We start from the raw sequence: 40,398 nt of genomic DNA, 5'->3' as shown, positions 1-40,398 counted from the left end.
CTCTGGGAATCATCGGAAGCGGGAACATCGGAACGGCGGTCGCGCGGCTGGCGGTCGCGGCGGACATCGACGTCGCCGTCGACGAGGATCTCGCCGTCGTAGGAACCCGCCGGGTGGACCCCGCTGAGGACCTTCATCAGCGTGGACTTCCCGGCGCCGTTCTCCCCCATGAGCGCGTGGACGCTCCCGTGCGCGACGCTCAGGGACACGCCGTCCAGGGCGCGCACGCCGGGGAACTCCTTGCGGATGCCGCTCATCAGCAGCAGCGGGCTGCCGAGGCGGTCCGGTCGTGTCTGCGTCTCGCTCATTCGAGGTCGGACTCCTCGTAGTAGCCGCTCCCGACCAGCTCCTCCTGGTAGTTGTCGATGTCCACCGAGACGGGTTCGAGCAGGTAGGCGGGGACCACCTTGACCCCGTTGTCGTAGGTCTCGGTGTCGTTGACCTCGACCTCCTCCTCGGCGAGGACGGACTCGACCATGCCGACCGTCTGGGCGGCCAGGGCACGGGTGTCCTTGAAGACCGTCTGGGTCTGCTCGCCGGCGATGATCGACTTGACCGAGGAGACCTCGGCGTCCTGGCCGGTGACGACCGGCAGCGGCCTGTCCTCGGAGCCGTAGCCGACCGCCCTCAGGGACTCGATCACGCCGAGGCTGATGCCGTCGAAGGGGGACAGGACGGCGTCCACCTCCTCGTCGGAGTAGTGGGCGCTGAGGAGGTTGTCCATCCGTGCCTGGGCGATGGCGCCGTCCCAGCGCTGGGTGGAGATCTGGTCCATGGAGGTCTGGCCGCTGCGGACCACCAGCGCCTCGTCGTCGATGTAGGGCTGGAGGACGGACATCGCGCCGTCGTTGAAGAAGTAGGCGTTGTTGTCGTCGGGCGCTCCGCCGAAGAGCTCGATGTCGAAGGGCCCGTCCTCGTTCTCCAGGTCGAGGGCGTCGACGATGTAGTTCCCCTGGAGCTCGCCGACCCTGAGGTTGTCGAAGGTGGCGTAGTAGTCGACGTGCTCGCTGTCGAGGATGAGGCGGTCGTAGGCGATCACGGGGATGTCGTTGTCCGCCGCCATGTCGAGGACGTCGCCCAGTGCCGCACCGTCGATCGCGGCGATGACCAGTACGTCGACGCCCCGGGTGATCATGTTCTCGATCTGGGAGATCTGGTCCTGGACCACGTCCTCGGCGAACTGGAGGTCGGTGCCGAAGCCGCGCTCCTCGAACTCCTCGACCATGTTGGCGCCGTCGGCGATCCAGCGCTCCGAGGACTGGGTGGGCATGGAGATGCCGACGGTGCCGGACTCCCCCTCGGGGCGGGCGGCGTCTCCGACACCGCTGCAGGCGGTGAGCAGGAGCGTCGTCCCTATGACTGCCAGGGCCGGGACGGCCCTCGGGTGGTCGCGCATGTTCTGGTTCCTCTTCCTTCCAGTGGGGGGTGGCCGTCGTTCAGCGGCGGCCGGTGGACAGGGTGACCACGGACCAGGAGACGGGCGGCAGGGCGAGGCCCGCCGCGGCGAGGGCTCCGGCGGCGAAGGCCCTGCGGCCGGGGCCGCGCGGAGCAGGGGGGTCGGGGGGTGAGGGGGGTTCGGGGGGTCGGACGCGCATGGTGTTCTCCTTGCGCCGGGGGGTGGGGAGGGCCCGAGGGCCCTCCCCGGGACGCGGGCGCCGGGCGCCGCGGGGTCCGGGGGGTCAGACCCGGACGTACTCGATGCCGGCGAGCGAGCAGAGGACCCTCCAGTCCTCGGCCCTCGCACCGGTGTTCATGACCATGTGGTGTGTGCCGCCGGACCGGAGCCAGGCGTCCATGCAGGCCCGCACGCCCGACTCCGGCCGGAACTGGCCGTAGGGCATCTCCAGAGACGGCAGTTCGGGTGCGTCGATCACCTCGCCCTCGGCGACCACCAGGCGGAAGTCCTCACCGCCGAGGAAGACCAGGGAGGCGAGGGTCGCGGGTCCCGGCCGGTAGCGGAAGACGATGGTGGGCGGGTCGTCCAGGCCGCCGATCCCCAGGGGGCGCTTGATCAGCCGGACCGGCTCGTCGCCGCGCGCGACCCGCCAGTTCCCCTCCCCCATGTGGCTCATGAGGATGGAGTCGCTGGGGAAGTCCATGGCGTACATCTCGGTGAAGTGGCCGTCCCCGGCGAGCTGGTGCCCGGCGTAGACGATCGACGCGGCCAGCACGTCGCCCTCGCCCGCGAACCCGTACCCCTTGGCCATCAGGGTGGAGGCGGCGGCCATCGGGAGCCGGGCGAAGCGGCCGTCCTCGCCGATGGCGTCGAAGTGGGTGGAGTAGGCGCCCGCGCCCCGCTCCTCCAGCAGCCGCTCGATGCCCAGCTGCATGCGGGCGTGGTCCTCGCGTTCCTCCTTGGAGAGGCGCCCGTCGACCTCGAAGGCCCCGTCCTCCCAGGACATGAGCTCCGCGACCTCCTCCTCCGGCAGGTCGGCCATCGTCCGGTGCAGGGAGCCGGGCGCGATGACCTCGACCTCCGGGCCGAGCTTGCGCAGCAGCGAACTCTCGTCCACCCGGGCGTCGCCCATGCCGTTCATGGGGTAGCCGAACACGCCGACCCTGAGCCCGCGCAGGGCGGTGACCGCGCGGGCCGCCCTGGCCCAGCGGTCGATCCTGTCCGCGAACTCGGGGCTCTGCCACTCCCCGGTGACGACCTCGAACGGGAGTCCGGCGCGCACCATCGCGTTGGCGGTGTCCTGGGCGCCGTGGATGCCCTGGTTGTAGGTCATGTCGTCCATGTCCCAGGACGGGGAGACCGCGGGGTCGGGCTGGATGTTGGCCAGGGCGACGGGCAGCCGCGCCTGGCTGAACAGGCGGGTGACCCGCAGGGAGGGGCCGTAGGTGAGCATGACGACGAGGACCCCGTCGAGGCCGGCGTCCTCGAACCCGCGCATCGCTCGTTCCGCGTCGTCGCGGCCGCGCACCGGGGGGACCAGGGTCCACTCGGCGACCCCGGAGAGCTTCTCGGCGACCCGGGCGGCGTACGCGGCCTGGTGCTCGGTGATACCGGGGATCATGTCGTCGTAGAGCGGCTGCATGATGCCGAGGAGGCCGATGCGGGGCAGGCGGGTTCCGACGGGCGCGTGTGCGGTGGCCGGGGGCGTGGGGAGGGGCACGGTCGTTCCTTACTGGCCGTAGACGTTCTGGTACCGGTCGTGGAGCGCGTCGATGTGCTCCTGGGGGAGGCGTTCGAGCGGCCCGCCCTGGCGGGCGATGTGGACGGTGCGCGCCACGTCCTCGCACATCACCGCGGCCTTGACCGCGTCGCGGGCGGAGGAGCCGACCGTGAAGACGCCGTGCCCGCGCATGAGGACGGCCGGGGACCGGTGTCCGTCGAGGGTCGCGACCACTCCCCTGCCGATGTCGTCGCCGCCGATGAGGGCGAACGGCCCCACGGGGACGTCGCCGCCGAACTCGTCGGCCATCGCCGTGATGACGCACGGGATGGCCTCGCCCCGCGCCGCCCAGGCCGTCGCGTAGGGGCTGTGGGTGTGCGCGACTCCACCGACGTCGGGGCGCGCGCGGTAGACGTGCGCGTGGGAGGCGGTGTCGCTGGAGGGTGCGCGGTGCCCCTCGACCACCTGCCCGTCCAGGTCGCAGACGACCATGTCGGCGGGGGTCAGGTCGTCGTAGGAGACCCCGCTGGGTTTGATCACCATGAGGTCGGCGCCGGGGACGCGGGCGGAGACGTTGCCGCTGGTCCAGGTGACCAGGTTCCAGCGGGGCAGGTCGGCGTGCAGGTCGCACAGGTGCTCACGCAGGCGTTCCACCTCCCCCCGGTACTCCTCGGGGACGGCCGGGGCCGTGTCTGCGGTCATCGTGTTCCCTCCTCGGTGGTGTGGCCGGCGGTGGCCAGGGTGGCGTTGCGGATGGCCCGGAGACGGCGCAGACTCCGGCTGCCGCCCCGGCCGAAGTGGTCGTGGAGCTCGGTGTAGACCGCGAAGAGTTCGTCGTAGGCCGCCGCCCTGCCCGGGTCGGGGTCGACGGTCTCGTCGCGGACCCGCCCCATGGCGGCCGAGGCCGCGTGGATGTCGGGGTGGGCCCCGGCGGCGACGGCCGCGTGGATGGCGGCCCCCACCGCGCAGCTGTACTCGGAGGCGACCAGGCGGATCGGGCGGTCGAGCACGTCGGCGTAGACCTGGAGCACGAACGGGTTGCGGACCATGCCGCCGCCGACCGTGAAGTCCCTGACCGGGACCCCCGCCGACTCGAAGGCCTCGACGATCGTGCGCGTGCCGAAGGCCGTGGCCTCGACCAGGGCGCGGTAGACCTCCTCGGGCCTGGTGGCCAGCGTCATGCCGGCGAGCACGCCCGACAGGTCGTGGTCGACCAGGACCGAGCGGTTCCCGCTGTGCCAGTCCAGGGCGACGAGGCCGTGTTCCCCGACCCGTGCCTTCGAGGCCCGGGCGGAGAGCAGGTCGTGGACGGACAGGCCTCGTGCGCGGGCCTCCTCGTGGTAGGAGGGAGGCACGTAGGAGTCGGCGAACCAGGCGAAGATGTCGCCGACGCCGCTCTGTCCGGCCTCGTAGCCCCACGCCCCGGGGGTGATGCCGCCGAGCGCCATCCCGCACATACCGGGGACCTCGGCGAGGACGTCGGAGTTCATGACGTGGCAGGTGCTGGTGCCCATGATCGCGAGCATCCGGCCGTTGCCGGTGGTCTGCGCGGTGGCGGCGGTGACGTGCGCGTCGATGTTGCCGACCGCGACGGGCAGCCCCTCGGGCAGACCGGTCAGGGCCGCGGCCCCGGCGGTGAGGCCGCCGGCGCGCTCGCCCAGCTGGGAGAGGGGGTGGGCGAGCTTGTCCTCCGCGAAGGTCGCGAAACGGGGGTCGAGTGCGGTCAGGAAGTCCGCTGAGGGCCAGGCTCCGTCCTGGTGGATGCCCTTGTACCCGGCGGTGGCGACGTTGCGGGTCTCGCGTCCGCACAGCTCCCAGACGATCCAGTCGGCGGCCTCGATCCAGCGGTCGGTGCGCTCGTACACCTCGGGGTCCTCGCGCAGCACCTGGAGAGCCTTGGCGAACTGCCACTCGGAGGAGATCCGCCCGCCGTAGCGGGCCAGCCACGTCTCACCCCGTTTCTCGGCGAGGGCGTTGATCTCGTCCGCCTCGGGCTGGGCGGCGTGGTGGCGCCACAGTTTGGGCCAGGCGTGGGGGCGCCCGGCGAGCCCCGGTAGCTCGCACAGCGGGGTGCCGTCCGCGGTCACGGGCAGGACCGTGCAGGAGGTGAAGTCGGTGCCGATGCCGATCACCTGTGCGGGGCTGGCACCGGAGGCCCGCAGTGCCTCGGGCACGGCCGTGGCCAGGACCTCGCGGTAGTCCTCGGGGCTCTGGAGGGCGGTCTCCGGGGCCAGCGGTGCGGAGGAGCCGGGCAGGTGCGCCGTGATGACGCCGTGCCGGTAGGTGTGGGCTGCGGAGCCGAGTTCGGCCCCGTCGGCGGCACGGACGACGACGGCGCGTCCGGACAGGGTCCCGAAGTCGATCCCGATGGTGACCGCGTCCGGCGACAACTGGTTGTTAGCGTTAACATTCTGGCGCACAGGGGGTTCCTTCCTTGGAGGGGCGCGTGGGCCGGGGTGTCAGGGTGGTGGCGGCCCGCTGCTGCCCCGGTGCCTCGGTTCTGCCGGGACGACTCTCCGCGCGGCCCCGGCGGGGTCGGCCGGGCCGTTGCGCCCCGCCCCGATCTCACCGAGGAGCAGGGCCAGACTCTCCCTTCCGACCTGGGCGAAGTCCTGGTACACGGTGCTCAGGGACGGGGTGAGGTACTCCGCTTCGGGGATGTCGTCGAAGCCGACCACGCTGACGTCGCCGGGCACGCTCAGACCGGCCTCGTGCAGGGCGCGCAGCACCCCTATGGCCATCTGGTCGTTGCCCACGAAGATCGCTGTCACCCGCTCCCCCGCGTCGCGCCGGGACACCAGGGCCCGGCCGAGCTCGTAGCCCGACCGGGGGCTCCAGTCCCCCTGGAGCGGTTCCGGAACCGGCGCCCCGGCCTCTTCCAGGGCCCGGCGCCATCCCTGGACGCGGGCCTCGGACTCCAGCCAGAGCGGGTCGCCCTCGATGTGGTGGACCGTGTGATGACCCAGTTCGAGGAGGTGGCGGACGGCGTCCTCGGCACCCTGGGCCTGGTCGACGCAGACGACGGGGAGGCCGGAGCCCTCACCGCCCTCGACCGCGACCAGCGGCAGCGGCCTCGGCAGCGCGGCGAGGGCGTCGACCAGGCTCCGCTGCGGGGCGATGGCGATGCAGCCCTCGACCGACTGCTGGATCAGGAAGTCCGCGGCGGCGACGACACCGGCCGGCGACACGTCGTCGAGACTGACCATGCTCAGGAAGTAGCCCGCCTCGCGCGCCGCGCGCTCGATCCCCGCCAGGGTCTGCGCCGGGCCGAAGAGCGTCGTGTCGAAGGCGATGACGCCGAGCACGTTGGTGCGGCGGGTGACCAGGGCGCGCGCCGTGGAGTTGCGGTGGTAGCCCAGCTCGTCGATCGCCCGCTGCACACGCAGGACGGTCTCCTCGCGGACGTTGGGGTGGCCGTTGATGACGCGGGACACGGTCTGGTGCGAGACACCGGCCAACCGGGCGACGTCGGCCATGACGGGGGTGCGGCCCACGGGTGGGTTCACCTGAACGACACCTCCGGGTATGTCAGGGGAAATGTGACGCGGACAACATTGTTAGCGTTAACATGCGAGGCGTCAACCCCCCTGCCCGGACGAATCGGCGGCGCGACCCGGATCCGCTCCCCGGCGGGGACCGCCGGGGCACCCCCGTCAGCCCACCAGGTGGGAGTGCAGGGCCATCGCGGAGGTGTCGGTGAGTGAGGCGACCTGGTCGACGACCACGCGCAGCGCGGCCGCCTCGTCCGTCGCCTCGGAGAAGGCGGCGCGGAACTGCGGGTCGAGCCCCTCGGGGGCGTTCTTCCAGAGGGCACCGACCAGCTCGGTGATGAGGCGGCGCTCCTCGGCCTGGTAGGCGATGGCCTCGACGCGGGACATCACGAAGTGGGCCGCCACCGCCTTGAGCAGGGCGCACTCCAGCAGGGCCCGGCGGGGTACGACCAGGTCGGCCCCATAGCGCGTGAGCCTCCCCTCCCCGTGCGCGGCCCGGGTCGCGTGCTCGGCCGCCCGGCAGAAGCGGCCGATGAGTTCGCTGGTGAGGTTCTTGAGGGCCGCGAGCGAGGCGAGGTCCCCGGTGAACTCGCTCGGCCACACGGGCGCCGAGAGCAGGTCTGCGAACACCTGGTGCAGCTCGGCGGAATCGGCGTCGCAGTAGTAGGCGGAGGCGATCCGGACGACCTCGGCGCGTTCGGCGGTGCCGCGCAGGGAGGCCATGTCGACGAGCCCGGCGTGCAGGGCGTCCTCGACGTCGTGGACGGAGTACGCGACGTCGTCGGCCCAGTCCATGACCTGCGCCTCGAAGCATGTGCGACCGGCAGGCGCCCCCTGGCGCAGCCAGGCGAAGGCCTCCGTGTCGTCGGGGTAGCAGTTGAACTTGTGGGTGTCGGGGCCCTGGCCCCGGAGCCACGGGTACTTGACCGTGGCGTCCAGGGTGGCGCGGGTGAGGTTGAGCCCCGCGCTGAACCCGTCGGGGTCGATGATCTTGCCTTCGAGCCGGATGAGCAGGCGCAGGCTCTGGGCGTTGCCCTCGAACCCGCCGCAGGCGGCCGCGGCCTCGTCCAGGGCGCGTTCGCCGTTGTGTCCGAACGGGGGGTGCCCGAGGTCGTGGGAGAGGCAGGCCGCCTCGACCAGGTCCGGGTCGCAGCCCAGGGCCTGGCCGAGTTCGCGGCCGATCTGCGCGCACTCCAGGGAATGGGTGAGGCGGGTGCGCGGGAAGTCGCTCACCCCGGGCTGGACCACCTGGGTCTTGGCGGCCAGGCGCCGCAGTGCCGCGCTGTGCAGCACTCTGGCCCGATCGCGTTCGAAGGGGCCGCGAGCCCGGTTCTTGCGGTTCTCGCGCGCCTTGCGCTCGGTGTCCGCCGGCGTGTAGCCGTCGGCTCCGCCTTCGTCGCGGGGGTGCTTCGTCATCGTGTGCGACCCTACTTCCGAATAGGGACCAAACACGCCTTCCGCGCTGTTCAGGCAGCGTTGACGCGAATGTCGCTGCTGTCGTTGAAGATCCAGTAGTACCAGAGCGACGCGGTTTCCCTGGTGATGTACCAGAGCTGGGTGCGCCGCTCGATCACGGCCGGGCCGGACCGCGAGGGCGAGGTTCCCGCCTCGATCCCGTAGTCGGCGGCCATCCGCTTGGAGCGCAGGCTGTGCCACGGGTCGGACACCAGGACGGCCGTTTCCCAGGCGCGGTCCTCGAACACGAGGGAGACGGCGCTGATGCTCTGGAGGGTGTCGCGCCCCTCCTCCACCGCGATGATCTGGTCCGCGGGGATGCCGACCTCGACCAGCCAGTTCCTGCCCGCGGCCGCCTCGGTGAAGTTGTCGCCGGGCTGCTTGCCGCCGACGGTGATGATGACCGGGGCGATGCCTTCGAGGAAGAGGACCTGGGCGTGCCTCAGGCGCGCCTCGAACACGGGCGAGGGAACGCCGTTGTACTGGCTGGCACCGAGGACGACGATGGCGTCGGAGACGACGCGGTCGTCCTGGCGGGCCGTGTACCAGACCCAGCCCCAGGTGCCCGGGGGGATCGCCAGCGCCACCAGCAGCAGGAGTGTGACGATCCAGCGGAGGCGGATGCGGCGCCGCTTGCGGCGGCGCGGCCGGGGCTGCGGACGCTCGGAGCGTCTGGCGCGGGGCGGGGGCGGGGGCTCGTCGTCGTAGGGCTCGTCGTCGTAGGACTCGCCGTCGCGGGGCCCACCGTCGAACGGCTCCGGGTCGAAGGCGCGCGGCCCGAGGTTCCTGGGCTGCGGCCGGTCCCTGACGAAGCGCCGGGTGAAGGCGGCCCCGACGGAGGCGTCCTCGGCCTGCTCGCCGCGGAGGTCGTCGAAGGCCGGGGCGGGACGGTCGAACCCGCGCGTGGCGGAGTCGCCGGGCGCACCCGCGGGCGCGGCGCCGTCGGTACGGGTGAACTCGCGTGTGGCGGAGTCGCCAGGTGAGCCGGGCCCCGTCCTGGAGAACTCCCGGGTGGCGGTGTCGTCCGCACCGCCGACGCGTTCGCGGACACCCTCCCCTGGAGGGGTGGGGGCCGCGGTGAAGCTGTCACGGGAGAAGACCCTGGTCGACTCGTCGTCTGAGGAGGAGTCCGTGACCGGCTCCTCCCACGGCTCGTCGCCGGGGCCGTCGTTCGCCGTTCGCACCGGCTCACCTCCGCACAACTTCGCTGATCGGGATCCTGCTACCCGCTGGGACGACCCGTACCGACCAGCGGTTCGCGACTGCGTGGGTACGGGAGCGGGGTGGTGTCGGCGCGTCCCTCTTCCGCGTGTGGGGAGGAAGCGGGGGACTGCGGCCTTACCGGCGGCCAGAATACATCACGAAGAGGTCACAATGAGCACATCGAGACCTGACCACCGGCCGGGTCGAGTCTAGGGCGTTTTCTGCGGATGAGGGCCCTCGCGGAAGGGTGGGCGCCGGCGGACCGTGGGCGGGACCTCTTGTGCTCGGGTGCGCGGTGCGCGGGGTTCCGTGGCGGGCGGGTCCCACTCGCCGCGGAACCCCGCACGGCACGGGTGTCAGATGGCCGGGCGCCCTGCGGCGCGCCCCGCCTCCAGTCGCGCGACGGGTACCCGGAACGGGGAGCAGGACACGTAGTCCAGACCCACCTGGTGGAAGAAGTGCACCGAGTCGGGGTCGCCGCCGTGCTCGCCGCACACACCGAGCTTGATGCCGGGCCGGGCCGCGCGGCCCTCCTCCACCGCGATGCGGATCAGGCGGCCGACGCCGTCCACGTCCAGGGACTCGAACGGCGACACCCCGAACACGCCCTTCTCCAGGTAGGCGGAGAAGAAGGAGGCCTCGACGTCGTCGCGGGAGAAGCCCCACACCGTCTGGGTGAGGTCGTTGGTGCCGAACGAGAAGAACTCGGCGTTCTCCGCGATCTCACCGGCGGTCAGCGCCGCGCGCGGCAGCTCGATCATCGTGCCGATCGGGAAGTCGAGTTCGACGCCGTGCTCACGCTCCACCTCGCGCAGTACCCGCAGGGCGTCCTCGCGGATGATCTCCAGCTCCTGCACGGTGCCCACCAGCGGGATCATGACCTCGGGGCAGGGGCGCCCGCCCCTGGCCATCCTCTCGACGGCGGCCTCGGCGATGGCGCGCACCTGCATGGAGAACAGGCCGGGGACGACCAGGCCCAGGCGCACGCCGCGCAGGCCCAGCATCGGGTTCTGCTCGTGCAGCTTGTGCACCGCCTGGAGCACCCGCAGGTCGTTCTCGTGGCTCTCGCCGCGCGCCTCGGCGACCGCGACGCGCACGGACAGCTCGGTGATGTCCGGCAGGAACTCGTGCAGCGGCGGGTCCAGCAGGCGGACCGTCACGGGCAGACCGTCCATGGCCTCCAGGATGCCGTCGAAGTCCTCGCGCTGGAGGGGCAGCAGCTCCGCGAGCGCGTTCCGCTGCTCGTCCTCGGTGTCGGCGAGGATGAGCCGCTCCACCAGCTGGCGGCGGTCACCGAGGAACATGTGCTCGGTCCGGCACAGGCCGATGCCCTGGGCACCCATGCGGCGCGCGCGGGCGGCGTCCTCGGCCGTGTCCGCGTTGGCGCGCACCCGCATGCGACGGGCGGCGTCGACGTAGTGCATGAGCCGGTCGACGGAGCGCACGAGGTCGTCGGCCCGGTCGGAGGCCGGGTCGATCTCGCCCTCGAAGTAGCGCACGACGGGCGAGTCCACGACGGGCACCTCACCGAGGTACACCTCGCCGCTCGTGCCGTCGATGGAGATGACGTCGCCCTCCTCGACCACCTCACCGCCGGGGGCGGTCAGGCGCCGGTTCTTGGTGTCCACGTCGATCTCCTCCGCGCCGCAGACACAGGTCTTGCCCATGCCCCGGGCGACGACGGCGGCGTGGGAGGTCTTGCCGCCGCGGCTGGTGAGGATGCCCTCGGCGGCGATCATGCCCTCCAGGTCGTCGGGGTTGGTCTCACGCCGGCACAGGATGACCCTCTCGCCGCTGCGCGACCACTTGACGGCCGTGTAGGAGTCGAAGACGGCCTTGCCGACGGCTGCGCCCGGGGAGGCGTTCATGCCGCGGCCGATGCGGCGGACCCCGGCCCCGGCGACGGCGCCCTCGTCGAAGCGGGGGAACATCAGCTGGGCGAGCTGGTCCCCGGTGACGCGCTGCACGGCCTCGTCCAGGGTGATCATGCCCTGGTCGACCAGCTGGTCGGCGATGCGGAACGCGGCGGCGGCGGTGCGCTTGCCGACCCTTGTCTGGAGCATCCACAGCTTGCCGCGCTCGATCGTGAACTCGATGTCGCACAGGTCGCGGTAGTGGTTCTCCAGGGTGTCCATGATGCCCATCAGCTCCCCGTGGCTGCGGGCGTCGATCTTCTCCAGGTCCGCGAGGGGCACGGTGTTGCGGATGCCCGCCACCACGTCCTCCCCCTGGGCGTTCTGGAGGTAGTCGCCGTAGACGCCCGGCTGGCCGGAGGCCGGGTCGCGGGTGAACGCGACACCGGTGCCGGAGTCCATGCCGAGGTTGCCGAAGACCATGGAGCAGATGTTGACGGCGGTGCCGAGGTCGGCGGGGATGCGCTCCTGGCGGCGGTAGAGGGCCGCGCGGGGGGCGTTCCAGGAGTCGAAGACCGCGTTGACCGCGAGGGTCATCTGCTCACGGGGATCGTCGGGGAAGGGCCGCCCCGTCTGTTCCAGGACGACGGCCTTGAAGCGCTCGACCAGCTCACGGAAGTCGGCGGCGTCGAGGTCCAGGTCGCCGGTGACGCCCTTGGCGGCCTTGACCTCGTCGATGGCGTCCTCGAAGAGCTCGCCGTCGATGTCCTGGACGGTCTTGCCGAACATCTGGACGAGGCGGCGGTAGGAGTCCCAGGCGAACCGCTCGTCGCCGCCCTGCGCGGCGAGGCCGACGACGGACTCGTCGTTGAGGCCGATGTTGAGGACGGTCTCCATCATGCCGGGCATGGAGAACCTCGCGCCCGAGCGCACGCTCACCAGGAGCGGGTCGTCGGCCTGGCCGAGTCGGCGCCCCATGGTCCTCTCCAGGTCGGCGAGGTTCGCCTCGATCTCCTCGTCCAGGCCGGTGGGGACACTGCCGTGGGAGAGGTAGTGACGGCACGCCTCGGTGGTGATCGTGAAGCCCGGGGGGACGGGAAGGCCGAGGTTGGTCATCTCGGCGAGGTTGGCCCCCTTGCCTCCGAGGAGATCCTTCAGGTCCTTGTTGCCCTCAGTGAACGTGTAGACGTACTTGGCCACGGGGGTTCTCCCTCGATTCTCGACGGCTCCGCGGTGGATCGGCGCCTGTGCCCGGATGGGCGCGACTCTACCCACCCTCGACACCAGCACCTCTTCACGAACCACCATTTTGCGACATCTCCGCAGGTCAAAGACATTAAACAGGTCTATACCAATGGTTCAGCCCGAGCACGGCAACTCCACCCTCGCAGGTCAACCAGAGGGAGCTTTGGGGCGCACGATGCGCCTGGTCACGGGGTTACACTCGCGCCCGGACGGGAGTCACCTCCCGCACCGACGCCCCTGGGGCGGCCACGACCAATCCAGCACAACACCCCACCCCAGAGGACCCTGTGCCACGCGACACAGAACTACCAGACAGTAACCTACGCCCCCGTAAGTTAGGCTGGGGGAGAGGCCCGCAGCGGCGCGGACCGCGGGACGGAGGGGAACAGCGTGTCGGAGGAACAGGCGCGGAGCACCGGGCACACGAGGACCGGCGGTACCGGGCCGGACGGAGCGGATGCCCGGACCGACGCGGACGGGGCACAAGAGGACGCATCCATGCCCGAGAGGGCCGTCGCGGCGGCCGGAGAGCTGCTGGATGCGGTCAAACCCAGGTTGCGCGGCTGGCTACACCTGGGAACAGCACCGCTCGCCCTCGCGGCGGGCATCGTGCTGGTAGCGCTCTCCCCCACCGTGCCCGCGCTGCTGGCCAGCGCCGTGTACGCGCTCAGCTCGGTGCTGCTGTTCAGCACCTCGGCCGTCTACCACGTGGGCCGTTGGTCACCGCGCGCGCAGAAGGTCCTGCGGCGCATGGACCACTCGAACATCTACCTGATCATCGCGGGCACCTACACGCCGTTCATCGTGCTCGTCCTCGACGGGGTACTGCGCACGGCGATGCTGGCGCTGGTCTGGGGCGGCGCCATCGCCGGGGTCGGCTTCAAACTGCTGTGGCTCAACGCCCCGCGTTGGCTGTCCACGGCCCTGTACCTGGCCATCGGCTGGGTGGCGGTGCTGTTCATCCCGGACCTGATCCACGGCACCCACCCGGCGACATGGATCCTCATCCTGGTCGGGGGGTTGCTGTACAGCATCGGAGCGGTCGTCTACGGGCTCAAGCGGCCCAACCCGGCACCGCGCTGGTTCGGCTTCCACGAGATCTTCCACTCGCTCACCATCGCGGCGTTCGTCTGCCACTACATCGCGGTGTCCTTCGTCGTCTACACCTCCGCCTGACGCTCACGGACAGCGCGGTCGAGACAGTGCCGCGAACCGGACCACCCCCGCCACGGGCACGCTCAGGCGCGCGAACCGGGCCTCAGGGGGGCGGCCCGGAGCACGGGGGCGTCGGTCGGACCCTATCCACGTCACGATTCGCTCACGCGGTAGGACACGCAGTGCGAAATGCGCCTTTATCTCCGGCGGCCTGACGCTACGTTGAGAACCGGTTCCCCGGCCGTGTGCGGCCGGGGAACCGACGAGGCGGCCGGAGACCACATCCCCCCGGGTCCGGCCGTCTCACTGCCCCCCGGGGCCAGGACGAACACTGCCGCCCGCTCCCCGGCAGGGAAGCAGGCGGCAGTGTTTCTACGTGCTCGCAGGCTCGCAACGGGGCTCGGTGCGCAAAGAGCCGGACTCCACACGCACAGAGCCCGACTCCACACGCACAGAGCCGAACCCTGAGGTCAGCAGCCGGGCAGGCGCTCGAACAGGTAGGTCTCCACCCTGTCCAGGGAGACCCGCTCCTGGGACATGGTGTCGCGCTCGCGCACGGTCACCGCGTTGTCCTCCAGAGTGTCGAAGTCCACCGTCACGCAGAACGGGGTACCGATCTCGTCCTGGCGGCGGTAGCGGCGGCCGATCGCACCGGCGTCGTCGAACTCCACGTTCCAGCGCTTGCGCAGGGCGGCGGCCAGGTCGCGGGCCTTCGGCGACAGGTCGGCGTTGCGCGACAGCGGCAGGACCGCGGCCTTGACCGGGGACAGGCGCGGGTCCAGGCGCATGACGGCGCGCTTCTCCAGCTTGCCCTTGGCGTTGGGCGCCTCGTCCACGTTGTACGCGTCCAGCATGAACGTGAGCACCGCCCGGTCGACACCGGCCGCGGGCTCGATGACGTAGGGGATGTAGCGCTCGTTGCTCTCCTGGTCGAAGTACGACAGGTCGACGCCGGACGACTCCGCGTGCGTCTTCAGGTCGAAGTCGGTCCGGTTGGCGATGCCCTCCAGCTCACCCCACTCGCTGCCCACGAAGTTGAAGCGGTACTCCACGTCCACGGTGCGGGTGGAGTAGTGGGAGAGCTTCTCCTTCGGGTGCTCGAACAGGCGCAGGTTGTCCTCGGCGATGCCCAGGTCGACGTACCACTGGAAGCGGGTGTCGATCCAGTACTGGTGCCAGTCCGCGTCGGAGCCGGGCTTGACGAAGAACTCCATCTCCATCTGCTCGAACTCGCGGGTGCGGAAGATGAAGTTGCCCGGGGTGATCTCGTTGCGGAACGACTTGCCGATCTGGCCGATGCCGAAGGGCACCTTGCGGCGGGCGCTCTGCTCGACGTTCTTGTAGTTGATGAAGATGCCCTGGGCGGTCTCCGGGCGCAGGTACGCCAGGCCCTTCTCGTCCTGGACCGGGCCCAGGTAGGTGCGCAGGAGGCCGTTGAACATGCGCGGCTCGGTGAAGGAGGCCTTGGCGCCGCAGTTGGGGCAGGCGATGGCGGCGAGGCCGTCGGCGGGCTCGTGGCCGTGCTTCTCCTCGTAGGCCTCGACGAGGTGGTCCGCGCGGAAGCGCTTGTGGCAGGACTGGCACTCGGTGAGCGGGTCGACGAACGTCGACACGTGGCCGGAGGCCTCCCAGACCTCACGGGCCAGGATGACGCTGGAGTCCAGGCCGACGATGTCCTCGCGCTCCTGCACCATCGAACGCCACCACTGGCGCTTGACGTTGTTCTTCAGCTCAACCCCGAGGGGGCCGTAGTCCCAGGCGGCGCGCAGACCTCCGTAGATCTCACTGGAGGGGTAGACCAGACCTCGGCGCTTGGCGAGGTTGACCAGTGCGTCCATTGCCTCTGACTTGGCGGCCATGGGTGACTCTCCATCCGGCTGGCAGTCGGTGGATCGCGGTTCGCGATACATCGTCGTGTGGGAAGCGGTACGTGCGCCGAAACCAGGGAGTGGCACCGTCGGACGTCCGCGTCCACCCAGGCTAGAGCACCGGGCAAGCCCTCGCACACGGTATGCGCCTCCGTGCGGGCCCACCGCCTCAGACCGGGGCGCCGCCCCTCGCGACGATCTCGTACGCGCTCGGCTCGTCGATGGCGCGGGACAGCAGTGGGACGGCGTTGACCTTGACGTCGAAGTCGGAGAGCGCCCGGCGGTAGAAGCCGGCACCGTCCCACTCGGTGACCACCGTCCACAGGTCGGGGTCGTCCGCGGCGCGGCCGATGCGGTGGCCCCGGAAACCGGGACGGCGGGAGAGCGCCTGGACGGCGGCGTCGGCGTCGGCGCGGAAGGCGTCGAGGTCGGACTCGGGCACGGAGTAGCGGGTGATGACGATCACCGCACCATTGTGTCCCACCCGGGGAGCGGCCGTGCGGCCGCCGGCGGGAGAGCGCCCGCCCTGGGTGTGCGCGGGAGCCCCGGCGGTCGTTCGACCGCCGGGGCTCCGGAGCGCTGGGCCCGCTCCCCCGGGTCAGCCCTCGCCGAAGACGCGGTCCACGACGCGCGCCGCCGCGCGGCCGTCGTCGAGCGGGCAGAACCGGTCGACGAAGGACCGGTAGGACGGTTCGGCCCGGCGCGCCACCTCGTCGATGTCCAGCAGGGCTCCGATGACGTCGTCGGACTCGGTCAGCAGCGGGCCCGGAGCGGTCTCCTCGAAGTCGAAGTAGAACCCCCGCAGGTTGTCCCGGTAGCCGTCCAGGTCGTACGTGAAGAACAGCATCGGCCGACCGGTGTTGGCGAAGTCGAACATCATGGAGGAGTAGTCCGTGATGAGCACGTCGGTGACCAGGAACAGCTCCATGATCTCCGGGTACAGGGACACGTCGTGGACGAAGCCCTCTCCCACGATCGGCACGCTGTCGACCACCCGGGGGTGGCGGCGCACCAGCAGCACGTGGTCGTCGCCGAGCTTCTCGTACATCCGGCGCAGGTCCAGGTGCAGGTCGAGCTTGTGCTTGCCGCGCGTGTAGTACTTGTCGTCACGCCAGGTCGGCGCGTACAACACCACCTTCTTGCCCTCGGGCAGTCCGAGGCGGCGCCGGGTGCGTTCCGCGATCGCCTCCCGGTCGGGTGAGAAGAAGATGTCGTTGCGCGGGTAGCCGGTCTCCAGGACCTCGCCGTCGAACCGGAAGGCGCTGCGCAGGATCGGCGTCGCCCACGGACTCGGCGAGACCAGGTAGTCCCACTGCTGGGTCTCCCAGGCGAGTTTGTCGAAGTAGTCGCGGGACTTGCCCCGGATGTTCTCGACGTCGAAACCGATGCGCTTGAGCATCGAGCCGTGCCAGGTCTGCACGACCACCTGGTCGGGGTGCCGGTGGAACCATGCGGGCTGGCGCGAGTTGGTGACCAGGTAGCGCGTGCGGGCCAGCGCCTCGTAGTACTCCCGGCCCCGGTGCCGGACGGGCGAGAGGTCGTCGGGCAGGCGTACCTGGCCGTCGGCCGTCAGCCATGACATCGGGTAGTCCGCCCACCGACCCCGGCGGCGCAGCTCCGCGTAGAGGCTCTGCGGGCTGTCGGAGTACTGGCGTCCGGTGTAGGTGTCGAAGAGGATGCCGTCGGTGACCGGCTTCTCCCGCTCGGCCGGGTAGTACGTCTCCCGCAGCTCGCGCTGGGCGAAGCTGCCGCGTTCGACGGGGCGCAGGTCGCTGCCGACCTGGAGGACGGGGATGCCGCGCCCCTGGTAGGAGAGCTTGTAGGCGCGCTCGCTGGTCTGCATCTCCAGCGGCAGGTCCGTGATGAGCCCGTCGGAGAACTCCACGCCCACGTCCGTGGCGCCGACCCCGACGCCCTCCGCGGCCCCCCGGACCCGTCCCCACAGCTGGTAGGCGCCTGCGGGAAGGGAGAGGTCGCCGGAGAGGGTGGGGATGTCCGCCGGGGAGAACCTGGCCTCGAACCGGCCCCCCGAGCGCTTCACCCGCAGTCCGTGCTCCTCGTCGCGCCCCCGCGCCTTGGCGATCAGGTGCAGGTCGGCGTCGGCGGGGAACTCGCCCTCCAGGAGGAGCGCGCGCCCCTCCCAGCGGGCCCCGTCGACGGTGGGCCGGGCGTGTCCGGCACGCAGCCTCAGGTAGCCGGTGGCACCGCGCCGCACGCCCAGCTCCTGGAGGGTGTCCTCGGTCGCGTAGGCGGTGGTGGCGACCTCGTCGGGCATCACCAGGGGGACAGCCTGCTGGTCGGGGGTGACCAGGTGGACGTCCCACTCCTCCTGCCGGATCACGCCGCCGTACTCGCTGACGCTGCGGTCGAAGAGCTCGTCGGCGTGCACCCGGGCGCTGAAGCGTCCCGCGTGCAGGGAGACCGGGAGGGTGAGCACCGCCGTGCCCGGACGCCGGGTCAGGCGCAGCTCGGTGGCCTCGGCGGCGGGCGCCGAGAGCAGCTCGCCCTCCAGGTCCAGGTCGCCGGTGCGGGCGTCGAAGCGGTGGGAGGTGATGCGGGCACGGGCCTGTTCGACCCCCACGACCAGCTGCCGGTCCTTGTTCCAGTGCGGACGGATCCACACGTCCTCGTCGACCTGGTGGTAGCCGGGGCGCTCCGGCGGGCCGGAGGCGGGATTGGAGAGGAACTTGCGCCGGGTGATGCCGCGGTTGAGGACGACCAGCTCGATCTTCCAGTCCCCGGGCTTCCAGCCGCCGGAGGAGCGCAGCTTGCGCGGGTCGAGGATGATGCTGAAGCCGCCGTAGTCGTGGCGGGCCGCGTCGATGACGTCGGGAAGCTTGTACTCGGCGGCGAGCCGGGTGCGGACGGGCACGCGCACACGGCGGTGGTTGGCGGTGTTGACGGCGAACGCGACCACGTGCTGCTGCCAGCGCCTGCGGGCCCGGAGGTGGCGGATGCCGACTCTGCCGCTGATGTGCAGGCGACCGTCCTCCCAGCGGATCTCCTCTGTCTTCTGGCGGACCCGGATGTCCTCGTCGAGCCGGTACACCTCGCGGGGCACGGCGCGGTTCGGGTCCTCGGACTCGAAGAAGGGGTAGCGGATGTAGTAGCCGAGGCCGCGCCTGACGACGGTGGCCTTCTTGATCTCCACGCTCTTGGCGAAGGTGGCCACCTCCAGGACGTCCGCCACCCGCCGCTTGCGCACCAGGTGGTAGAGGAGGCGCGCGAGGACGTTGAGGCCGCGCAGCTGCTGCGCGGGGACGTGGTCCAGGTAGCTGTTGAGCAGGTCGACCGCGGTCTCGCGGGCGGTTTCCTCCGCGTCCTCCAGCCGGAGGGCCAGGTTGTGGAGCTCCCCGTTGAGGAGGGTGCGGTCCCACAGCTCGCGGTCGGCGGTGGTGAGGCTGGCCGCGAGGTCGCCCATGGCGGTGATGCGGCGGTTCAGGACCTCCTCCTCCAGCGGGAGCCGGATGCGCTCGCGCTCGCGCATGAGCAGGACGGGTCCGGGCAGGACGTCGACGGCGGAGGCGGCGAGGGCGGCCCTGCGCAGACCCAGGTCGGCGTCCTCGGGGTGGAGCCCGTGGTCGGGCAGGGACTCCCAGAACCCCTTGCGCCAGAGCTTGTTGCCGAGCGTGGAGTCCGAGGCCAGCGCGGGAACGTTCCGGGGGTCCTCGGCCAGGCGGTGCTTGCCGCAGTAGCGCCGATGGGCCCTGGAGGGGGAGGCCCCGAGCTCGTTGAACTTGTACACGTTGCCGACGACCAGGTCGGAGTGGCTGTCGGCGGCGCTCTTGACGAGGTAGGACAGGGCGTAACCGGTGAGGGCGTCGGAGCCCTCCAGGAAGAGCAGGTGGGTGCCGCCGGCCGCCTCGGCCCCGCGTGTACGCGCGGTCGGCCGGTCGGGGGCGGGCTCGCCTCCCAGGAGGACGGCGGTGATCCCGACCGGCGGGGACCCGGCGAACGCGGCGGCCGTGGCGAGCCCTTCCTCACGGACGGACTCGACGGCTTCGTCCCCCTGTTCACCGTCCTCGGCCTGGACGTCGGGGTCGGTGTCCTCCGCGGCCTCCTCGTCACCGTTGCCGTCCGTGTCCGCGTCAGCGGTGGGGGCCCCGGTGTCGGCGGTGCGGGGGCGGTCGCGGTTTTCGGCGCGGATCGGGACGAGGACGACCTCGATGTCCGTGCGCGGCTCGGACTCCGCCGCCCCCTCCCGGTCACCGCGGTATTGGCGGCTCAGGGAGTCGAGGCAGTTCTGTAGGTGTGGCTCGGTGACGTCGAACGTCACGACGACAGTGGGTTCGGGCACGGAAGTTGACACCCTCCGGAGGGTTTGTTGCCGTGGCGACGCGCGGGAACCATCGGCGCGGGCCGCGTTTCTCAGACGACGAATAACAGCTGGACGTAAGGGATGCACGACCATCGGTGTGCCGGGCCCCTCTCGACGGCGCGCTGCGCGGGTCGGGGGGAGGCGTGCGGCGTGTGAGGCCGCGCCGGTGCCCGGCGGCGAGCCGGGGCCCTGCACTAGGGTCAGACACACAAGTATCACAGGCCCGGGAACCCGACGCCCACCGCCGCGGGGCGGGTGACCCCGGTGAACGGCCCCGACCCCCTGCCGGCGGCACGACCCAGAAGCGGATACGGACAGCATGGCCCCTCCTGAACACGGTGACGAGAAGCGGCGTGGAGACGGGGATCTCCCCCTCCCCAAGGAGGACTCCCCGTCCGCCCCCGGTCCCGGGAGAGCAGGTGGCGCAGGGCGGCTGCGGCGGACGGTGGAGGAGCGCAGCGCGGTGCCGCTGGTGTGGTTGCACCAGCGTCCTCGCTGGCTGGCGCCGCTGGTGCTGGGCGCGCTGTTCATCGCGGGCCTGGCGGCGCCCGGTCTCGTGGGCGCGGTCTGCCTGCTCCTGGTGGCGGCCTTCTTCGTGTGGCTGGCGTTCCTGACCTGGCCCTCCCTGACCGGGCAGCAGAAGGTGCCCCGCGTGCTCATGGTGGGGGTCGTGCTGGTCCTGGCCGTGGCGCGGACCCAGGGTTTCTGACCCCGATCCGCCCTTGACAACGCCCCTGTCACATTTTGACAATCATTTTCGTTTTCGTCATAATGACTAGGTGTCTGCCCAGTTCATTGACGTCGGAAGCGACGTACCGCCCGCCTTCCGGATCGTCGGGGCGCGTGTCGCCTATGACGGCGTACCCGTGCTCGACGGTGTGAGCATCGACATACCCGTCGGCCAGACGGCGGCGGTCCTGGGTCCCAACGGCTCCGGCAAGTCCACGCTGATGCGGGCGATGCTGGGCATCGTCCCCCTCACGTCCGGGCAGGTCCTCGTCCACGGCGCCCCGATCCGGCGCTTCCGCGCCTGGCGCCGGATCGGCTACGTGCCCCAGCGGCTCACCGCCGGGGGCGCCGTCCCCGCCACCGTGCGCGAGATCGTCGCCTCCGGGCAGGTCGCCTCGCGCCGCCGGCTGTCCCTCACCACCCGGGCCGACCGGGCCGCCGTCGAGGAGGCCCTGGAGACCGTCGGTCTGGCGGACCGCGCCCGCGCCTCGGTGCGCGAGCTCTCCGGAGGCCAGCAGCAGCGCGTCCTCATCGCCCGCGCCCTCGCCGGGCGCCCCGACACCTTCGTCATGGACGAGCCCATGGCCGGCGTGGACGCCGAGAACCAGCGCGCGCTCGCCGACACCATCGTCCGCCTGCGCGACCGCGGCTCCACCGTGGTGCTGGTCCTGCACGAGCTGGGTCCGCTGGAGGACGTGATCGAGCGCGCCGTGGTCCTGGAGGCGGGCCGCGTCGCGCACGACGGCCGGGCACCCGAGCCCACGGGCGAGTGCGCCCGCCCCGGCCACGAGCACCAGCACCCCCATCCCGACCCCAACGACCCCGCGGGGGCGGCCTCCGACACCGCCCCCGCCAACCTGATCCGACTCGAGGTCCCCGGCCGTGACTGAACTGCTCCAGTACGAGTTCATGCGGCGGGCGCTGGTCGCCGCCGTGCTGGTCGGCCTCGTCGCCCCGATCATCGGCACCTACCTCGTCCAGCGCCGCCTCGCACTGCTGGGCGACGGCATCGGCCACGTGGCGCTGACCGGTGTCGCGCTGGGCCTGCTCACCAGCACCTCCCCCGTCCTCACCGCCGCCGTCGTGGCGACCGCGGGCGCCGTCCTCATCGAGATCGTGCGCGTGCGCACCCGCACCAGCGGCGACGTGGCCCTGGCCCTGCTGTTCTACGGCGGCATCGCCGGCGGAGTGCTGCTCATCGGCCTCACCCCGGGGGCGAGCAACGCCACCCTGGTCTCCTACCTGTTCGGCTCGGTCAGCACCGTGGAGGAGGCCGACCTGTGGGTCGTCGGCGTCCTCGCCGCGGGTGTGGTCGGCGTGGTCGCGGTGTTCGGCCGCGAACTGTTCGTCCTGTGCCAGGACGAGGAGGTGGCACGGGCCCACGGGCTTCCGGTGCGCTTCCTGAGCGTGCTGCTGGCGGTGACCGCCGCTCTGACGGTGGTGATCGCGATGCGGGTGGTGGGAGTGCTCATGGTGAGCGCCCTGATGATCGTCCCGGTCGCCGCCGCGCAGCAGCTGACCAAGAGCTTCCGGGTGACCATGCTGCTGGCCGTGGCGATCGGACTGCTGTCCTCGCTGGGCGGGCTGAGCACGTCGTTCTACGCCGACCTCTCGCCCGGTTCGACGATCGTCCTGCTGGCTCTCGCCGTCTACTGCGTCGCGGTGGCGGCGGGAGGCGTGCTGCGCCGGGCCTCCGGTGCTCGGACACGGGAGCCCGGTGGACCCGGGGCGGGCGATCCGGCCGATACGATGCCCCAGACTGATCGGGGGAGGGTGAAACCATGAGTACACGACGCGACGCGGTCCGCCAGGCGCTGACCGAGTCCTCCGGCTTCCGCAGCGCCCAGGACCTCTACGCCGACCTGCGCGCCGACGGCTCCAAGATCGGGTTGACCACCGTCTACCGCGCCTTGCAGGCGCTGAGCGACTCCGGCCAGGTCGACGTCCTGCGGACCGACGACGGTGAGGCCGTCTACCGGGCGTGCGACACCGAGAGCCACCACCACCACCTGGTCTGCCGGGTGTGCTCGACCGCCGTGGAGATCGAGGGCCCGGCGGTGGAGAAGTGGGCGCTCGACATGGGCGCCCAGCACGGCTTCACCGGGGTGACGCACACCCTTGAGGTCTTCGGCACCTGCGCCCGCTGTTCCTGAGCCGGGCTCCGGTCGGCACCGGCCCCGGACCCTGGCGGTCCGGGGCCGGTCCGCGCGGCCCCCTCAGTCCCGGCGGACGCGCAGGGGTTCCAGGCTGGGACGCTTGGCGCTCACGTTGTCACCGGAGGAGCGTCCGGTGAGCCGCCGGTGGATCCACGGCACCAGGAACTCGCGCGCCCAGTGCAGGTCCTCCTGGCGGGCGGTCCGCCAGTCCCGCGGTTCGGCGGGCGGCCACGGTTCGCTCCACTCCCCGCCCACCGGTACGCCCAGGACCTCGCACACGCGCAAAGCGAGGCGGCGGTGGCCCTCGGAGGACAGGTGCAGGCGGTCCCAGTTCCAGGCGCGGGCGTCGTCGAGGACCCGCATGCTCCACACGTCCACCACGTCGCACCCGTAGCGGTCGGCGATGGCCCGCAGGTGCATGTTGTAGGTGGCGATCCTGCCGCGCATGTGGCGCATGACCGGCTGCCAGTTGGTGTCGAACCCGGTGAAGACGACGATGCGCGCGCCGGTCCGGCTCAGCTCCTCGATCGCGCCGGCGAACGCCACGGCCACCGCGTCGGGGTCCGCTCCGGGGCGGAGGATGTCGTTGCCGCCCGCGCACAGGGTGATCAGGTCGGGCGAGAGCTCGACGGCACGGGGTATCTGCTCGTCGATGATCTGGTGCATGACCTTGCCGCGCACGGCGAGGTTGGCGTAGCGCACCTCGTCGACGTGGTCGGCGAGGTGCTCCGCCACCCGGTCGGCCCAACCCCGGTAGCGGCCGCTGGGCACGCTGCCACTGTCCGGGTAGGGGTCGCTCATGCCCTCGGTGAAGCTGTCACCGAGGGCGACGTAGGACAGGATGTCCCCGCTTGTCAGATCCTTCGTCCCAAAACCACTCATAATGCACGATGATCCAACTCCACCCCGTGGTTACGCGACAGTAGGTTGCCGCTCGCGCACGTTTTGGGTGGGAGGTCACACCATGGGAGGTGCGGTGACGGGGTCCCGCGGGTCAGCGGTCCTTCGTGACCGGGGTCAGCACCGGGCGTTTGGCCGTGACCGTGTCCCCGGACGAGCGCCCGGTCAGTCGGCGTCCGATCCACGGGCCGAGCGAGTCCTTCACCCAGACCAGGTCGTCGCGGCGGGCCTGCCGCCAGGGCACCTGCCCCTGCTCGGACCACGGCTCGTCCCAGCGCTCGGCGACCGGGACGCCCAGCACCTCGGCCACGCGCAGCGCGAGGCGGCGGTGCCCCTCCGAGGACATGTGCAGCCGGTCCTCGTCCCACGCCCGGGAGTCGGTGAGGGCGCCCATCGACCACTGGTCGACCAGGAAGCAGTCGTACTTGTCGGCGATCGCGCGCACGTTCATGTAGTAGCGGGCGAACAGGCCGAGGGTGCCCCGCATGTAGCCGGTACCGATGTTCACCCCCGTGAACAGCACGACCTGGCTCCCGGCGGCGCGCAGGCGGCCCACCGTGTGGTCCAGGATGCGGGCCATCCGCTCGGGGTCCCCACCGGGGCGCAGCAGGTCGTTGCCACCCGCGCTCAGCGTCACCAGGTCCGGCGCCATCTCCAGGACGGGCGGGACCTGGTCGGTGACGATCTGGCGCATCAGCTTGCCGCGCACCGCGAGGTTCGCGTACCCGATCTCCCCGACGTGGTCGGCGAGGTGTTCGGCCAGCCGGTCGGCCCAGCCCCGGAACCCCCCTCCGTCCGGGTAGGGGTCGCCCACGCCCTCGGTGAAGCTGTCCCCCACCGAGACGAGCGCCATGCCCTGCCTGATCAGGGGGCCGTCGGATTCCGCCATCACTTCTCCTCACCAGCCACTGCGTTGGGCAGGGCTCCGCCGTAGCGGCGGTCCCTGCTCGCGTAGATCTCACAGGCCCGCCACAGGTCGCGGCGGTCGAAGTCGGGCCAGAGCGTGTCCAGGAACACGAACTCGGCGTAGGCGGACTGCCAGAGGAGGAAGTTGGACAGCCGCTGCTCCCCGGAGGAGCGTACGAAGAGGTCGACGGGGGGCACGTCGGGGGCGTAGAGGTGTTTGGCGAGGGTGTCCTCGGTGATCTTCTCCGGGGAGAGCCGCCCCTCCGCGGCCTCGCGGGCCATCGCCCGGGCGGCGTCGACGATCTCCGCCTGGCCGCCGTAGTTCACGCAGAACTGGAGGGTGAGCCCGGTGTTGTCCTTCGTCATCTCCTCCGCGTCGCGGAGTTCCTTGATGACGCTCTTCCACAGCCGTCCCGCGCGCCCCGCCCACTTGACCCGGACCCCGCGCGCGTGCAGCTCGTCGCGCCGGTTGCGGATGGTCTCGCGGTTGAATCCCAGCAGGAAGCGGACCTCGTCGGGCGAGCGCTTCCAGTTCTCGGTGGAGAAGGCGTAGGCGGACAGGTGGCGGACGCCCATCTCCAGGGCGCCCTCGATCACGTCGAAGAGGGAGGACTCCCCCGCCTTGTGCCCCTCGGTGCGCGCCAGCCCGCGTTCCTTGGCCCAGCGGCCGTTGCCGTCCATGACGACGGCCACGTGCCGGGGCACGAGGGCGGCGGGCAGCTCGGGGGGCCGCGCTCCGCTGGGGTGCGGAACGGGCGCGGCGTACTCCCGGCGTTTACCGGTGTCGAAGTTGAACAGACTCAAGAACGCTCCACATGGCGCAGTGATCGGATTCCGTTTTCCAGGTGCCACTGTAGGTAGGCCGCGACCAACCCGCTGCACTCGGAGCGGTGCCTGCCCTCGCTGGCGTCCGCGCTCTCCCAGTCCCCCCCGAGCAGGGCCGACATCAGCCGGAGCGTGTCGGGGGACGGGTGCACGGAACCGTGGGGGCGGCACACCGAGCAGACCATACCGCCGGCGTGGACCGCGAAGGCGCGCTGCTCCCCCCTGCTTCCGCAGCGTGCGCACTCGCCGAGGGCCGGGGCGTACCCGGCGACGGCGAGCGAGCGGAGCAGGTAGGCGTCCAGGACCAGCCGGGAGTCGTGGCTGCCCTCACCCAGGGTACGCAGTGCGCCGATGAGCAGGAGGAACTGGCGCAGTGCCGGGTCCTTCTCCACGGAGACGACCTTCTCCGCGGTCTCCAGCATCGCCGTGGCGGCGGTGTAGCGGGCGTAGTCGGACACGACCGCCTCGCCGTAGGAGCGCACGGTCTCGGCCTGGGTGATGACGTCCAGAGTGCGGCCGGTGTGCAGTTGCAGGTCGACGTGGGTGCACGGCTCCAGGCGGGCGCCGAAGCGGGACTTGGTGCGGCGGACCCCCTTGCCGACGGCACGGACCAGACCGGTGCGCCGGGTCAGGAGGGTGACGATGCGGTCGGCCTCGCCCAGTTTCTGGTTGCGCAGGACGACACCCTCGTCGCGGTAGAGACTCACTCCCCCATTGTCGCGGATGCCACCGACCACCCACGCGGCCCGCCCTGCCCGTACAGACGGTGACCTGACCTGCTTTATTACGTTTTGGATTCCCTTTTTGCTCGCTTTGCTCTACTCTCACGCGCTAGGACACTCCACGTCGGTCCCCAGCCCTTCCCCCACGGCATCCGGCAGGCCCCACGCGCACGCGCGCGGCCCCCGGCACCGGTCATACAGAACACACGTGCCCGTGGGCACGGGCAGAACCGACCGCGGGAAGGACGACCTCCAAACCGCGACACGGTCCGGAAGTCCGCAGGGGTGTCCACCCGATTCCCGTCACGGAGGAGAGCGATATGGCGCGTGGTCGCCGAGGCAAGCGCCGGATGAGCGCTCGCGAGCACCGCTCACAGAACGACGGGCGGCGCCGCCGTCCCGTACCCCTCGTGGTGACGCTGGCCGCTGTGCCGGTCGGCCTGACCCTGGCCGGCGCCCTGCTGGTCACCGGGGCGGGCGAGCACCTGAACCCGTTCCGGAACACCGCCGCCGGCTCCCAGGCACCGGGGGAGATCGGTACCGCCGTCGTCGACGACTCCCTCGTGCCCGAAGCCTCCGCCGACGACGACTTCTTCGCCGCGCCCAGCGCGGTGCCGCAGGACCGACCGACGCCGTCCGGCGCGGGCGAGCCCCAGAGCGCGGACGTGACGGCCTCCTCCGTTCCCGAGGACGCCGAGGAGGACGAGACCGCGTCCGGTGGTGGCGGGGACGGAGGAGGCGGCGGGGACCGCGGCGGAGGTGGAGGCGGAGGCGGATCCTCCTCCGGAGGAGGGGTCACCGACCAGGTCGTCAGCCTGGTCAACAGTGAGCGCGCGTCCGCCGGGTGCGACCCCCTGAAGGTGGACTCACAGCTCACCGCCGCCGCCCAGGAGCACAGCGAGGACATGGACCGGCGCGACTACATGAGCCACGAGTCCCCCGAGGGCGAGGGGCCGGGCGAGCGGGCCAACCGCCACGGCTACGACGCGTGGGGAGCGGAGAACGTCGCCAAGGGGCAGACGAGCGCCGCGCAGGTCATGGACGCCTGGATGAACAGCCCGGGCCACCGCAACAACATCCTCAACTGCGGTCTGGTCGCGATCGGCGTCGGTGAGTCCGGTGACGCCTGGACCCAGAAGTTCGGCTGGGAGTAGCCCTCCCCGGACACCACGGCGGGCCGCGCTCCGGCTTGAGTTGCGGCGATGGAGCGCGGTCCGTCCGTCGCCGGGAGGAGACGGAGTGGCTTCCGTCGCCGGGAGGAGACGGAGTGGCTGCCGTCAAGGGCACGGATCGCGCAGACCCCTTCCGCCACGGCGTTTGCGCGTTCTACCCTGTCCGGGTGCCCCCTGTCACCCGGCCCGCGACCATCGACGACCTCGACGCCGTGCTCTCCCTCCTCGGCGAACTCAACCCGGACGACCGGCCCCTCGCCGCGGCTTCGGCCGCGCGGATCTGGGCGGAGATCGCTGACCAGACCGGGCGGACACTGCTGGTCCACGAGCACGGCGGGGTCGTCGCCGGAACGGTGGACTGCCTGGTGATGCCCAACCTGACCCGGGACGGGCGTCCGGTGATGTTCGTGGAGAACCTCGTGGTCGCCGAGCGTCAGCGGCGCTCGGGGGTGGGCCGCTCCCTGATGCGGTCGGTTGAGCTGCTCGCGGTCGGGGCCCGCTGCCACAAGGTGCAGCTGCTGGCCGCCGACGACGCCTACGTGCACGCGTTCTACCGCTCGTGCGGCTTCGTGCCCTGCGCCGACGGGTTCCGCAAGTACGTCCCCGCCGGAACCGTCGGAGCCTCCCTGTAATCTGGTCCGTCGCCGCGCCTACCCCGCGGTGTGACGGAGGGTTCCCCCGATGCGTGAACTGAGTGAGCTGGTCGAGGTCGAGGACCCCGCCTGGCCCGTCCTGTCCGAGCACCTGGCCGCGGGCCCGACCCCGGTACGCGTACTGCCGGTCGACCCGGTGGCGGGCCGGACCTGCCTGCACCGGCTCCAGGTGACGGCCCGGTCCTTCCTGGGCGCGATGGCTCTGGAGTGCGGCGGGCTGGTGCTCGACGGCGGTTGGCTCCGCGTGCACGGCGGAGGCGGCCCCGACCTGCCGGGGCTCGGCGAGGTCAACGACCTGAGCGCGGCCGTGGTCTTCGGACCGCCGCTGCGGCTGGTGGTGGGGCACGACGTGCTGGGCGGGGTGTTCGCCCTGAACGGTCCGGACTCCGAGGACGCGGAGCATCCGGGCAGACCCGGTGAGATGGTGTACTTCGCCCCGGACTCCCTGGTGTGGGAGCCGATGGACACCACCTACTCCTCGTGGCTGCTGTGGATGCTGGCCGGCAACCTGGACGGCTTCTACGAGGGGTTGCGCTGGCCCGGCTGGCGCGAGGAGGTGGAGGGGCTGGACCTGGACCGGGGCATGGCCGTCCACCCCTTCCTGTGGTCCGCGGAGTCCGCTGCCGACCTGGTGGCGACCTCCCGCAGGGCGGTTCCGCTGAGCGAGCTGACCGGTGCGAACCGGGAGTACTGCGCCACCCTGGGCCTGCCCGACCCCGGTCCGTTCGGCCTTCTCTGAGACACGGTGCCGGGCCCCGCGGCCGCGGGGCCCGGAGCACGCGGGCGGGCGGGGCCCGGAGTACGCCGCAGCGTCACACCGGACCCCGCCCGTGGCGGGTGCCCTCGCGCGTCAGACGCGGCCGATGGCGCTGCACAGGGCCTTCAGCGAGGCCGTGGTGATGCTGCTGTGGATGCCGACGCCCCACACGACCCGGCCGTCGATCTCGGCCTCCACGTAGGCGGCGGCGCGGGCGTCGCCGTCCCCGCCCATGGAGTGCTCCACGTAGTCCATGACGCGGACCTTGACGTCCACGTCGGTCAGGGCGTCGCAGAACGCCGAGATCGGGCCGTTGCCGGTACCCGACAGCTCGCGGATCTCCCCGTTGACGCGGGCGTCGGCGTCGATCCGGTAGGTACCGTCACCGTCGGTGGAGGAGCGGTGGGCCAGGACCGCGATCGGGCCCTGGTCCGCCAGGTAGGTCGAGGAGAAGATCTCCCAGATGCGGTCGCCGGCGAACTCCCCGCCCTCGGCGTCGGTGAACTTCTGGATGACCTGGGAGAACTCGATCTGGAGACGGCGCGGCAGGTCCAGCGAGTGGTCCCGCTGCATGATGTAGGAGACGCCGCCCTTGCCGGACTGGCTGTTGACGCGGATGACCGCCTCGTAGTTGCGGCCCACGTCCTTGGGGTCGATCGGCAGGTAGGGGACGTCCCAGGTGCTCTCCTCCACCGGGGTCCCGGCGGCCTCGGCGGCCTTCTCCCGCGCGGTGAAGCCCTTCTTGATGGCGTCCTGGTGGGAGCCGGAGAAGGCGGTGTAGACCAGGTCGCCGCCGTAGGGGTGGCGGGGGGCGACCGGCAGCTGGGTGCAGTGCTCGACGGTGCGGCGGATCTCGTCGATGTCGGAGAAGTCGATCTGGGGGTCCACGCCCTGGCTGAACAGGTTCATGCCCAGGGTGACCAGGCAGACGTTGCCGGTGCGCTCACCGTGCCCGAACAGGCAGCCCTCGACCCGGTCGGCTCCGGCCATGACCGCCAGCTCGGCGGAGGCGACGCCGGTGCCCCGGTCGTTGTGCGGGTGCACGGACAGGACGACGTGCTCGCGACGCGACAGGTTGCGGCTCATCCACTCGATCTGGTCCGCGTAGACGTTGGGGGTGGAGCGCTCGACGGTGGCGGGCAGGTTCAGGATGATCTCGCGGCCCGGCCCGGGGTTCCACACGTCCATGACGGCCTCGCAGACCTCCAGGGCGAAGTCCAGCTCGGTGTCGACGAAGATCTCGGGCGAGTACTCGTAGCCGAAGTACTCGGTCTCGCCCAGGTACTGCTCGGCGAAGCGCATGACGTGCTGCGTGCCCTGGACGGCGATGCCCTTGCAGGCCTCGCGGTCGACGCGGAAGACGACGCGGCGGAAGGTCGGGGCGGTGGCGTTGTACAGGTGCACGGTGGCGCGCCTGGCGCCGACCAGGCTCTGGACGGTGCGCTCGATCAGGTCCTCGCGGGCCTGGGTCAGCACCGAGATCTGTACGTCGTCGGGGATCAGCCCGTCCTCGATCAGGGACCGGACGAAGTCGAAGTCGGTCTGGCTCGCGGAGGGGAAGCCGACCTCGATCTCCTTGTAGCCCATCTGGACCAGCAGCCGGAACATCTCGTGCTTGCGCGCGGGGTCCATGGGCTCGATCAGCGCCTGGTTGCCGTCGCGCAGGTCGGTGGAGAGCCAGCGGGGGGCCTTGTCGATGGTCTTCGACGGCCAGGTGCGGTCCGGCAGGTCCACCGGAGCGAAGGGCTCGTAACGGTGGAACGGCATGGGGCTGGTCTTCTGCTGCGGCACCATCGCGGTGTCTCCTCGGGTGGTTCAGGCGTGTGGTCTGGTCGACCAGAGCAAGCCGGAGTCCCGCGGCGAGGGAGCCGACCGTCTAACGACCCCCGCCGCGGCCACTAAGGAGGAGCAGCACGCGCAGCATAACGATCATCACGCTAGCAGACGGCCGGAGTTTCCTGGTACCCCGCGTCCAGATGATGGGATGCACGTCACCCACCTGCGACGACGCGGCCTCCCGGGGTGGGGCGCCGCCTGCGCCCGGGGCCGGACGACCACTACGTGTACCTCGACTTCGAGATATCGCGCAGAGGTCTGTACCATTTCCTGTGAACCCTTCAGTGCTAGGGGGGTTGTTCGAGTCCCGCCGACGGGACCCAGGGTGCGGCCAACACCCGAGGCCGCCACCGACCGCGCCGAGTACACGTAAGCCGCGGTGGTGGCGAGACCGGTACCGTCGGCGGGATTTCTCGTTGCCGCCCGCGGCCGCGCGCGGCGCGCGGCCTGCACCGCGAGGGGTTGGGCCACGCCCGGCGGACCGGGGACCCCCGTTCGGTCGCGCAGGCCCTGGCGGGCCTGGCCGGGGCGGACGCCCTGGACGGGGCGGGGGCGCCCGCGAGGGCACCGGCGTTCGCTGCCGAGCGGGGAGCGCTTCGACGTGGACCGGATCGCGGGCACGGCCCGTTCCCTGGTGGGCGAGGAGGTCTTCGCGCGGGCCCGGTCGGAGGGCGGCGCGGAGCCGCTGGAGGCCGCGGTGGAGCGAGCCCTGTATCCCGCCGCCGACAGCGGCTGATCTGTTCCCCGGGCGCGCGACCCCGGGCCTGCGGCATCCGCCGGACACGGCGAGCCCCAGTGGATATACTGGCGACCTAGCCAGATATACGGAGGTCTCCATGACGAAGTCCCTCATCGACCTGGACGACGAAGCCCTCGCGATGGCCGCCGAACTCCTCGGCACGAAGACCAAGAAGGACACGGTGAACACCTCCCTGCGGGAAACCGCGGAGAGACTGTCCAGGGCCCGGGCCCTGGCACGGATGCAGGAACTCGTGGCCGAGGGCGGCGCGGACATGGACCTGCTCATGGACAAGAGGAACTATCGCCGGTGAACCTGAGCGCCTACCTGATCGACACCAGCGCCCTGGCGCGCCTATTCTCCGATCCGGGCACCTATCCGCAGTGGAACTGGGCCATCACACACGGGACCGTCGCCGTGTGCCCGATCACCGAACTGGAGTTCCTCTACAGCGCGCGCACCGGCACGCACCGCACGGAGCTGGTCGAACTGCTGAACGCGACTCTGTCGCCCGTCGACCTGGACGATCGGGTGTTCCGGCGGGCGTGGGAGGTCCAACGCATGCTGACCGCCCGAGGAGAGCACCGCAGCGCCGGCCCCGTGGACCTCCTGGTCGCCGCCTGCGCCGAGCTGCGGGGACTCACCCTGCTCCACTGCGACGGAGACTTCGAGACGATCGCGCGCGTCACGGACCAGGTGACCCACCGCATCGCTCCCAAGTCCGGGGGCTGAAGGACCGGAGTACGCCGCTCACCTCGCCCGAGCGCCGCGCGGAGCCGGGCCTCCGGGTCCGGGGGCACGCGCGCCCGCCTACCCCGCGAGCCCGAGGGAAACGCGACACCCCGTAGCCACATCCGGCCACGCGCTACTCGGCCCCGGATGGGAGCGGAGCGGGCTTCACCTGCCCAGGCGAGCAAACAAGGCGATCCGCCACATAGGCCACTTGAAGTCAGACATAGTGACAGATTGTGCCGCCTTCTTCTGCAATGACGCCACGTATCCGCAGCCTCACCCTCCAGCGACCTGTACGTCACCGGCGGGTCGATCAACGACTGGCCGTGGGGCGACCAGGGATCGTGAACTGCACCTACGAGATGTACCCCCGCAGCGCCGCGGGCGGGGGCTTCTACCCGCCCCCGTCGGTGATTGACCGGGAGACCGCACGCAACGAGGAGGCCGTGCCGCGCCTGCTCGACCACGCGGACTGCCCGTACCGGATCATCGGCGAGGAGGCCGCGTACTGCGGTTGATCCGACGGACGCGGTCGGGCCCCGGGGGGGCGGATTCAAGGGGTGCCGCTACCCCCCGGGGCCCCGCGTCTCAGGCGCCGGGGACCGGCTCGAACTCCCTCACCGCGTCGATCGAGGGGCCGTGCGGCGTGTTGGCCTCGCGCTCGATCATGATCTCGACGAGCACCGGACGCGAGGTGGACCGGGCCTCCTTGCGGGCCCACTCCAGGGACTCGCGGATCTCCCCGGGCTCCCACACCCGGCGCCCGGAGCAGCCGTACGCCTCCATGAGCTTGACGTTGTCCGTGCCGTACTCGTCGTAGTGGACGTCCACCTGGTAGTTCATGTCGAACGGGATCGACGCCTGGCGGATCAGGCCCAGGTACTCGTTGTTCAGCATGATGATCACGTAGGGGACGTCGTACTGGGCCGCGACGGCCAGTTCCTCGACCATGTACTGGAAGCCGTAGTCACCGACGATGCCGACGACCTCCGCGTCGGGCTCGGTGGCGGCCAGCGCCTTCTTGACGCCGATGGCCGCGGGGATCTCCCAGCCGAGCGGGCCCGCCTGACCGCAGATCTGGTAGTGCCGGGGCTTGTACGCCTTCTGGTGCTGGCCTCCCCAGATCTGGTAGAGGCCGATCGCGGTGACGAAGTAGGTGTCCTCGTCGAAGACCTCGTTGACCTCCTTGTAGACGCGCGGTGCCTTGACCGGGACGGTGTCGAAGTCCTCGCGCCGCGTCAGGGTGGACCTGAGCTCGGCGATCCGGTCGATCCACGGGCCGACCTCGGCCCTGGCGTCCCGCCGCCTGGCCGCGGCGAGCAGCTCCCGGAGGAACAGCCGCGCGTCGGAGACCACGCCCAGGTCGGGCTCGAAGACCCGGCCGATCTGGGTCGCCTCGATGTCCACGTGGACGAACTTCCGGTCGCCCCGGTAGACGTCGATCTGGCCCGTGTGGCGGTCGGCGAACCGCGCACCCACCGCCAGGACCAGGTCCGACTCCAGGAAGGAGGCGTTGCCGTAGCGCTGGGAGGTCTGTACACCGGTCATGCCGGAGTACAGGGGCGAGTCCTCGTCGAACGAGCCCTTGCCCATGAGGGTGACCTGTACCGGCACCCGCAGGTACTCGGCGAGTTCGCGCAGGTCCGCCGAGGCCTCGGACAGGATCACTCCGCCCCCGGCGAGGATCAGAGGGCGCTCGGCCGCCAGCAGCAGGTCCAGCGCGCGCTCCACGCGGGGCAGGTGGGGCTCGACCGTGTTGACCTTCAGCGGGGCGTCGATGGCGGGGTCGTAGTCGATCAGCTTCTGGGCCACGTCCACCGGGATGTCGATCAGGACGGGCCCGGGGCGGCCCTCCCTCGCGATCCGGAACGCCTCGCGGAAGATCCACGGGGCGGTGGCGGCCTCCTTGATCTGGACCGCCCACTTGGTGACGGGCTTGGCGATCTCGACGATGTCGACCGCCTGGAAGCCCTCCTTGTCCAGGAGGTCGGTGCGCTGCTGGCCGGTGATGCACACGATCGGGACGGAGTCCGCGATGGCCGTGTACAGGCCGGTGATCATGTTGGTGCCGGCGGGGCCGGAGGTGCCGATGGCCACACCGACCCCGCCGGTGGTCCGCGACCAGCCGTCGGCCATGTGGGTGGCACCCTCCTCGTGGCGGACGGTGAGGTGCTCGATCCCGCCCACCTCCTCCATCGCCTTGTAGAGCGGGAGGATCGCGGCGCCGGGACAGCCGAAGGCGACGTCGACGCCCTCGTCCTTGAGGACCTCCACGACGGCGTTCATCACGGGCATCTGTGCCATGACGGGTGAACCCTTCAGTGCTAGGGGTGCTGGGGTGGTCGGCTCCGCCGCGGTGTCCCGGGTGCGGCCAACACGGGGGACGGTGGACGGGGGCCTTCCGGGGGAGGCCGTCGTGCTAGGCCGTGTTCCGCGGATCATTCCGGGCTCGCAACCGCCAGGCTGCCTCTCGCTGCGCCGACCACGCTTGGACAGCCAGACCCGGGCTGACCTGCGCTACTCGTCTTGCGAGAGATTGCCTGGAGGCCGCTCGCGGCGATCGGCGCAAGCGCCGAATCAACCGAAAGCATCCACGGAACACGCCCTAGGAACGGCCGGAGAGCTGTTGGACGATCATCAGGAGCGCGGAGTGGTCGAGCCCGCCGTGCCCCTGGTTCCTGAGCGCGGCGACGGACTGCGCCACCTGCGCGCCGAGCGGGATCGCGACCCCCGCGGCGCGCGCGGAGTCGGTGACGATGCGCATGTCCTTGTCGTGCAGGGCGATGCGGAACCCCGGCGTGAAGTCGCGCTCCCGCATGGCCCTGCCCTTGCGCTGGAGTACCGTGCTGCCCGCGAGTCCGCCGCCGAGGACCTCCAGGCCCGACTCGGTGTCGACGCCGTGGGCCTCAAGGAAGACCAGGGCCTCCGCGAGGAGCTGGATGTTGCCCGCGACGATGAGCTGGTTGGCGGCCTTCACCGTCTGCCCGGCCCCGCTGGGGCCGACCAGGACCGGGGTGGTCCCCAGGACGTCGAAGAGGGGGCGGGCGGCCTCGAAGTCGGCCTGCGCCCCACCGACCATGATGGACAGTTTGGCCTCGACGGCGCCGGCCTCGCCTCCGCTCACGGGTGCGTCCAGGACGCGGAGTCCGCGTTCGGCTCCGGCCTCGGCGACGGCACGGGAGACGTCCGGGCGGATGGTGCTCATGTCGATGACCAGGGTGCCTGGCCCGGCGTTCTCGTACACGCCCCCCGGGCCCAGCAGGAGCTCCTCCACGTCCGGGGAGTCGGGGACCATGGTGATGACGACGTCGGCGCCGGCGACGGCGCCGGCGACGCCGCCGCCGCGCAGGCCGCCCTCGGCCACGAGGGCGTCGACGCGGTCGGGGGTGAGGTTGTGGCCGGTGACGGTGTATCCGGCGCGGACCAGGTTGAGGGCCATGGGCAGGCCCATGATCCCCAGGCCGATGAAGGCGATCTTGGTGTCGGGCATCGCTGTCCCTTTCGTGGCTGGCTCGTGCGGTGGCCGGGTGTGTGGACGTGTGGCGGGGGGCTCAGCCCAGCCAGTCGAAGCTCTTGGCGCTGGGGACGGTCGGCTTGTACTCCAGGCCGACGAGCCCGTCGTAGCCGCCGTCCTGCAGCGCCCGGAGGAGGTCGTCGAACGGCAGGCGGCCGGTGCCGGGCTCCCCGCGTCCGGGAGAGTCGGCGATCTGGACGTGGCCGAACTCCGCGGCGTGGTCGCGGACCACGGCGAAGAGGTCGTCCCGGTTGACCACGAGGTGGTAGAGGTCCGCGAGGAGGGCGACGTTGGCCGCCCCGGCCTCCCGGGCCCCGGCGACGAACCCGAGGCCCTCGGCCGCGGTCCTGAGCGGGTAGTCGTCGGAGCCGCTGATGGGCTCGACGAGCACGGTCCCGCCGACGCGGGCCACGGCCTCGGCTGCCGCGAGGGTGTTCTCCAGGGCGATCCGGTCCTGCTCGGCGGGGTCCGCGCCGGGGAGGCGGAGCCCGTAGAGGGCGTTGAAACCGGTGGTGCCCGTGCGTTCGGCGATCCGGGTGACGACGTCGACGTTGGCGCGCAACTCCCCGGCCCGGTCGGGGTGTGAGAGCACGCCCCGGTCGGGCCCGGGGAGGACGCCCGCGAAGAAGTTGAGGCCGGTGAGGCGCACGCCGGCGTTGTCGAGGGAGGCGACGAAGGCGTCGATCTCGTCCTGTGGCGGGGTCGGGCTCTCGAACGGCCACCAGAACTCGACGGCGTCGAAGCCGGCGTCGCGTGCCGCCCGGGGGCGTTCGTTGAGCGGGAGCTCGGTGAACAGCAGGGAGCAGTTCACCGTGTACCGGAGTGTGTGGCTCATGCATTGCCTCCAACATCTACTTCCGCATTGTGGAAAGTAGTTTTCGTTTTGAGGAATATCATGAGTGTGGGGCCGGTCACCCAGGCTTGTCAACCGCCACCAGTGGGCACTATTCGCCACAGACGAACCGCATCAGCCGCACAAGCCACATACGCCCCAGAGGCGGCGAGCAATCCGGGCGTTCTTTGTGCGGGAGTACAGATTCCGATGACTTTCACCTTTTGAGCCTTTTGAGTGTTGACAAGGTCACACCGCCATCAACTAGAGTCCCCCCAATCCGCAATACGGAATTAGCCGTCTGCACTACGAAAATCCTCGACCGGTTCAGTGGCCCGCCCCACGGCCTGGAGCCGCCGTCCGGTCGAGCCACGGGAGAGCACATGCCCGAGACCACACCGGAGGCTCCGGGACGCCGTTCCGATCCCGGCCTGGAGCACCTGAACGCCCTGACCGGGGAGGAGCTGCGCGCACGGTTCGCGCAGTGCCTGAACGTGGACCGCTGGGTCGCGTCCCTCGCGGCCCGGGCGCCCTTCCGGGACCGGGACGAGCTGCTCGGGAGCGCGGACGAGCACGCGCGCGCCATCACACCGGAGGAGGTCGCCACGGCGCTGGACCGCCATCCCCGCATCGGCGAGAAGGCGGAGGGAGCGGACACGGAGGCCCGGTGGTCGCGGGGAGAGCAGTCCGCGTTCGCCGCGGACACCGACGACGCGTCGGCCCGCGTCCAGCGGATCTTCGTCCACGCCCAGCGCGAGTACGAGGACAGGTTCGGACAGATCTACCTCGTCTGCGCCAGCGGACGCTCCAGCCGTGAGCTCCTCGCCGACCTGGTCGCCCGGCTCGGCAACGACACCGCCACCGAACTCGGCGTCGTCGCGGACGAGCTCCGCCGGATCGCCGGGCTCCGCCTGGCCAAACTCCTGGAGAACCCATGAGCCACGTGACCACCCACATCCTGGACACCGCGCTGGGCGCTCCCGCCCGCGGCGTCCCCGTGCGTCTGGAGGGCGCCGCCGACGAGCACCGCAGGTCCTGGAACCCCCTCGCCCAGGGGCGCACCGACGACGACGGACGCGTACCGGACCTCGGGCCCGACCGTCTCGCCACCGGGACCTACCGCCTCGTCTTCGACACCGCCGCCTACTTCGCGGCCGGCGGACGCACGGGCTTCTTTCCCGAGGTCACCGTCGCCTTCGACCTCACCGAGGAGCAGGCCCACTACCACGTGCCCCTGCTCCTGAGCCCCTACTCCTACTCCACCTACCGGGGTTCCTAGCCACGCCGGCCCCGGCAGCCCTCCCGCCCGAGCGGCGGGGCCCCGTCACGCCCTTGCCGGCGCGACCACCGACCACGGAGAGGAGCAAGCGACACGGACGCTCAGCCGGCCAAGGTGTGACACCTGCTTCTTCGAGTGCGTGACAGGTCCTTCCGCATGACCACAGCGGTCCTCCCTCGTACGTACTCGCGCACAGGCGCGACGACGACGAATATCCACAACCCTGGAGTTCACCCTGATGGGCATCAGACTCGGAGAGAACCAGTACGGCAAGGCCGAGGTACGCCTCGTCCACGTCAGACGCGACACCGACGTCCACGAGATCAAGGACGTCAACGTCACCTCACAGCTGCGCGGCGACCTGGAAACGGTCCACACGCTCGGCGACAACACCACCTGCCTGCCGACCGACACCCAGAAGAACACCGTGTACGCCAAGGCCCGCGAATGGGGCGGCGTCGGCGCCATCGAGGACTTCGCCCTGCGCCTGGCCCGCCACTTCGTCGGGGAGCACGACTACGTGGAAGGCGCCCGCCAGGAGGTCCACGAGTACGCCTGGGAGCGCATCACCACGTCCGACGGACCGCACGACCACGCCTTCTCCCGCCGCGGCGGCGAGACCCGCACCACCGTCGTCACCAAGGACGGCGGCGGCGAGTGGGTGGTGTCGGGCCTGGAGGGCCTCACCGTCCTCAAGTCCACGGGGTCGGAGTTCCACGGCTTCCCCAAAACCAGGTACACCACCCTCCAGGAGACCTCCGACCGCATCCTCGCGACGGACGTCACCGCCCGCTGGCGCTACGTCGGCGTGGACCACGACTTCGACGCCGTCTACGCGTCGGTGCGCGGCCTGATGCTGGAGGCCTTCGCCACCACCCACAGCCTGGCGCTCCAGCAGTCGCTGTACGAGATGGGCCGCTCGGTGCTGGAATCGCACCCGGAGATCGCGGAGATCCGCTTCTCCATGCCCAACAAACACCACTTCCTCGTGGACCTGTCACCCTTCGGGCTGGACAACCCCGACGAGGTGTTCTTCGCCGCGGACCGCCCCTACGGGAAGATCGAGGCCACCGTCGAACGCGACGACGCCCCCTCCCCCGGCAACGCCTGGAAGACCGTGCCCGGCTTCGTGTAGGCCTCCTCGCCGGGGCCCGTCTGTGCGGCCGGGCCCCGGCCCCCGCCCCCGGTCGGGGCGCCCCCTCCACCCCTCCCGCCCTCTCGCCCGCGGGGCGTGCGCCGAGCTCAGGCGCGCCCGGAGAAGGACAGCCCGACCGGTGCGGCACCACCGGGCCACGCGCCCGAGAACCCCGCCCCCTCAGGGGCGGCCACCAAGCGCAAAGGCTGGAAACTGGCCATGTCGAACAGTCCGTCCGCGAAGGACGCGGCCACAACGAACGCCACACCCCCCGTCCGCCCCGAGGACGAGAAGCTGCCCGCGCGGCTGCTCTTCGTCTACGGGCTCCAGCACATCCTGACCATGTACGCCGGTGCGGTGGCACCGGCACTGGTCATCGGCAGCGCCGCCGGGCTCGCGAACGACCCCGCCTCCATGGGGATCCTCGTCAGCGGCGCACTCCTGGTGGCGGGTATCGCCACCCTCATCCAGTCCGTGGGCCACCGCCGCTTCGGCGCCCAGATGCCGATCGTGGTGGCCAGCTCCTTCATCCCCGTGAGCGCCGTCACGGCGCTGTCCGCGGGCCAGGACGGGGAGAACCTTCCCATCGCCTTCGGCGCCTCGCTCGTGGCCGGGGTCTTCGCCCTGGCCCTGACGCCGTTCTTCGGGCAGCTGATCCGCTTCTTCCCCCCGATCGTGACGGGCACCATCATCACCGTCATCGGCGTCAGCCTGATGCCGGTGGCCGCGGGCTGGATCGTCGACGGCGCCACCCGGACCCTGGAGGACGGCACCACCGTCCCGGCGGCACCGCTGTCCCACCTCGGCCTGGCCGGGCTCACCCTGGCGGTCATCCTGGTCGGTTCCCGGGTGCTGCCCGGCATCTGGGGGCGGCTGTCCATCCTGATCGGCCTCCTGGTGGGCACCCTGGTCTCGCTCCCCCTCGGCATGGCCGACTTCAGCCGCGTCGGTGAGGCCGACATCGTCTTCGACCCCACCTCCGTGTTCTACTTCGGCGCCCCCCGGTTCGAGGTCGCCGCGATCGTCACCATGTGCGTCATCATGCTCGTGGTGCTCACCGAGGGTGCCTCGCACATCATCGCCGTCGGCGAGATCACCGGTTCCAAGGCGGACGCCAGGCGCATCTCCGCCGGCCTGCGGGCCGACGTCAGCGGATCGCTCATCGGACCGATCTTCAGCGCGACCCCCACCAGTTCCTTCGCGCAGAACATCGGCCTGCTGGCCCTGACCGGGGTGCGCAGCCGGTACGTGGTCGCCACCGGCGCGCTCATCCTCGTCGCGCTGGGGTTGTTCCCTGTGCTCGGTGGCGTCATGGCCGCCATCCCGACCCCCGTCCTGGGCGGGGCCGGGCTGGTGTTGTTCGGCAGCGTGGCCGCCAGCGGGATCAAGACCCTGGCCAAGGTCGACTTCACCAGCAACCTCAACCTGGTCCTGGTGGCGACCTCCGTCGGGGTGGCGATCATCCCCCTGGCCTACCCGACCTTCTACGCCCACCTGCCCGAGTCGGTGGAACTGGTCGCCCACTCGGGGATCATCGGTGCCGCCGTCGTCGCGATCCTGTTGAACATCTGCTTCAACGTGGTCGGCCGCGGTGCGGGGCCGGACACCCCCGCACGGATCGACCACGACGAGATCGGCAGCGCCGGCCCCGGAGAGGCCAAGTACACCGACCAGGCCGGAGCGGTCTACCGCGACGGCGGGCCCGAGGCGCGCTAGGCCCAATGCCGTTCGGTTAGCCGTCTGGTGGGCTTGGCAAGGCTTCGATCGTGATGTGGACGACTGTTCTGTGGGTGCGGTGGTCGATGTC

Annotated in this window: 36 protein-coding genes and 1 pseudogene; 16 read left to right on the top strand and 21 right to left on the bottom strand. The window is 71.1% G+C overall.

Features of this window, described 5'->3' with window-relative positions; genetic code table 11:
• From ACFWTE_RS19435 to ppdK, 10 genes are all read right to left on the bottom strand, one after another.
• Positions 1 to 308 (bottom strand): ATP-binding cassette domain-containing protein (locus ACFWTE_RS19435; RefSeq protein WP_378780969.1); only part of this gene is annotated, 308 nt, incomplete at its 3' end.
• Entirely contained in the window at positions 305 to 1,396 is a 1,092-nt protein-coding gene (gene chvE / locus ACFWTE_RS19430; RefSeq protein ID WP_378780968.1) for a multiple monosaccharide ABC transporter substrate-binding protein, read from the bottom strand. The genes chvE and ACFWTE_RS19435, both read right to left, overlap by 4 nt.
• A gap of 40 nt (positions 1,397 to 1,436) precedes the next feature.
• On the bottom strand, positions 1,437 to 1,595 hold the full coding sequence (locus ACFWTE_RS19425; protein ID WP_378780967.1) for a hypothetical protein: 159 nt from the start codon (positions 1,593 to 1,595) through the stop codon (positions 1,437 to 1,439).
• 84 nt (positions 1,596 to 1,679) lie between these two features.
• Positions 1,680 to 3,116 (bottom strand): L-fucose/L-arabinose isomerase family protein, encoded by a 1,437-nt coding sequence (locus tag ACFWTE_RS19420; RefSeq protein ID WP_378780966.1) that lies wholly within the window; start codon positions 3,114 to 3,116, stop codon positions 1,680 to 1,682.
• 9 nt (positions 3,117 to 3,125) lie between these two features.
• On the bottom strand, positions 3,126 to 3,818 hold the full coding sequence (locus tag ACFWTE_RS19415) for an L-ribulose-5-phosphate 4-epimerase (RefSeq protein WP_378780965.1): 693 nt from the start codon (positions 3,816 to 3,818) through the stop codon (positions 3,126 to 3,128).
• Positions 3,815 to 5,536 carry a ribulokinase gene (gene araB / locus ACFWTE_RS19410; protein ID WP_378780964.1) on the bottom strand — a complete coding sequence of 574 codons (1,722 nt, stop codon included), beginning with the start codon at positions 5,534 to 5,536 and terminating at the stop codon, positions 3,815 to 3,817. The genes ACFWTE_RS19415 and araB overlap by 4 nt, the downstream gene beginning before the upstream one ends.
• Positions 5,537 to 5,575: 39 nt before the next feature.
• Positions 5,576 to 6,592 (bottom strand): LacI family DNA-binding transcriptional regulator, encoded by a 1,017-nt coding sequence (locus ACFWTE_RS19405; protein ID WP_378780970.1) that lies wholly within the window; start codon positions 6,590 to 6,592, stop codon positions 5,576 to 5,578.
• 177 nt (positions 6,593 to 6,769) lie between these two features.
• Positions 6,770 to 8,023 carry a deoxyguanosinetriphosphate triphosphohydrolase gene (locus ACFWTE_RS19400; protein ID WP_378780962.1) on the bottom strand — a complete coding sequence of 418 codons (1,254 nt, stop codon included), beginning with the start codon at positions 8,021 to 8,023 and terminating at the stop codon, positions 6,770 to 6,772.
• Positions 8,024 to 8,073: 50 nt separating this feature from the next.
• Complete coding sequence (locus ACFWTE_RS19395) at positions 8,074 to 9,246, bottom strand: YdcF family protein (protein WP_378780961.1); 1,173 nt, start codon at positions 9,244 to 9,246, stop codon at positions 8,074 to 8,076.
• A gap of 375 nt (positions 9,247 to 9,621) precedes the next feature.
• Positions 9,622 to 12,318, bottom strand: coding sequence for a pyruvate, phosphate dikinase (ppdK, locus tag ACFWTE_RS19390; RefSeq protein ID WP_378780959.1), 2,697 nt, complete (start codon positions 12,316 to 12,318; stop codon positions 9,622 to 9,624).
• A gap of 543 nt (positions 12,319 to 12,861) precedes the next feature.
• Here ppdK and ACFWTE_RS19385 point away from each other — a divergent pair.
• Positions 12,862 to 13,539: a hemolysin III family protein gene (locus tag ACFWTE_RS19385; RefSeq protein ID WP_378780957.1), complete on the top strand. Its 678-nt coding sequence runs from the start codon at positions 12,862 to 12,864 to the stop codon at positions 13,537 to 13,539.
• A 449-nt stretch (positions 13,540 to 13,988) separates the two neighbouring features.
• Here ACFWTE_RS19385 and ACFWTE_RS19380 read toward each other — a convergent pair whose 3' ends face one another.
• The 3 genes from ACFWTE_RS19380 to ACFWTE_RS19370 form a co-directional block, all read right to left on the bottom strand.
• Positions 13,989 to 15,377 (bottom strand): glycine--tRNA ligase, encoded by a 1,389-nt coding sequence (locus tag ACFWTE_RS19380; protein ID WP_378780956.1) that lies wholly within the window; start codon positions 15,375 to 15,377, stop codon positions 13,989 to 13,991.
• 178 nt (positions 15,378 to 15,555) lie between these two features.
• The gene (locus ACFWTE_RS19375) at positions 15,556 to 15,852 is read right to left on the bottom strand and encodes an antibiotic biosynthesis monooxygenase family protein (protein ID WP_378780955.1); all 297 of its coding nucleotides are present in this window, start codon (positions 15,850 to 15,852) and stop codon (positions 15,556 to 15,558) included.
• A 132-nt stretch (positions 15,853 to 15,984) separates the two neighbouring features.
• Positions 15,985 to 19,683 carry a CDP-glycerol glycerophosphotransferase family protein gene (locus ACFWTE_RS19370; protein WP_378780954.1) on the bottom strand — a complete coding sequence of 1,233 codons (3,699 nt, stop codon included), beginning with the start codon at positions 19,681 to 19,683 and terminating at the stop codon, positions 15,985 to 15,987.
• A 340-nt stretch (positions 19,684 to 20,023) separates the two neighbouring features.
• On the opposite strand from ACFWTE_RS19370, the gene ACFWTE_RS19365 reads away from it, so the two are divergent.
• From ACFWTE_RS19365 to ACFWTE_RS19350, 4 genes are all read left to right on the top strand, one after another.
• Positions 20,024 to 20,413: a DUF6703 family protein gene (locus tag ACFWTE_RS19365; protein WP_378780953.1), complete on the top strand. Its 390-nt coding sequence runs from the start codon at positions 20,024 to 20,026 to the stop codon at positions 20,411 to 20,413.
• Between the two features lie 70 nt (positions 20,414 to 20,483).
• On the top strand, positions 20,484 to 21,323 hold the full coding sequence (locus ACFWTE_RS19360; protein WP_378780952.1) for a metal ABC transporter ATP-binding protein: 840 nt from the start codon (positions 20,484 to 20,486) through the stop codon (positions 21,321 to 21,323).
• Positions 21,316 to 22,218, top strand: a complete 903-nt coding sequence (locus ACFWTE_RS19355; RefSeq protein ID WP_378780950.1) for a metal ABC transporter permease — start codon at positions 21,316 to 21,318, stop codon at positions 22,216 to 22,218. The genes ACFWTE_RS19360 and ACFWTE_RS19355 overlap by 8 nt, the downstream gene beginning before the upstream one ends.
• On the top strand, positions 22,215 to 22,586 hold the full coding sequence (locus ACFWTE_RS19350; protein ID WP_378780949.1) for a Fur family transcriptional regulator: 372 nt from the start codon (positions 22,215 to 22,217) through the stop codon (positions 22,584 to 22,586). The genes ACFWTE_RS19355 and ACFWTE_RS19350 overlap by 4 nt, the downstream gene beginning before the upstream one ends.
• A gap of 63 nt (positions 22,587 to 22,649) precedes the next feature.
• On the opposite strand, the gene ACFWTE_RS19345 is transcribed toward ACFWTE_RS19350, so the two are convergent.
• The 4 genes from ACFWTE_RS19345 to recO form a co-directional block, all read right to left on the bottom strand.
• Positions 22,650 to 23,471 carry an SGNH/GDSL hydrolase family protein gene (locus ACFWTE_RS19345; RefSeq protein ID WP_378780947.1) on the bottom strand — a complete coding sequence of 274 codons (822 nt, stop codon included), beginning with the start codon at positions 23,469 to 23,471 and terminating at the stop codon, positions 22,650 to 22,652.
• Between the two features lie 112 nt (positions 23,472 to 23,583).
• Positions 23,584 to 24,378, bottom strand: a complete 795-nt coding sequence (locus tag ACFWTE_RS19340; protein WP_378780946.1) for an SGNH/GDSL hydrolase family protein — start codon at positions 24,376 to 24,378, stop codon at positions 23,584 to 23,586.
• On the bottom strand, positions 24,378 to 25,199 hold the full coding sequence (locus tag ACFWTE_RS19335) for an isoprenyl transferase (protein WP_378780944.1): 822 nt from the start codon (positions 25,197 to 25,199) through the stop codon (positions 24,378 to 24,380). The genes ACFWTE_RS19340 and ACFWTE_RS19335 overlap by 1 nt, the downstream gene beginning before the upstream one ends.
• The gene (gene recO / locus ACFWTE_RS19330; protein ID WP_330089453.1) at positions 25,196 to 25,927 is read right to left on the bottom strand and encodes a DNA repair protein RecO; all 732 of its coding nucleotides are present in this window, start codon (positions 25,925 to 25,927) and stop codon (positions 25,196 to 25,198) included. Before recO ends, ACFWTE_RS19335 begins: the two co-directional genes overlap by 4 nt.
• Positions 25,928 to 26,262: 335 nt before the next feature.
• Between recO and ACFWTE_RS19325 the strand changes: the two genes are divergently transcribed.
• The 3 genes from ACFWTE_RS19325 (at position 26,263) to ACFWTE_RS19315 (ending at position 28,506) form a co-directional block, all read left to right on the top strand.
• Positions 26,263 to 27,096 (top strand): CAP domain-containing protein, encoded by an 834-nt coding sequence (locus tag ACFWTE_RS19325; RefSeq protein WP_378780943.1) that lies wholly within the window; start codon positions 26,263 to 26,265, stop codon positions 27,094 to 27,096.
• 185 nt (positions 27,097 to 27,281) lie between these two features.
• Complete coding sequence (locus ACFWTE_RS19320) at positions 27,282 to 27,746, top strand: GNAT family N-acetyltransferase (protein ID WP_378780942.1); 465 nt, start codon at positions 27,282 to 27,284, stop codon at positions 27,744 to 27,746.
• 49 nt (positions 27,747 to 27,795) lie between these two features.
• Complete coding sequence (locus ACFWTE_RS19315; RefSeq protein WP_378780941.1) at positions 27,796 to 28,506, top strand: DUF2625 family protein; 711 nt, start codon at positions 27,796 to 27,798, stop codon at positions 28,504 to 28,506.
• Positions 28,507 to 28,617: 111 nt separating this feature from the next.
• Here ACFWTE_RS19315 and leuA read toward each other — a convergent pair whose 3' ends face one another.
• Positions 28,618 to 30,318, bottom strand: a complete 1,701-nt coding sequence (leuA, locus tag ACFWTE_RS19310) for a 2-isopropylmalate synthase (protein ID WP_378780939.1) — start codon at positions 30,316 to 30,318, stop codon at positions 28,618 to 28,620.
• A 643-nt stretch (positions 30,319 to 30,961) separates the two neighbouring features.
• Here leuA and ACFWTE_RS19305 point away from each other — a divergent pair.
• From ACFWTE_RS19305 to ACFWTE_RS19290, 4 genes and pseudogenes are all read left to right on the top strand, one after another.
• Complete coding sequence (locus ACFWTE_RS19305; RefSeq protein WP_378780938.1) at positions 30,962 to 31,096, top strand: hypothetical protein; 135 nt, start codon at positions 30,962 to 30,964, stop codon at positions 31,094 to 31,096.
• A 100-nt stretch (positions 31,097 to 31,196) separates the two neighbouring features.
• Entirely contained in the window at positions 31,197 to 31,412 is a 216-nt protein-coding gene (locus ACFWTE_RS19300) for a type II toxin-antitoxin system VapB family antitoxin (protein WP_378780937.1), read from the top strand.
• Positions 31,409 to 31,831, top strand: coding sequence for a PIN domain nuclease (locus ACFWTE_RS19295; protein WP_378780936.1), 423 nt, complete (start codon positions 31,409 to 31,411; stop codon positions 31,829 to 31,831). The genes ACFWTE_RS19300 and ACFWTE_RS19295 overlap by 4 nt, the downstream gene beginning before the upstream one ends.
• A gap of 282 nt (positions 31,832 to 32,113) precedes the next feature.
• Positions 32,114 to 32,349, top strand: a pseudogene (locus ACFWTE_RS19290) (zinc carboxypeptidase); the annotation flags it as partial.
• 70 nt (positions 32,350 to 32,419) lie between these two features.
• Here the strand turns inward: ACFWTE_RS19290 and gcl are convergent.
• The 3 genes from gcl to ACFWTE_RS19275 form a co-directional block, all read right to left on the bottom strand.
• On the bottom strand, positions 32,420 to 34,135 hold the full coding sequence (gene gcl, locus ACFWTE_RS19285; protein ID WP_378780934.1) for a glyoxylate carboligase: 1,716 nt from the start codon (positions 34,133 to 34,135) through the stop codon (positions 32,420 to 32,422).
• 301 nt (positions 34,136 to 34,436) lie between these two features.
• Positions 34,437 to 35,321, bottom strand: coding sequence for a 2-hydroxy-3-oxopropionate reductase (locus ACFWTE_RS19280; protein ID WP_378780933.1), 885 nt, complete (start codon positions 35,319 to 35,321; stop codon positions 34,437 to 34,439).
• Positions 35,322 to 35,382: 61 nt separating this feature from the next.
• A complete protein-coding gene (locus tag ACFWTE_RS19275; RefSeq protein ID WP_378780932.1) occupies positions 35,383 to 36,180 on the bottom strand; it encodes a hydroxypyruvate isomerase family protein in 798 nt (265 codons plus the stop codon).
• Positions 36,181 to 36,560: 380 nt separating this feature from the next.
• Between ACFWTE_RS19275 and ACFWTE_RS19270 the strand changes: the two genes are divergently transcribed.
• The 4 genes from ACFWTE_RS19270 to ACFWTE_RS19255 all read left to right on the top strand — a co-directional run bounded on the left by ACFWTE_RS19270 (position 36,561) and on the right by ACFWTE_RS19255 (position 40,307).
• Positions 36,561 to 37,115 (top strand): 2-oxo-4-hydroxy-4-carboxy-5-ureidoimidazoline decarboxylase, encoded by a 555-nt coding sequence (locus ACFWTE_RS19270; protein WP_378780931.1) that lies wholly within the window; start codon positions 36,561 to 36,563, stop codon positions 37,113 to 37,115.
• Positions 37,112 to 37,456 (top strand): hydroxyisourate hydrolase, encoded by a 345-nt coding sequence (gene uraH / locus ACFWTE_RS19265; RefSeq protein WP_378780929.1) that lies wholly within the window; start codon positions 37,112 to 37,114, stop codon positions 37,454 to 37,456. Before ACFWTE_RS19270 ends, uraH begins: the two co-directional genes overlap by 4 nt.
• 238 nt (positions 37,457 to 37,694) lie before the next feature.
• Positions 37,695 to 38,591 (top strand): factor-independent urate hydroxylase, encoded by an 897-nt coding sequence (gene pucL, locus ACFWTE_RS19260; RefSeq protein WP_378780928.1) that lies wholly within the window; start codon positions 37,695 to 37,697, stop codon positions 38,589 to 38,591.
• A gap of 219 nt (positions 38,592 to 38,810) precedes the next feature.
• Positions 38,811 to 40,307: a nucleobase:cation symporter-2 family protein gene (locus tag ACFWTE_RS19255; protein WP_378780927.1), complete on the top strand. Its 1,497-nt coding sequence runs from the start codon at positions 38,811 to 38,813 to the stop codon at positions 40,305 to 40,307.
• Positions 40,308 to 40,398: the final 91 nt, after the last annotated feature.

Origin of the sequence: Nocardiopsis sp. NPDC058631 (assembly GCF_042716955.1) — a bacterium.
In the GTDB taxonomy this organism is placed as follows: domain Bacteria; phylum Actinomycetota; class Actinomycetes; order Streptosporangiales; family Streptosporangiaceae; genus Nocardiopsis.
The sequence above is the reverse complement of the archived record's forward strand: the minus strand, read 5'-3'. Positions and strand labels throughout refer to the sequence as shown.

Bases quoted from the DNA above. Each gene is read 5' to 3' on its own strand.
- chvE (WP_378780968.1), bottom strand. From the start codon at position 1,396: ATGCGCGACCACCCGAGGGCCGTCCCGGCCCTGGCAGTCATAGGGACG.
- ACFWTE_RS19425 (WP_378780967.1), bottom strand. From the start codon at position 1,595: ATGCGCGTCCGACCCCCCGAACCCCCCTCACCCCCCGACCCCCCTGCT.
- ACFWTE_RS19415 (WP_378780965.1), bottom strand. From the start codon at position 3,818: ATGACCGCAGACACGGCCCCGGCCGTCCCCGAGGAGTACCGGGGGGAG.
- ACFWTE_RS19405 (WP_378780970.1), bottom strand. From the start codon at position 6,592: ATGGCCGACGTCGCCCGGTTGGCCGGTGTCTCGCACCAGACCGTGTCC.
- ACFWTE_RS19400 (WP_378780962.1), bottom strand. From the start codon at position 8,023: ATGACGAAGCACCCCCGCGACGAAGGCGGAGCCGACGGCTACACGCCG.
- ACFWTE_RS19385 (WP_378780957.1), top strand. From the start codon at position 12,862: ATGCCCGAGAGGGCCGTCGCGGCGGCCGGAGAGCTGCTGGATGCGGTC.
- ACFWTE_RS19380 (WP_378780956.1), bottom strand. From the start codon at position 15,377: ATGGCCGCCAAGTCAGAGGCAATGGACGCACTGGTCAACCTCGCCAAG.
- ACFWTE_RS19365 (WP_378780953.1), top strand. From the start codon at position 20,024: ATGGCCCCTCCTGAACACGGTGACGAGAAGCGGCGTGGAGACGGGGAT.
- ACFWTE_RS19350 (WP_378780949.1), top strand. From the start codon at position 22,215: ATGAGTACACGACGCGACGCGGTCCGCCAGGCGCTGACCGAGTCCTCC.
- ACFWTE_RS19345 (WP_378780947.1), bottom strand. From the start codon at position 23,471: ATGAGTGGTTTTGGGACGAAGGATCTGACAAGCGGGGACATCCTGTCC.
- ACFWTE_RS19340 (WP_378780946.1), bottom strand. From the start codon at position 24,378: ATGGCGGAATCCGACGGCCCCCTGATCAGGCAGGGCATGGCGCTCGTC.
- ACFWTE_RS19325 (WP_378780943.1), top strand. From the start codon at position 26,263: ATGGCGCGTGGTCGCCGAGGCAAGCGCCGGATGAGCGCTCGCGAGCAC.
- ACFWTE_RS19315 (WP_378780941.1), top strand. From the start codon at position 27,796: ATGCGTGAACTGAGTGAGCTGGTCGAGGTCGAGGACCCCGCCTGGCCC.
- leuA (WP_378780939.1), bottom strand. From the start codon at position 30,318: ATGGTGCCGCAGCAGAAGACCAGCCCCATGCCGTTCCACCGTTACGAG.
- ACFWTE_RS19300 (WP_378780937.1), top strand. From the start codon at position 31,197: ATGACGAAGTCCCTCATCGACCTGGACGACGAAGCCCTCGCGATGGCC.
- gcl (WP_378780934.1), bottom strand. From the start codon at position 34,135: ATGGCACAGATGCCCGTGATGAACGCCGTCGTGGAGGTCCTCAAGGAC.
- ACFWTE_RS19280 (WP_378780933.1), bottom strand. From the start codon at position 35,321: ATGCCCGACACCAAGATCGCCTTCATCGGCCTGGGGATCATGGGCCTG.
- ACFWTE_RS19275 (WP_378780932.1), bottom strand. From the start codon at position 36,180: ATGAGCCACACACTCCGGTACACGGTGAACTGCTCCCTGCTGTTCACC.
- ACFWTE_RS19270 (WP_378780931.1), top strand. From the start codon at position 36,561: ATGCCCGAGACCACACCGGAGGCTCCGGGACGCCGTTCCGATCCCGGC.
- uraH (WP_378780929.1), top strand. From the start codon at position 37,112: ATGAGCCACGTGACCACCCACATCCTGGACACCGCGCTGGGCGCTCCC.
- pucL (WP_378780928.1), top strand. From the start codon at position 37,695: ATGGGCATCAGACTCGGAGAGAACCAGTACGGCAAGGCCGAGGTACGC.
- ACFWTE_RS19255 (WP_378780927.1), top strand. From the start codon at position 38,811: ATGTCGAACAGTCCGTCCGCGAAGGACGCGGCCACAACGAACGCCACA.